The sequence below is a fragment of the Chryseobacterium sp. MYb264 genome (assembly GCF_035974275.1).
GTDB lineage: Bacteria > Bacteroidota > Bacteroidia > Flavobacteriales > Weeksellaceae > Chryseobacterium.
In genome coordinates, this window is sequence record NZ_CP142422.1 from 4,091,285 (window position 1) to 4,148,955 (window position 57,671).

A 57,671-nucleotide genomic window follows, 5' to 3' on the forward strand; every position below is an offset into this window, starting at 1 on the left:
TTTTACGAAGAATACTCATTAAATGCTTTCTTCCGTGACCTTCCTCGTCCCAGTGCGAAACAAGTTTGGTGAGTTCCGGTTTATTTTTTAATACCCATTCCATTCTTGCCTGGAAATTCGGCATTTTTTCCAGTAAATGATGATCTACAATTTCTACCGCAAACATTGGAATCAATCCTACAATACTTCTCAGCCTTAAAGAAACACTTTCTCCATTTCCAAGCTGAAGCACATCATAGAAAAAACCGTCTTCTTCGTTCCAAAGACCTTCTTTTCCGTCACCCAGATTTTCCATGGCTTCGGCAATATAAAGATAATGTTCAAAAAATTTAATTGCCATATCTTCATAAACCTGATAATACTGAGCGAGTTCCATTGCAATTCGCATCATATTTAATGCGTACATCGCCATCCAGCTTGTTCCGTCGGCTTGCTCAAGATGTTGCCCATCCTGTAAAACCGTATTTCTGTCAAATGCTCCGATATTATCGAGACCGAGGAAACCTCCGCCAAAAATATTTTTACCGTTTTTATCTTTTCGGTTCACCCACCATGTGAAATTCAGAAGAAGTTTTTGGAAAACTTTCTCTAAAAACAGAAGGTCGGGTTTTCCGTTTTGCTTTTCATCAATTTTAAAAACCCTGAAACAAGACCAAGCGTGAACTGGCGGATTTACATCACTCAAATTCCATTCGTAAGCGGGAAGCTGCCCGTTCGGGTGCATATACCATTCCTTTGTTAATAAAAGAAGCTGTCCTTTCGCAAATTCAGCATCAATAATCGCAAACGGAACGCAGTGGAATGCCAGATCCCAGGTCGCATACCAAGGATACTCCCACTTATCGGGCATAGAAATAATATCTTTATTGTGAAGATGATTCCATTCTGTATTTCTTACATAATTGTTGAAGTCTCTCGGAGCTTCGTAATTGGGGTCACCTTTCAGCCATTTTCCAACGTTATAATGATAGAATTGTTTGTTCCAAAGTAAACCTGCAAATGCCTGTCTTTGAACATTTCTTTCATCATCGTTGGTTACGTCATTCTGAATTTCATTATAAAATTCATTGGCTTCGTTGATTCTGTTTTTTAAAATATCATCAAACTGATAAAAAGGGTCATCTAAATCATTCGGTGATAATCTGAAATCAAAAGTTTTGGATTGTCCGGCACCAATCATATCATCCACGATGAAAGATGCTTTTGAACCATTTTTTTCAGGATTTACGGTATTGCTTCCGTAGGTAATATAATCGTTGATTCCGTCTTTATAATAGGTGTTTCCAGGATATGGAGCGCCATACAATTTGGGTGAATTCGTTTCATTATCACAGAAAGCACTTTCCGAATTCTGAGTTCTCGAATAAAACTTTTTAATTGAAATACTATCATGGTTAATATCTATACAGCCATCGTGAGAAGCATTCGTTCGCCCTTGGTAAGTATTGTACCCCCATTTCCAGTTATTTCTGAACCAAACCGTAGGAATTACTACAATTGGCGCATCAATCTGACTTCTGTTACAAACCGTAACGCGAACTAAAATATCATTATGGTCAGCTTTCGCATATTCAATAAAAATATCGAAATATTCATCGTTGTCAAAAATTCCGGTGTCGATGATTTCGTATTCTGGTTCTTTTTTGCTTCTTCTGGCATTTTCAGCACGGATTTCATCATAAGGAAATGCATTGATAGGATATTTATACACCAGCTTCATATAGCTGTGCGTAGGCGTATTATCCAGATAATAAAAAATTTCCTTAATGTCCTCTCCGTGATTTCCCTGAGGGTTGCTGAGCCCGAAGAAACGCTCTTTTACCCTTTTATCCTTCTTGTTCCAAAAGGAAAGTGCAAAACAGAAAAGCTGCTTCACATCAGAGATTCCCGCAATGCCTTCTTCGCCCCAACGATAGGCGTAGCTTTCTGCGGTATTATGATTGGCGAAATTCCATGCGTCGCCGTTGGAACTGTAATCCTCACGTACATTTCCCCATTGTCGGTTGCTTACGTATGGTCCCCAGTTTTTCCAGTTTGTATCTTGTAATCTTTGTTTTTCGGCAATCATATTTCATCAATTTTCCATACGAAGTTAGTTTTTTTGATAAAAAATTCCAACTTTACGAATCTGAAAAATAGTTAACATTGCTTTGAAAACCTTGTATTTATCTGTGTTTCTAATATTAAATTAAATTTTTATAAATATTTAAAAGAAATGTTATACCTTTGCACTATTCGATCATTCAAATATTGAAAATGTTATCAAGAAAGGTTGAGGGATTAGACCCTGTGAAACCTTAGCAACCCTTTGCGAAAGCGAAGAAGGTGCTACGTTCTACCAAAATTATTTTGGACAGATAACTACTGAATCTTTTTTCAGCCATTTCCTGTGGCATTTTCAATGATATTATCAAAAAGTATAATAGAATTGAAAACAGAACTAAACTATATTAATCTTTCGTATCAAACAAATTCCGGTAAGGAATATCATATCTCGTTGAGCTATCAGCTTTTCGGGAAAGACTTATTTTCAGCACCCATCATTTTAGTAAATCATGCTTTAACCGGAAATTCAGACGTAGCCGGAGAAAAAGGCTGGTGGAAACAATTGATTGGTGAAAATCAGGTAATCGATACTAATAAATATACAGTTCTGTGTTTCAATATTCCCGGAAACGGATTTGATGATTTTTTAATTGATGAATACGAAGATTTCACGCCTTCAGATATTGCCAATATCTTTTTACAAGGGCTTGAAAGTTTACATATTACAAGTTTATACGCCATTATTGGAGGTTCTTTAGGAGGTGCAATCGGTTGGGAAATGTTGGTAAAACAACCACATCTTGCCGAAATTTTCATTCCTATTGCCTGTGATTATAAAACCCATGATTGGCTTCATGCACAATGTCTGGTTCAGAAATTTTTATTAAATCAAAAAGATGAACCTTTACAAAAAGCGAGAATTCATGCGATGTTGTGCTACCGAACGCCGGAATCGTTAAATGATAGATTTCAAAATAAATACAATCAGGAAAAACAAAGATTGGAGTCGGAAGATTGGCTGGTTTATCACGGAAATGCTTTAAACGATAGATTTAGTTTAAAAGCTTATCAACTGATGAATCATTTGCTGATGAATATTAATGTTGATGAATCTCAACTGGAAAAAATTCAGGCACGAATGCACATGATCTCTGTAGATACAGATTTGTTTTTCCCGGCTTCTGAAATCCGAATGTGCTTTGAAAAGCTGAAAGAGAAAAAGGAAAATGTTTTCTATCACGAGATCACCTCAATTCATGGGCACGACGCCTTTTTAATGGAATATAAACAATTAAATAATATCATAAAACCTATTCTGAATATATGACAACATCAGATACAATAAACATTTATCGAAATAAAGCGCTGGTAAATTTTGAAGGGAAAGACTTTTTGGGACATATCGGAATTGATTCCCGAATTTTCAAAGTATTAAATGAAGAAGGAATAAGTGTGGGTGTAATTTCCCAGCAGGCTATTGAAAATGGAATTTCTGTTTTGGTAGATGAAAAAGATGCGGAAGATGCAGTGCGTGTGCTGCAGGAAGAGTTTAAAAAAGAAAAATCGAACGGGGCAGTAAGCAATATTTATAACATTAGTAATGTTGCAGTCATTGGCTTCGTTTCGGAAAATTATAGCAAAATACTTTCTGAACTTCAGAGAAATAAAATATTTCCGCTTTTGTTGAATCAAATTGCTTCGGCGGGAAGGGTAAATATCGTGGTAACCGATAACCAGACGGAAATTGCAAAAAATATTGTTGAAACAGAAATTTACGGAAAACCGAAAGTCGTTCATTTAGCCTTAATCGGGCATGGAAATGTGGGCGGAACTTTGGTGGAACAGATTTTAGATTCAGAGCACGATATTCTCAAGCGTAAAAGATTACAACTGAAAATCGTAGCCATTGCAAATTCAAAGAAAATGGCTTTGAACAAAGGCGGTTTTGGAAGCGACTGGAGACAGAAAGTAAATTATTCTCAAACCAATTCCAGTATTGAAAGCCTGATCGGGTATGCAAAAGAACATCATCTGGAAAATCTGGTGATGGTAGATAATACGGCCAGTAAAGATTTTGTGAAGCATTATGATGCGTTTGTGGATAACGGTTTTGATATCGTTTCTTCCAACAAAATTTACAATACGTTGCCGATTGCCACGTATAGAAACTTAAGAAAATCTTTAGAGAAGAATAAAAAGAAATATCTATACGAAACCAATGTTGGTGCAGGTTTACCGTTAATTGATACGATTAAATTGCTACACCTTTCAGGAGAAAATATCACAAGAATTAAAGGCGTTTTCTCAGGAACATTGAGTTATGTTTTCAATAATTTTTCGTTGAGGGATGATAAGTTTTCCACAATCATCAATGAAGCGTTGGAAAAAGGATACACAGAACCGGATCCAAGAGAAGATTTGTCAGGAAATGACGTCGCCAGAAAATTATTGATTTTGGCAAGAGAATTAGATCTGATTAATGAGTTTGAAGATATCAACATTCAGAATTTGGTTCCGGAAAATTTACTTTCCGTTTCAAAATCAGAATTCCTTTCAAGATTGGAAGAATTAGATGAAGAATATGAAAAAATTAAGGGAAACCAAGAGCCTGGTCATGTCTTAAGATATGTTGGAGATCTTCACGGAGATTTACAGAAAGAGAAAGGCGAGCTTGATGTTAAACTGATTTCCGTTCCTGCAACTTCCGCTTTAGGACAGTTAAAAGGTTCAGATTCCATCTTCGAAATTTATACGGAAAGTTATGGCGAAAATCCAATCGTCATCATGGGAGCCGGAGCCGGAGCGCAGGTAACGGCAAGAGGAGTTTTCGGAGATATTTTAAGAGTAAGCGAAACGAAATAATAATAATATTAATATAACAATTTAATAATATAACAGTTTACCAATAATAATTACTATTGTCATGCTGAGCTTGTCGAAGCATTCCATTGTTAAATTGCTAAACTGTTAGATTTAAATATACAAAAGTTTATGAGCGAAAATTTTCAACCAGAAACTAACAATGAGCAACTTTCAAATTTTGAAACACTTGCGATCAGAACCCAAACCGAAAGAACTCAGTTTGATGAGCATTCAACGCCTTTGTATTTAACATCCAGCTTTATTTTTCAGGATGCAGAAGATATGAGAGCGAGTTTTGCAGAAGAAAAACCAAAGAATTTATACAGCCGTTTTTCCAATCCGAATGTAACGGAATTCACCGATAAAATTGCTAAAATGGAAGGCGCAGAAGCAGGATATGCTTTTGCAACAGGAATGGCAGCGATTTATTCAACGTTTGCGACTTTGTTAAATGCAGGTGATCATATCGTAAGCTGTCAGTCGGTTTTCGGATCTACGCACACGTTGTTCACAAAATATTTCCCAAAATGGAATATTGAAACAACCTATTTCAAAGCGGAAGACGCTGAAAATGTTGAAAAATATATTCAGCCGAATACAAAAATTTTATATCTGGAGACACCTACAAATCCTGCGATTGAGGTGTTAGATTTAGAATTTTTCGGACAAATTGCTAAAAAACATAACCTGATTTTCATTGTGGATAACTGTTTTGCGACACCATATTTGCAACAACCTATAAAATACGGAGCAGATATTGTAGTGCATTCTGCAACAAAGTTGATAGACGGTCAAGGTCGTGTTTTAGGTGGTGTAGCAGTCGGTAGAGAAGATTTAATTCGTGAAATTTATCTTTTTGCAAGAAATACAGGTCCGGCAATGTCACCTTTCAATGCTTGGGTCTTGTCAAAAAGTTTGGAAACTTTAGCAATCCGTGTTGAAAAACATTGTGAAAATGCTTTAAAAGTAGCCGGGTTTTTAGAAGGTCACCCGAATGTAGAATTGGTGAAATATCCTTTCCTGCCATCACATCCAAGTTATGAAGTCGCTAAAAAACAGATGAAATTAGGCGGAAACATCGTCGCATTCGAAATCAAAGGCGGAATTGAAGGCGGAAGAAACTTTTTAGATAAAATTAAAATGTGTTCGCTTTCTGCCAACCTCGGCGATACGAGAACGATTGTTACGCATCCGGCTTCTACAACGCATTCCAAATTGTCTGATGATGAAAGAAATGAAGTAGGAATTACAGCTGGTTTGGTTCGTTGTTCCGTTGGTTTAGAAAATGTGGATGATATTATCGCGGATTTAAAACAAGCATTGGATTAAATTAATTTGGGCAGCTTTATCCGCCTTCCACTCCCGCTTTTTTGCCTCCGCTTCGCTCCTGCAAAAAGAGCTCCGTTCAAGTCGGGCTGCGAAGATTCGACGCAAAAAAAATCCTTGTCAAGGTTTCAAACCTTGACAAGGATTCAGAATAACGAAATAAAAAATTGGCTTTAGCCGAAACATACAATGAAAAATTCAGAACAATTATATAAAGCATTATCCGAAAGAATTTTAATTCTGGACGGTGCGATGGGAACGATGCTTCAGCGATATAAATTTGAGGAAGAAGATTACCGTGGCGAGCGTTTCAAAGATTGGGAACATCCTGTGAAGGGAAATAATGATTTACTGTCGTTAACGCAACCTCATTCCATTGAAGAAGTTCACAGGAAATATTTGGAAGCAGGAGCTGATATTCTGGAAACCAATACGTTTTCGGGAACAACGATTGCAATGGCAGATTATCATATGGAAGATTTGGTTTACGAACTAAACTATGAATCTGCAAAAATCGCCAGAAAAGTATGTGATGAATTTACGGCTCAAAATCCTGATAAGCCAAGATTCGTAGCGGGATCTATCGGACCAACCAACAGAACAGCAAGTTTAAGCCCTGATGTAAACGATCCTGGTTATAGAGCCATCACGTTTGAAGAACTGAGAGTTGCCTACAAACAGCAATGCGAAGCTTTATTAGATGGAGGTTCAGACATTTTATTGGTTGAAACAATCTTCGATACATTAAATGCAAAAGCAGCCCTTTTTGCGATCGATGAACTTCAGGATGAAAGAGGAATAAAAATCCCGATTATGGTTTCAGGAACAATTACGGATGCTTCAGGAAGAACATTGAGCGGACAAACTGCAGAAGCATTTTTAATCTCAGTTTCACATTTGAATTTATTAAGTGTTGGTTTCAATTGTGCTTTGGGAGCCAATCAATTGACGCCGTATTTGGAAACATTGGCTCATAATTCAGAATTCCACGTTTCGGCGTATCCGAATGCGGGGCTTCCGAATGCTTTCGGAAAATATGACGAAACGCCGGAAGATATGGCGAGTCAGATTAAAGAATATGTTGAGAAAGGATTAATTAATATCATCGGAGGTTGTTGCGGAACAACGCCTGATCATATTAAAGCAATTGCAGATTTGGTAGAAAAATACGAACCGAGGAAGGTTAGTATAACAATATAATAATTTATCAACGTAACAATCTTCTTAAAGAATCTATTGGTAAACTGCTACATTAATAGACTGTTACATTGATACATTGGTAAATTAAACTATGAAATATTTAAGATTATCGGGGCTCGAGCCTTTGATTATTATGCCGGAAAGTAATTTCATCAATGTTGGTGAAAGAACAAATGTTGCCGGTTCAAAGAAATTTTTAAGATTAATAAAAGAAGAGAAATATTCTGAAGCTCTTGATATTGCGCGTCACCAGGTTGAAGGTGGGGCGCAGATTCTTGATGTCAATTTCGATGACGGATTGATTGACGGAAAGGCTTCCATGATTAAATTTCTAAATTTAATTGCTTCAGAACCTGATATTTCCAGAATTCCTATCATGATCGATTCTTCGAAATGGGAAATTCTGGAAGCCGGATTGCAGGTTGCACAGGGAAAATGTGTGGTCAATTCTATCAGCTTAAAAGAAGGCGAAGAAGAATTTATCAAGCATGCAAAAGCCATTAAAAGATATGGTGCGGCGATGATTGTTATGGCGTTCGATGAAGTGGGACAAGCCGATACTTACGAACGTAGAATCGAGATTTCAAAACGTTCTTACGATCTTTTGGTTAATGAATTAAAGTTTCCTGCCGAAGATATTATTTTCGATTTAAATATTTTCCCTGTCGCAACGGGAATGGATGAACACAGAAGAAATGCCATCGATTTTATCGAAGCAACGAGATGGGTTCGCCAGAATCTTCCGTATGCCTCTGTGAGTGGAGGAGTTTCCAATGTTTCGTTTTCGTTCCGTGGAAATGATACGGTGAGAGAAGCGATGCACTCGGTTTTCCTTTATCACGCGATTCAGGCGGGAATGAATATGGGAATTGTAAACCCTGCGATGTTGGAGGTTTATGATGAAATTAATAAAGAGCTTCTTGAATTAGTTGAAGATGTAATTCTTGATAAAAGAGAAGATGCTACTGAAAGGCTTTTGGATTATTCCGAAAAGCATAAATCGGTTAAAAAAGAAAAAACCGAAGAGCTTGAATGGCGTACAAAACCTTTACAGGAAAGAATTACGCATTCTTTGGTAAAAGGAATCGACCGTTTCATCGAAGAAGATGTTGAGGAAGCAAGATTACAAGCGGAACGACCTTTACACGTAATCGAAGTTAATTTGATGACCGGAATGGGTGTTGTTGGAGACCTTTTCGGAAGCGGAAAAATGTTCTTACCACAAGTTGTGAAATCGGCAAGGGTAATGAAAAAAGCGGTTGCCTATTTACAGCCATTTATCGAAGCTGAAAAAGACGGTGCAAAACCAGCCAACGGAAAAATCTTAATGGCAACGGTAAAAGGAGACGTTCATGATATCGGTAAAAATATTGTGAGCGTTGTTTTGGGTTGTAACAATTATGAAATCGTCGACCTTGGAGTGATGGTTCCTGCCGAAAAAATTATTCAGGCTGCGATTGAACATCAGGTTGATGTCATTGGTTTAAGCGGATTGATTACGCCAAGTTTGGATGAAATGGTGTACATCGCTTCAGAATTAGAAAGACAAAATTTAAATTTTCCTTTACTGATCGGTGGTGCTACAACTTCAAAAGCACATACCGCTGTGAAAATTGATTTAAAATATAAAAATGCCGTTGTTCACGTGAATGATGCGTCGAGAGCGGTAAACGTGGTAAGTTCATTGTTGGGCGACAGAAATAAAGAATATGTTGAAGATCTAAAAAGCGACTATTCAGATTTCAGAGAAAAGTTCCTGAACAGACAGGTTGATAAAGATTATGTTTCGATTGAAGATGCCCGAAAAGACAAGTTTAAAATCGATTGGGAGAATGAAGAAATCTTTACTCCAAACCAATTAGGAATTCAGGTTTTTGAAAATCAGGATTTAAGAGAATTGTTACCATTCATCGACTGGTCACCGTTTTTCAGAAGCTGGGATCTGCATGGGAAGTATCCGCAAATTTTAGAAGATGAGGTTGTCGGAGCGCAGGCGAAAGAATTGTTCAAAGATGCTCAGGTTATTTTAAAGAGAATTTTAGACGAAAAATTATTAACCGCCAAAGCTATTTTCGGAATTTTTAAAGCCAATTCTAATGAAACAGATGATATTTTAATCTTCGATGAAAATAACGAAGAGAAAGTAAAATTCCTGACATTGAGACAACAGGCTCAGCGTTCGAAAGGAAAAGATTATCTGGCTTTAAGTGATTTTATCGCACCTCAAAGTTCAGGAAAAACCGATTATATGGGCGCTTTCTGTGTAACAACAGGTTTCGGAACAGATGAATTGTCAGAAGAATATGAAAAAGCGAATGACGATTACAATGCGATCATGGTAAAAGCCTTGGCTGATCGTTTTGCTGAAGCGTATGCCGAATTTTTACATAAAAAAGTAAGAACCGAATATTGGGGTTACGCGAATCAGGAAAGTTTGAGCAACGAAGAATTAATTGCCGAAAAATACAAAGGGATTCGTCCGGCTCCGGGTTATCCTGCTTGCCCGGATCATTTGGAAAAACATGCCATCTGGGATCTGTTAAAAGTGGAAGAAGAAATCGGAGTATATTTAACAGAAAGTTTAGCCATGTTCCCGACCGCTGCTGTTTCCGGATATTATTTCGGAAGCCCGCACGCAAAATATTTCGGATTAGGAAAAATTGCAGAAGATCAGTTGAAAGATTATTCGCAGCGAAAAGGAATTTCTTTGCAGGAAGCGAGAAAATGGCTGAATCCAAATTTAGCAGATTAAAAAAATAGTTCATGGTTGATAGTTGTTGGTTACTGGATTTTTACATCAAAACCATCAACTAACAACTTTCAACAAGCAACAAAAATATAAAATGAAGATTACAGATCACATAAAAAATGCAAACGGAAAAACGTTGTTCTCCCTCGAGGTTGTTCCGCCACAAAAGGGAATCGGGATTGAAGATTTATATACCAATATTGATCCTTTGATGGAGTTTAAACCACCGTTTATCGATGTAACGACTTCAAGAGAAGAGTATATTTATATTGATAAAGGAAATGGTTTGATGGAGCGTCGTATCACAAGAATGCGTCCCGGAACATTGGGGATTTGCGCGGCGATTCAGCATAAATATAATGTAGATACTGTTCCGCATTTGCTTTGTGGAGGTTTCACCAAAGAAGAAACAGAATATCTTTTGGTGGATTGTATGTACCTTGGAATTGATAATATTATGGCTTTGAGAGGCGATGCGATGAAAGGTCATCAATATTTTGAACCCACTCAGGGAGGTCATGCAAGTGCGATGGATTTGGTTCATCAGATCAATGATTTAGGAAGAGGAAAGTATCTTCACAATCAGGACGAAGAATGTGAAGAACACAATAAATTCTGCATTGGAGTTGCGGGTTATCCTGAAAAACATATGGAAGCTCCTTCAATGAATTACGACTTAAAATGGCTGAAACAAAAAGTGGATGCCGGAGCAGATTATATCGTGACGCAGATGTTTTTTGATAATAAAAAGTTCATTGAGTTTGTTCAGAAGGCGCGTGAAATGGGAATTACCGTTCCTATTATTCCCGGAATTAAGCCAATTGCCACAAAGAAACACTTAAAAGTTTTGCCTCAGATCTTCAAGATTGATTTGCCTGAAGAACTTATCAGCGAAGTTGAAAATGCCAAAAATAACGAAGCAGTAAAACAAATCGGAATTGAATGGGCGATCAATCAATGTAAAGAATTACTTGATTTCGGAGTTCCTGTTCTTCATTTTTATTCGATGGGCAAAAGTGACAACATAAAGAAAGTAGCTGGAGAGCTCTTCTAAAAGTAAAAAGGATATTTGATCCACCGTTTTAAAAGGAAAATGAAATCTTGTTTTTTGACATGATGCTTGATCCTCAAATTTTGTCACTGATCCAACAATTTCGGCGGTAGTTTTTTCTACCGCCGAAATTGTTAATTCACTATTTTTTAATCAAAATATATTTTTCGCCTTCAGGTTTAAAACTTTCTTCGCTTTCCTTCATCTTTTGTAATTCAAGGGTATTTCCTGTAATTGTAAACCTATATAAATCTTTTAAAGACTCCCTCTCAAGTAAAATTCCGTCAAAGTTTTGAGTTCCATCGGCAAAATCATAGATGACTTGGTATGCGGTATAATCCTTAAAATTTACCTTACCGTCTTTGCTAAAGCTAATTGATGTTGAAGAATTCTTGTCTGTATAATTTCCCTCAAAAAGTATTTTTCTTAATTCCTTTTGAATATCGCCATCAAATCTCTCGTAAAGATCTGTTTTGTTTTTATAAATCATTTCAAGATTTTCACCATTAGGCTGTATTCCGGAAAAATCGTTATATGTAGGATCGTTACTTGTACCATTTATGATAAATTCTTTTTTAGACTCATCAAATGTTAGCTTTACATCATAACCGCCTTCATGATCGGTAAACCCCTTTAAAGTGGCAGCTCCTGAAAGCAATTCATTTTTATCAAGCTGTATGAATAAAGGAACGGCAGCTTTTCTGTAAGGATAAACAGCTTTTGATTTTTTAATATGATCAATATAAGGTTTCGAAATCCAATTACCTCTTAATTGATTGGCTGTTGTCGATAAAGTTGTTTCAGATTGAGAAATATTTTCTTTAGAAATACTGGAAGTTTCATTTTTCTGTTGGTTGCAAGATACCAAAACTGCTACTAGCAATGCGTTTGTTAATTTTTTCATTCATTTGTTTTTTACGGTAACGAATATACAAATCAAGTGCCAGCTTTATAAATAAATTAATTGAGTCTTAAGAACTTTTCTTCCTAAGCTTTCCAGAATTTTTTTATAATTTTCGATTTGGCGATCATTTTTTGCAGTTTCTTCTCCCGTTTTGAAATCAACAATAATATAACCTTCATTGCTTTTTAAAATTCTGTCCGGGCGGTATATTCTACTTTCTCCGTTTTCAGAAATCATAATATCTTTTTCATTAATCACTTCCCATTTGTTATCGAAAAATTCAGCATAATCTGTGATAATTTGCTCCAATGTATCTTGAATATTATGCTGTTCTTCAATGGTTATCTGCCCGTCCAAAACATAACTTTCAACCACTTTTTTAATATCTTTTTCGGTGTTGATTTTTGAAAGCAATTCATGCACAAAAAGCCCGATTCTTACTTTTTCATTCCGAACCTGATAGTTTTTTGAAGGGGTAGCAATTTTAATGGAAGTATTCTTTTCATTACTATTTTTCAGATTGTGAATATCTTTCGTTTCAAAATGTGAAGTTTTATCTTTTGTATGCTTTTTCAGCATTTCTGGATTGGTTTCATATAAATCAAATTCATCAAGGTCTTCCACATTTTTAGTTTGAAGAAATTCCAGTAACTCCAGATTATTGGATGTCTTATTCGCTTTTTGAATATAAAAGAACAATTGCTCGACAGGTCGGGTAGTGGCCACATATTGTAGGCACAATCTGTCAATAAAATTTTTATAAGAATTCTGCTTGTTGAATTTTTCAATTTCCGGATCGTAAACTTCCAGATTTTTACTGAATTGATTAATGTTTACAGACTTCAAAGGCGCATCGCTGCTGGTTTCAAACCAATTGGTAAATTCAGCGTCACGGTTTTTATTAATCATCGGAATAAAAACGATAGGGAATTCAAGACCTTTCGCTTTGTGAATTGTCATAATCTGTATCGCATCGATGTTTTCAGAAGCCTGAATGGTATATTTAGAAGCTTCTTCGTCCCAATATTTCAAAAATTCTTTGGTACTTGCGCCTGCATTTTGGGTGAAGTTGAAAAGCATTTCCAAAAAGTTCAACAGAAAATCGGTCTCTTTATTTTCAACAGAAAATTCATTGATATAATATTCTACAGAATTGTATAAATTAAATCTCGGGAGGTTTTCCTGCTTTAATTTTAAAGCGTATTTATCTTCTATAAAAAGTATAACATCTGCATGACTTTCGATTTCAAGAATTTCTTTCATCTCTAATGTAAAATCGGGCATCTGAATTCTCCCCAATTTGTTCAGATAATACATCATCATGACCAGAGTGGGTTTATTCTTAGGGTTTACTTCCCACCTTAGAAATTCGATCACGGCCTTCAGGGTATTCGAGAGCTCTAAAGTAAGACCTTTGTCAGAAATCGTTTTAATATTTGTCTCTTCGCCCCGGTACATAACTTTCAGGTTTCCTAATTTTTGTGAATAGCTGAAAATATCGAAATTTCCGCGACAGAGAATGGTTATATCTGAAAATTTAAAACCATGATCAAGACTTTCCTGAATGTCCTTACGCATACGCTCCGATGTATCATTGTAAAAATCATCATTGGTTAAATTTTCAATGAGATTTACTTTCACGCGGCCTTCAATACCTGATTTAGGATTCTGCTCGGCATCTTCACCGAAAATATTCTGATGCTCTTCTTCTAATTTAAGGGAATGGAACTGATAAAGTTCATTATTAAAATGAACAATATTCTTCGCACTTCGCCAGTTGTCCTTTAAAACTAAAAGATCAGCCTGCTTGGGAGAAAATTCTTTTTTGTTGATAATATCCAGCATCAATTTGCTTTCTCCGCCTCTAAACCGGTAAATACTCTGTTTAGGATCGCCAACCAAAGTAAACGAAGTATTTTCAGAAGATACGGAATGATCTCTTAAAGGAACAAAATTCTGCCACTGTAATTCTGATGTATCCTGAAATTCATCAAAGAAAAAATGCTGAAATTGCGCGCCTACTTTTTCATAAATAAAGGAGGAAGGCTCATTTTTAAGATTTTCATTAATTAAAATATTAAACTTGGAAAGCAGAACCAGATCATTTTCTTCCTCAATTTTTTTTAATTCATCCTGAATGTCTTTATTTACTTTAAGAGGAAGAAGCGCCGCTAAAATCTTTTCCTGTTTCTGAATTTCAATATACAGAAAGATCAGCTGCATCCGGTTTTCCAGTAGCTGATCCAGAATTTCAAAGATTTCAGATTCTTTATTTTTTGATTTTGCAGAAGCTCCTTTACGGTAATTATTCAGCACGGATTCTTCCGCCGTGGTCGGAAAAGGAAAGCCAGCTCTTTTTTGATGATAAAAATCCAAAACCTTAGTGAAAAATCCTCCGATTCCGTTTTTGCCCTGTGCAAAATCTTCAATTTCAATATTTCTTGATTTGAAAAGTTCAATAGATTTTGTGGCGAGCTCCAGAGATTGCTTTTTGTTGGAAACAATTTCTTTTCGAAGAAGATTTTTTATATTTTCATAATTCGTATTGTCGAAATCTTTATTATTTTTAAGATGTTCATAGTGAATGTCTTTTACAAATTCTTTCGCCGAATCATAAAGGCTTTTATTTAAATTAATCCTCTCATTATTTTCAAGACTGTAATCTACATAATCCATGAAAGAATTGGAGATCGTCTCATTCTCACCAATTTGATCAAGCATTTTATCAACTGCTTCTATTAAGAACGGCTCAGCTTCGATTTCCAGATTAAAATTTTTCGCCAATCCTAATTCGTACGAAAAGCTTCTTACCAGACGGGAGTTAAAACGGTCAATCGTTCCGATATTCAGTGTGGAATAATTATGAAGAATATAGTCCAGCATTTTTTTTGAACGGTGATGAAGCTCGTCAATGGTTATTTTTAAACCTTCTTCTTCAAATGCTTTATGAATATTTTTTAGATCTCCGTTTTCAGCAAAGTTTTTAGCAGAAAAATGATCCAGCCATGACAAAATTCTTTCCTTCATTTCGTTGGCCGCCTTATTGGTAAAGGTAAGTGCCAGTATATTTCTGATGGAATGTTGCTGGTTAGGATATCGAAGACAGATCATCAAAAGCTTTTGTACAAGCGCATAGGTTTTCCCTGAGCCCGCAGAAGCATTGATAACTGTATAGGAATTTTGCATTTTCTGATAGATTGAAGGTGCAAGTTAGCTAAAATTTGACTTAAATTTTAACAATTTAAAGTCTGTATTTAACAGTTAAATCGTGAAAACTCTAAAAGAATTCCCAAAAGGCGTTAACTGTGGTTAAACTTATTTTATGATCTGAAAATTAATTTAGTTTTGCTTAATAAAAACTATTTGTGAAAATTAAACTACTTTTTCTGTTATTTAACATATTATTCATTAATATTTCTGCGCAGGATTATATTTTCGGCAAAGTGGCCACAGAGGAGAATATAGAGTTACCGGATGTAATTGTTATTAATATACGAACCGATGAACGGGTAACGACTAACCGGGACGGGCACTTTATGATTCTTGCCAGAGTAGGGGATGAACTTCGTTTTGTGAAAACAGGTTACGAACGTTTTAACAAAAGGGTGAGCCCTGAGAATGTTTCGTCACCCCTGAATATAAGTCTCATAAGATCTGTGGAAACCATTGAGGAAGTAGAAGTTAAAAAGTCTCTTACGGGAGATCTTAAAATGGATTCTAAAACAGTAGGTTCCCCGAAAAAGGTGGAAAAGCTTAGAAATGAAATCGACCGTTATATTGTTCAGAAATCTGATCCTAGGGTTCTGGCGTCAAAACCAGGTGAATTTGTACAGCCTAAGGGACAGGGGTTTTCTATCGGAAGCCCGAAAAACAAATGGGACGATGTGGATCTTACCAATTATCTTACCGAAAGTCTGGGCGAGGAGTATTTTACGGATCTTCAGTTGGATAAAGCCGAAATTAACTATTTTATCAGATATGCTCTGGTAGGATTTGAAAGAAAGAAGATTTTAAAATACGGATATCTAAGCAATCAGGATATGATGAGGTTTCAAAGAGCCGTTCTTTCAAGAATTGCATCGTACAGAGCTCCAAAAACGAAGAAATAGACTTATATTTGATCTACATTTAATAATCAATGAAATCAAAGCTTTTAATATTGATGCTCTTCACGTGTTTTGCGACACTGTTTTCCCAACAGAAAATTACAGGAAAGATCATTGATGAAAACGGAATCGGTTTGGGATCTGTTTTAATTAAAAATATGAGAACCAATCAAAACTCCTATTCAGATAATTTCGGAAATTTTACGATTGACGCAAATGAGGATGACGAAATACGATTTGTAAAAGAAAGCTATTACAGAACCGACCGTAAGATTATAAAAGATAACACGGTCAATCTGATGAATGTTTTGCTCCTTCGGGCGGAAACACTGATTCCGGAGGTGAAAATTACCTATAAGCCTACAGGAAACCTTGAGCGTGACAGTAATCATTATGGTGAGTCTAAGAAACTGGCAACCGTAAAATCAGGGCTTAGAGATTATATGAGAAGTCCGTTGAACGAGCCTTTGCCTACCAATGAAATCTCAAAAACATTTACGGGACATGATTTCTCCGCCGGACAGGTGGATCTTTTCGGGGTATTTAATTTGGCGAAAGGTCTTTTGAAAAAAGCAACGGAACCTAAAATTACGAAGCCTACTTTCAATGAAACTCAAAATTTTATTGGTGAAGTAAAATCCAGAATTAATTTGAATTTTCTTACTAAATACGGAATGACGGATGAACAGATCGATCATTTTCTGCTTTATGCCAACGATACCCGCCAAATGGCAAAAAAGTACAGAAAAACTTTTGATATCGTAGAAATTGAATCAGAACTGAAAGTGGCTTTTTCGCTTTACCATAAAACCCATAAAATCGGCGAATAATTGAACGGCAAGACTTCATATCATATGAATTTAAAAAAGAATTTACTGTTTTTTTTTGTTATCTGTATGGGACATTTTCTATTTGCTCAGGAAACGGTGATGGGAAAAATAAAAGATGACAATGAGATCAGTCTTGCCGGAGTTACGGTCATCAATATAACAACAGATGTAAAAACCTATAGCAATGCAAATGGCGAATTTTCTATTTCTGCTTTCAAAAATGATGAACTGAGATTTGTAAAACAAGGCTACGAAAGAGTTTCGGGACGGGTTCTGCTGAATGGAACCAATGCACCGATCCTGGTGACTTTAATTAAAATTCCTGAAGTTATTGAGGAAGTTAAAGTGACAAGTAAACCAACAGGTGATTTGGAGACAGATGCAAGAAGAGCTTCGAGAGTGGACAAAGGCGAGGTGGTTCGGGATGCTGTAGGACTTCCGCAGCCTGTTGGAAAAATGAGGGAAAAACCTGCGGAAGTGAAGCAGGTTCTAATTCCTATTTTACTAGGACAGCTGAATGTTCAGGGAATGTATGATTTGGTGAGCGGAAAAGCGAGACGGCAAAAGCGACAGTATAAATATGATGATCTGCAGGAGCATATTAAATGGGTCAGAGATCGGGTGGATGATGATTATTTCATAAAAGCAGGAATTCCTCAAGAGAGAATCTCTCAGTTTATCGAGTTCTCATTTGCGGAAAAACCTTTTGTAAGAACGTATGTAAAGGCTAAAAATCTATCAGGTGTACTGCTTACAATGGAAGAGGCAATTCCACTATATATTGAGCGATTAAAAACAGTGAAAAATCAAGGAGAATAATGGTGAATTAATAGAAATTTGGAATAAGAATTGATGTGATATTATCACTGAAAAATTGATAACATTCAAATTCACAAATTTTTATGAATAAAAATATCATCGCCATCGCCATTGGTGCACTTGGGTTTGTCATTGGTCTAGGACTTCTGGGAGGTGCCATTAAAAACAGAAACAAATCTGAAAATACTATTTCTGTCACAGGTTTAGGAACCAAACCGTTCACTTCCGATCTTATTACCTGGTCGGGAAGTTTCTCTAAAAACAATTATGACCTTAAATCTGCGTATGACGAACTGGCTTTAGACCGAAAAACAATTAACGATTATCTGTTGTCTAAAGGCGTTAAGCAAAATGAGATCGTTTTTTCTTCGGTAGATATTCAGAAACAGTTCAGAAATAGTACGGATTCCAACGGCAATACCATTCAGAACGAATTTGCAGGATATAATCTGACACAGACGGTTTCCATAGAAAGTAAAGAGGTCGCAAAAATCGAGAATCTTTCTAGAAATATCACAGAAATCATCAACCGGGGGATAGAGTTTACCTCTTCTTCACCAAGCTATTTCTATACAAAACTGTCGACTGTAAAACAGGAAATGATCGCCTCCGCTACAAAAGATGCTAAAGAACGTGCCGAGAAAATTGCTGAAAACTCAGGAAGCAGCTTAGGAAATCTTAAAAAAGCGACCATGGGCGTTATTCAGATTACAGCTCCGAATTCTAATGAAGATTATTCTTATGGCGGAACTTTTAATACAGCTTCGAAGGATAAGGAAGCGAGTATTACGATTAAACTGGAGTACGAAGTGAACTAATTAGAAGTAAAAAGGTTAAGGTAAAAAGAGCTAAGTGGTTGTGGAGTCCCAATTGTAAAAGGCCTCCGTTTTTATGTTGAGCTTAGCTCTTAATACTATTGAGCTGAAATAGATTAATTGTACTGTTTTCTTTTTGAATTTACCTTAAAAGCTTAAATATCAGTAGTGTCGGGTGAAACCCGAGGTATAAATATTCAATGATGTTATAACCCTGAAAGGGCTGAATAATGGAATGGAAATTTCAAAGATAAAAGGATATTATTTTAATGATAAACGACATCATAAATTTCATCTTTAATTTTCTCTAAATTTTCAGGGGAATAATTGGCAAGCAACCACAGATTTAATGGCTTTTTTCCTTCTCCGTAACTCGGTTGAACATACATTTCATCGATGAGATGAAAACCGTTGCGTTGATAAAAAGAATACCTTCTTTTCGCATCATCACCCAAATGATCGGGCTCTATCTCTAAAATAATTTTAGGGTAATTTTCAAATAAGTAACCGGTAATATGCGATCCCAATTTCTGACTCCTGAATTGCAAAAATACTTCAAAATGCTCTACAAAAGTATAGCCTGATAATCCCCAGATGATGAGGTAACCAATATTTTGAGCTTCATGCGAAACAGAAATTATTTTTACATTCGGATGTGTAAAAAGAGGAAGCAGCTTATCCCAGTCTCTTCTTTCGTCTTCAGGAAAACTTGTACAGTAGGATTCAAAAATTTCCTGTACTCTGTAGTCTTCGGGAGAAGTAATTTGTAAAAATTCCATGATTAAAGGTCGAATACATTAGGACGTCTTGTAATAAACATATCTTTAATCCATAAAGTAAATGCCAGACCAAGATAGATTAAAAAGAAAAAGCCTGCTGTTGCAAATGTAGAATAGATAAAAAATACTCTCAGTTTTGAAACCGGAATTCCAAGTTTGGCGCCTGTTCTTGTAAGAACACCAAACCATTCTCTTTCCATTTTATGACGGATATTATCTAACATTTGAAGAGTCTTTTAAAATTTTAAATCCAATACCGCAATTTAAGCAATTTTTTTCTTCGCAGGAGTTTTTAAAGTGATAAATAAGACTCTGGGTTTCTAAAGAGTTTTTGAATGGAATACCCAATTTTTTCCAATCATCAACAATTGAATTTTTTTCAGGATTTATGCTTTTATAAAAGTGGATTAGCTCGTCCGTGATCGCTTCATTTTGATATTTATGATAGGTATATTTTAAAGGTAAAATGGTATTTAAGATTATTAATTCGATAAAATCTTTAGTCAAGACTTTAGGTTGATCAACGGTTGAAACTTTTCCGAAATTAAAATGATCGTCCCAATATTCAGAAGCTTGTACGGAATTGAAAATTGTATAAATGGCATCTGTGTTTTCAGCCAGAATTACTTTTGAAAACAGATTTTGATGCTGGAAATAGAGATTTGCCAATTGCGACAAACGAATTGTCGGGAAATTTGGAGGTCGTAATCGTAAAAATTTAGGATGAATTTTCAAATCGGAAATATTGAATTTGACTTTTATAAAATCAAATTCGCGCTTCCAGATTTTCATTCGTTCATCCTGCGGTTTTTCCAGCCAACCTGACATACCAAAAAATAAAGCTTCGAGCTGGGTTTGATTCTGGCGGATCTTTAAAATAATACTGAAATCGATGCTTTCCGCAATTTGTTTGAAAATAAAAGCATTCACTTTTAGCCCGAAAGAATAGGCAAGAGAATGAAAGAAAACGGCTTCGAAATTATTTTTGTAGTGTCTTAAGTTTTCTTCGAGCTCAGCGGATTTTTCATCGAGCTTTTTTACGATATTCTCTTCATGAAAATTAAACGGTAACTTCTTAGGATCAAAAATATTTTCACAGGGAATAAACTGATTTCCACTGATCAGCTTCTCATATTTCCACAGTATTTTTTCATCAATATAATCTTTGAGTTCAAGGGTAGGGATATTTCTTTTTCTAAGCTCATCAATATCACAGTCACTTTGAAAAACCACATGAAGGATAATATTCAGATAATTGGGATCTAAGGAATGGTTATGAAAAATCCAGTCGGAAGATTTTACATGAAGCTCAATATTACCTAAGAAAGTAATATGATTGATTTTTATTTTTGCAGCTAAGAAATCAGGGCCGGAATTGGTATTCCATTTTCCGAAATCTATAATCTCAACGGAATTTCCTTCAATATCCTTGAAGTCAAAATGTTTGAAAATCTTAAAGTTCCAAAGATATTGAAGTAATTTTTCCGTCATGAGTTAACACAAATATAGCGGAAAGGCTATACTTTTGTCAACTCTTTTTTAAAGTTTTCGATCGTCGTTCTATACATTTCTTCATAAATAGGAAGAATGTTTTTCAAATCGAATTTTATCGCTTGATCTTTCGCATTTTTCTTCATTTTGGTTAAAAGTTCCTCATTGCTCAATAGTTTAATGCAATAGTTGCTCATCGCCTCTACATTTCCTATTTCCGCTAAAAACCCGGTTTCACCCTGAATATTTACTTCAGGAATTCCTCCTGCGTTCGAACTGATGACCGGCGTGTTTGCTGCCATTGCTTCCAAGGCTGCCAGACCGAAACTTTCCTGTTCGGAAGGCAATAAAAATACGTCCGAAAGTTGAAGAATTCTATAAAGATCATTCACTTTTCCGAGCAAACGGATCTTCGAAATCAATTCAGGATTTTCTTCCAAAAACTGATTGATCTTCTCCATATCCGGACCTTCCCCGATGATGATCAACTTCGATTTTACTTTTTTCTCTACATTTTTGAAGATCTGAAGCACTTCATCCACACGTTTTACCGGACGTAAATTCGAAACGTGAATTAAGATTTTCTCGTCAGGATTCGCAAACTGTGTTCTCTGGCAGTCGCTTGGCTCGTCAAATTCAGAATTATCAATAAAATTGGTAATCACCTGAATTTCTTTTTTGATCTTGAAAAACTGTAGTGTATCTCTTTTCAGACTTTCGGAAACAGAAGTAATTGCATCCGACTGATTGATAGAGAATTCTACCGCGTGTTTGTAACTGGGATGTTGTCCAACCAGCGTAATATCTGTTCCGTGAAGTGTGGTTACCAAAGGAATATCATTATTGTCTTCCTGTAGCATTTGCTTGGCTGTAAAAGCTGCGTACGCATAAGGAATCGCGTAATGCGCGTGAAGCAAATCAAGTTTATAAAGATTCACCACACGGTAAATCATTGAGCTCAGCGCAATATCATAAGGTTGATACTGGAAAAGCGGATACGTCTGAACATTCACTCTGTGGAAGAAAATATTCGGATTGGTGATGTCTAATCTTGCGGGAAGCGCGTTGCTGATGAAGTGAACTTCGTAGCCTTTGTTGGCCAGCGACATTCCCAGTTCTGTTGCCACGATTCCGCTTCCGCCATATGTTGGATAGCAAAGTATGCCTATTTTCATTCGTTTACTGTTGTTTTGATGCTGCAAATTGCTGTTGGCGATTGGCTTTTAGCTATTTGCTTTAAAATATTTAATATATACTAGCTTTCTTCAGGTAACCGAATACCTGTAATAAGATTAATCTTTATTTTGCACTTGTGGGAGCCAGATCGATCCCCATTCCCGCATGTAATTCATCATTGATAGAGACTGGCAATCTGCCCCCTATTTTTGTTTTTCCGTTTAGCGCATCAGCCGTTGCTGTCATTGAATCATCATTGTTTTCATAAGAAACCAAAACAGTGGAGATCTTTGAAAGGTCAATATCCTTCAATGCATAAGCGCTTCCGAAAACATTTAGAATAATATTTTGACGTTTTGTTAAATCACGCAGAACCTTTTTTGAAACATCTGATACTTTGTAAGGCTTGTAAGCAGTAGAATTATCTTTGTGCAGTCCTACAATCACTGTAGAATGAGCCGGAATTGTATGGATTTCACTCGCTTTTTTAATAATGATATTTGAACCTAATTGATTCGCGAAAGTCTGAAAAGGTGCTTCTTCCAAAGGAACATAGTAGATTTGTTTTCCTTTCAATGGAAGCAATTTTTTCTCGTCCTTCAATAAAGTTAAAGCATTGGCATATAAATTCTGAACCAATACTTTATGAGAGTCATTATTAAGATCCGAATTAATGTTTTCAGGATTTTTCGGTGTATATTGATTTAAACCTAAAAAATATTTAGTTAAAAGGATCTTTTTTACACTTTCTTCAACTCTTGATTGCGAAATTTCTCCATTATCAATTGCTTTTTGGATTAATTTTTTACCGCTGGCGACCCCTTGAGAGAACAACATAATATCGTTTCCAGCTTTGAAAGCCATTGCATCCAGTTCGCCCGGATTGTATTTATTGGCTACAGCACCCATGTTTAGAGCATCGGTTATAATTAATCCTTTATATCCCAATTGATCTTTCAGTAATCCGGTAATAATGTTTTTAGAAACCGACGCCGGGATTCCCTTCCCAGATTCCAGAGCCGGAACATAGAGGTGGGCTACCATGACACCACCTATTCCTTTATCCATTAAAGCTTTAAAAGGGGCAATTTCTATATTATTTAACCTTTCCAGATTATGAGAAACGACAGGTAAATCTAAATGAGAATCAGTATTCGTATCACCATGTCCCGGAAAATGCTTGATCGCTGCCAAAATTGTATGATCCTGAAGTCCGTTAGAGTAGGAAAGAGCAGAGCTAATGACATTATTCACCTCAGAACCGAAACTTCTGTTTCCGATAATTGGGTTATTGGGGTTGGTATTGACGTCAACTACCGGCGCAAAGTCCCAGTTGATCCCCATTCTGTGGCAGTCTTCTGCAATTTTGGCGGACATCTGGTAAATTAAATTTTTATCCTGAATCGCACCCAATGTCATTGCCCAAGGATACTTGTGAGCCGTTGCAATTCTCTGGAAAACACCCCATTCAGCATCCATCCCGATCATTAACGGAACTTTCGATTTTTGCTGAAATTCGTTAACCAGATTGATTTCTCTTGCTGCATCATCCTGCATCAGGATCAAACCACCAATTTTATCATTAATGACGATATTTCTAACGGTATTGATCTCATTTTCACCCTTATTGGTGTAAAGAGCTACGATGAAGAGCTGTCCCAGTTTTTCATCCTGAGAAAGGTTATTGTATGTTGTATCAACCCACTGATTAGCCTTTTTCAAATCCTCCTGAGAAATGTTTTTAGGCTGATACTGAGCTTTAACACCTGAACTTACCCCTAAGAAAATAAAGAGGGAAGCGTACACCAGTTTCTTCATAATTTTTCAATAAGAACAAAAATACAATTAAAAAAATTGATGAAAACCATGTTTTTGAAACTTTTGGTATATGATTTGAATACGGTTTATAAATAATAAATAAAACTTTTATAAAATGAAAAAATTCCTTCCATTTTTACTTTTAGCTTTTGTGAGTTTATTCATATTTAGCTGCGATAATGACAACGATACAGATAATGACACATATTCTAAAGTTAGAGATGTTACCGGAACATTTTCCTCTCCTAACTATGCTTTTTCACAACCCTTAAATATTGCAAATTCAGACGTTGTATTAGTATATAGAAACGCTGGTGGAGCTTGGCAACTTATCCCAAAAGATCAGTATTTAGATAATGTAACAGGTATGCCAACAGGTAGAGTATTTAACTATAATTATGTTTTTGATGCATCTGAAGTTCAGATTAGAATTGATGATCCGAGTTTTGACTTATCAACTGGTTTGACTTCATCAGAAAGATCTCAATATTTAACAAGTCAGACGTTTAGAATTGTATTAGTACCTGCAAGTATGGCTAAAAATACAAATACAGTTGATACAAGGGACTATAATGCAGTAATCAAATATTACGGATTGAACGACTCTAACGTGCCAATTACTAAAGCAAATTAAATAAGTATATCTTTTCAGTTTTTTATAATTATTAAGCTCTAGAAAATTTTCTAGAGCTTTTCTTTATAAATTATCAACAGCCTCTAAACCAGCCGCAAGGATTTGGATTGGTTGGAGCTGGTACATAGAATGCAGGATTATAGGGTTTTTGTGTTATTTTAATATTTGTAATATTTAGATTAAATGAACTTTCTGGGACATAATTAGGTTGCATTCCTGAACGTTCCGGTAAGAAGTATATTATTAGAGCATTTTTATTTTCTGTTGTTGAAAAATTATAAGTAAATGTTTTTTGTTCGTAAGAAGGTGGTACAGTTATTTCGGCTTTCTGTTTTTTAAAATAATTACGCTGAATGAACATGTTTCCTATAGCAGGCCTTCCTCCGCATGGATTATTTCCAGAAATTTGTGGTGTATCTTTTAATTCAACTGCTACGGTAGGGAATGCTTGGCTTTGCTGCAATCCGTGATAATCATCATTTTGATCATATCGATCATGCTGTTCCTTATAAATAAAATCTTCAACAATTGTTTGTAAATTTATCTCATAAGTAACATTTGCAAGAAAGGGAAACTCTATTGAAATAGCACTTTCATAAACATTATCTATTAAATAATTTTGCCCGAATGTTACAACATTCGTTGGACGATTACCTGTTCTTAGTTGTATTCCTTTGTAAGATAAATCTGTTCTAGGCTGTCCATAACCTCTTATTGTGTAATTGTAAAAGTTTGTTGGATTAGGACCAAAAGCACGTTGCGACGCTGATGAGCATCCCCCATCTTGTGATTGAAAAAGACCACGATTAATGTCTAGGTTCATTACGACTATTTCATTAGTGGTTTTACTTAAAAGTCCCCTGTTAGAAAGTTTTAATAGATTTTGATTTGATAATTCTTCTTGTGTTTCTACTAAGTCATTAGTTGCACAGCTCATTATCAAGAGTGATGATAATAAAAATAATGTTTTTCTCATTTCTAAATGTTTATTTTAAGCTGCAAAAATATGCATTTAAAAATAAACACTTTTTGGTGATATATTTATATATAATTAATTTATTCTTTATTTTCTTAAATGAAGAAGCTCAAAAAGTTAATCTTTTTGAGCTTCTTTTGCTTCTTACGTTATTAATTATCACTTTCATCCAGTAAATGACCAAAATAATCTTTCTTTGTCTGCAAGTATCCTTTGCTTATCTCATTGGGTGGAATTTGCAGTGGAACTCTTGAATTAAGGTGGATATTGCTTTCAGTTACATATTTTACCTTTTCGGGATTGTTGGTCAAAAGATTAATGTCTTTTACCTCCAGCAGGTTTAAAATTTCAATAGCCACCCCAAAGTTTCTGTCATCTGCAGGAAGACCAAGTTTTAAATTGGCTTCTACCGTATCAAATCCTTTTTCCTGTAATGAATACGCTTTCAGTTTATTGATGATTCCTATATTTCGTCCTTCCTGGCGAAGATAGATGATCATCCCTCCATTTTCATGGATATATTTCATAGCAGCATCCAGTTGCTGCCCACATTCACATTTTTTTGAATGGAAAACTTCTCCGGTAATACATTCTGAGTGGAAGCGTACATTTACAGGTTTTGAAAAGTCTGTATTTTCCGCGATAATTGCCATGTGAGGCATCCAGTCATTTACGTCTTCGGAAAAAGCAATCATTCGGAAAGTACCATGTTCCGTAGGAACGTTAGCTTCCGCCTGAATTTTAATCATTAATTAGCTTAAATTAGTTTTTAATTTCCTTTTAAAGAATCTTCAATCACGTTGATATTGGTTTTCAATCTGACCAAATATCTGTTGAGTACCTCATCATCATCTTTGTTAAGACGCTGTCTTATTTTCTGAATCTTTTTGTAAGATTTTTCGAAACTTTTAATGGCTCTGTTTTTTCCTGAAATGTTTCCGGCATCGATTGCATAAAGATAATTTTGAAGGCTGTACTTTAAGCCAGTCACTTCTTCATTTACATCACCGTTTTTAAATTTGGGAAAAGTTGAGATCAGGTTAGAGATCTCGGAGGCATTTACATTTTCTTTAATATTGATATTAATACTTTTCTTGTTGCTGTTGGAGTCCCCCTTGGATTCGCTGTAAAAGCTGGTAGACAACGGAGAAAAATTAGGTTTTTCCGATGCACAAGAATAACTGAGTATGAATAATAATCCTAGAAAAAGTAGTCGTTTCATTTTTGCCCCTTTTGATAAAGGATTGGGTTAAGACTTTCATCGTTGTACATTTTCATTTGTTTGTACACTTTCATCTTAACATCACCATTTTCAATATCAGTAAGCAACTGATTAATAGAAGTCGACAGATCTTCTTTTTGCATTAAAAGGACATCAAGCTTTGCCTGGCAATTGGCACGATGTTCTTCTGAAGCAGATTCTCTATGAGCTTCTAATGACATGTGATAAACCTTTAATGCAAGTATCGATAATCTGTCAACGGCCCATGCAGGCGTTTCCGTATTGATCTTTGCTAAAGATTTAGGAGTACTATTTTTATATTTTTCCAAGAACCAACTGTCTATAAATTCCACCAAATCAGTTCTTTTCTGATTGGAGGCATCTATCGTTCGCTTTAATACAAGAGCTTCAGTCGGATCAATGTTCTCGTCTCTAATAATATCTTCCAAATGCCATTGAACGGTATCAATCCAGTTCTTTGCATACAAAATCCGTTCCAAACTGTCTTTTTCGAATGGGTTATTAATTAGAGTGTTAACGTCATCAGACACGTGATAATCTTCAATGCTTTGATTGAAGACTTTCCATGCAGTCTCAGTAAAATTCATCGGGTAAAAGAATTTTTTAGTTGCTAGTAGGATTGTTGTTGTTGGTTGAAGAATTTTTGTTTTCTGCCCCAGGTTTGTCTTCTTCCTTTACTGCATCTTTGAATTCTTTAATCCCAGACCCAACACCTCTCATTAATTCCGGAATTTTTTTACCTCCGAAAAGTAACACAAGAAGTATCGCCACGATTAAGATATGTTGCCAAGATAAGGCAAGTATTGTTAATGTATTCATTGCTGATTTTTTTGCAAAGTTAATCCTTTTTTTAATAAGAAACCCAACCTAATGGATCTACGGGTGTAGTTCCGTTCCATACCTGAAAATCAAGGGTGTAGGAGCCGTCGAAATCCTGACCAATCACCCCGACAGGAGTACCTGCCGATACCTGCTGACCTTTAGAAACGCTTACACTTCCCAAGTTGGAATAAATGGTAAAATAACTACCGTGTTTTAGCATAACCGTTTTGGTTCCGTCACTGTTAGCCAATACCGATGATACCGTTCCCGGGAATACAGACTTTGCACGTGTACCTGAAGGCACTGATATTTTTATACCGTTATTTTCTTCGTAGATATTTTTAAATACAGGGTGTGGCTGTCTTCCGAAACGGTGGGTAATTTGCCCCACTTTATCTGCCGGATAGCCTAATCTTCCTCTTGCATCTGCAAAGTTGCTTCCTGCTACTGTTGTAACTCCGTAGCTTGTCATTGCTTTTGTTTCCGCTACTTTTTTATCATCTTCTTTTTTCTTAGCCAATGCCGCTTCTGCTGCTCTTGCAGAGGCTAATTTATCAGCTGCTTCTTTAGCTCTTGCATTGGCTTCATCAGCTGCTTTTTTAGCAGCTAATTTTCTTGCTTCGTCTCTTGCTGTTGCTTCTGCTCTCTTGGCATCTTCATTTCTTTTTCTTTCTTCTTCAGCTCTTTTAGCCGCTAATTCAGCTGCCTTTTTTGCTTCGGCTTCAGCTAGCAATCTTTCTTTTTCTAAAGCTTCAGCTCTTGCTTTGGCTTCAGCTTCAATTCTTGCTTTTTCTCTTTCCGCTGCTATTTTAGCCAAACGAATTTTCTCTGCTTCTGCTTTTTTTCTTGCTTCTTCCTCAGCTTTTGCAATTCTGATCTCTTCAGCAATGATGGATCTGATTTGTCCCTCCAATGCTTTAGACTGCGTTTGCTTTTGTCTTAATTCTCCGGCTAATTTTGTCTCGTTTTTCTTGAATTCTACAACAAGCTGCTCTCTCTGAGCTCTTTCAACGTTGATGGTTTTCAGATCTTTCTGTTGGTTTACCAAAAGATTTTCTTTTTCCTTCATTGAATTTTGCCTCTGAGCAATTGTCTTTTTAATCTGCGCTGCAGCATTTGAGATTTCAGCCGCTTTTTTGTCTTGATAGTCGGAATATTGCTTTAAATACTGAACCCTTCTGATGGCTTCACCCATATTTTTAGCAGAAAGAATAAAGGTCACTTTATTTTGTACCCCTTTATTTTTATAGGCTTTTACAAGAACATCCGCGTAATTTTTTCTGAGAACGGCCAGTTCTCTGTTTTGTTTGTTGATTTCAAGTTGTTTAAGGTAGATGTCATCCTCAATAAATCTCTTTTCCTTTTGCGTATTATTGTATACCTTCTCTCTTAGTTGAAGCTTCTTATTAACATTGTCAAGGTAAGCTACTGAAAGTTTAGATTCGCTTCTTGTCTTTGCTAAATCTGTATTTATTTGTGCAATTTGTTTTTTAAGATCGGCATTTTGTTTTTGTAACTGCTCCTTTCTTCCACTTTGAGCGTGGTTCAGTCCAAACAATAAAATACCTATTAAAAAGCTAAATTTTTTAATCATTTAATCTCAATTTTCTTGTAACTAGATGGTACAGAATAGGCTGTTTCCATCCTCGAAAAGTCAAATTTCGTATTTTCTAATAAGATTTGGCTCGATTTTGAACCTTTTATAATTATTTTAACATTTTTTGGAAGACGGATTCCGTTAAACACCTCCCAGTTGCTGTAAGAAATTTCCAGCTCATCTGATGAAAGCACATCCTTTAAATTCACATCCAGCAAATCGTAATTTTCGTCATAGTGCAATGTTATTTTATATTCCCTTTTCTTTTCGTCTGTTTCTATTTTCTGGGTTCCGTTAGAAACCATTTTGTATCCCTGTGCATTTTTAGTCAGCGAAAACTGAGAATCACTTATTTTTACGAATGTTCTTCCCATTAAAATTTTTTCCAGCGATTTATAATCAATGAAATTGACATTTAACAGTTTATTGAGATAGTCAAAATCAGAATCAATATAAGATTTACTTGTTCTGTCAAAACCTTTTACTCCGTCCGGTGTTGCGATTCCTCTTGCTACGTTGATGAATAACGCCTGAAGATTCATCCAAACCTTTTTGTTATTTTCAATATAAATAGTCGCATCAAGCGTCGGAATAAAACTTCCGGTCTCAACATTTACTTTGCTGTTTATTTTTATCTGATCGAATGTGGGAGGAAGAAGCACATGTTGGTAAAAAGACATTTTGTCTCTTACAGGTTCATTGGCATCTTTTGGGTTGTTATCGTTATTCATAACGGTGCTGTCAGCCACCTTACCATTGTTATTTCTGGTTGCATTTCTGGTTTTACATGAAGATAAAACGAGCAATAACAATAATAATGAGATCCAGTTTTTCATGTGTTTTTCTTTTCGAATAGTTAAAATACGGTGCAATATTAACGCCAAACCACACAAAATGTTTTGTGTGGTTTGAATATACGGTATTAATTTAAAACAATTAATTATTTAGACAAAAAATCCAAAACGGAATAATCACCTAATGAAATTTCTCTTGCAACACCGAAATACTGCGCAGAATTTCCGATCATTGAGTTGGAAAGATTTCCATGGTTAATGGTTGTGTTTTCCTGAATCAAAGAATTTTCAATATTTGAATTTACAACTACCGTGTTATTTCCCAACGAAACACCAGGACCAACTTTTGAGTTTGAAATCTTAACATTTTCACCAATAAAACAAGGCTGAATGATCAAAGAATTCTCAATTTGTGCAGAAGCGGGGAAGTGAGACATTTCTTCTTTTTCGTAAGCTAAAATTTTGCTGTTGGTTTCTACGGTTGCATTTTTATTTCCGCAATCCATCCAGTCGTTCACTTTTCCAAGTGTAAATTTTGCCCCTTTTGATCTGAGGTTTTCCAGCGCTGTCGTCAACTGATATTCGCCACCATTTTTAATATCGTGATCCATGATATAATTGATTTCTTCCATCAGTTTTTCAGCGCTGTTGAAATAATAAATTCCGATAATCGCCAAATCTGAAACAAAAGTTTTGGGCTTCTCAACAAAATCAGTAATGAAACCATAGTTATCTAATTTTACAACTCCGAAAGCTGCAGGGTCTTCAACACTTTTTACCCAGATTACCCCATCCGAATTTTTATCTAAAACAAAATCTGCACGGAAAAGCGTGTCGGCGAAAGCGATCACAATATCTCCTGTCATCGATTGTTCTGCACATTTAATAGCATGTGCTGTCCCAAGAGGGTCATTTTGGTAATAAATACTTCCTTTTGCTCCCAATTTTTCAGCGATCTGAACCAGAGATTTTTCAATCTCAGGACCAAAATCTCCGATGATAAAAGCTACTTCTTCAATTTCTTCTCCTGCAACTTTAGCAATATCTTCAACTAATCTTTGTACGATTGGCTTTCCGGCAATGGGAATGAGAGGTTTTGGAACCGTTAAGGTATGCGGACGTAATCTGGACCCACGTCCAGCCATAGGAACTATAATTTTCATAAATGATGTAAAGAGTTTTTTATTAGTTAGTTTCAATATCTAGGTTAAAGATAATAATTAAAACCTATGCTGTGGTATGATTAATATCTTTTTAAATATTTGTTTACATTCGAACAGCCTTGTTTAAGCAGCAAAACAAAGACCAAAGTTTAATTCTTTCGGATTCTTGATAAAATCATGGCTTTTTCGGAGTAAAGGACAATACCTGCATAAATTATGAAGAGTAAATTTCCTATCCATAAATTATAGTCAAAAAATACCACGATTATATAGCTGAAAATAGCTAAAAGAATAATAAAGAAAGAGATTTTTTTCATTCGGTATGGAATAGGATAATATTTCTGACCAAGGAAATAAGAAAGAATCATCATTGAGAAGTAAGCAGCTAAAGTTACCCAAGCAGAAACCATAAATCCGTATTCTTTTAATAAAACCAAATTTAAAATAATCGTAATGATAGCGCCCGTCCAGGAAATATAAGTTCCTATTCTTGTTCTGTCGGTTACTTTATACCACGTGGAAAGATTATAATAAATTCCAAAAAATAAATTGGCAATTACAATAATAGGAATGATATTAATAGCAATCCAGTAAGAACTGTTCGGTACCAATAAAAGCTTAATCCAAGAAACATTAGCAATGATTCCCAATGCTACAATCGATGCAAAAAATGAAAAATATTCAGTTACTTTCGCATAGGTGTTTTTGGCATTTTCATTATTCATTTGTTTAAAGAAGAACGGTTCAATTCCCATTCGGTATGCCGTGACGAAAAGTGTCATCAAAACCGCCATTTTATAACAACCACCATAAGCACCGGCATCAGAATCTTCAATTAAAAACCTTTGAATGAATTTGTCAAAATTTTCATTCACCATAAATGCCAGTCCGGCAATCATAATCGGCCATGAATATTTAATCATTTGAAGAAAAAGATCTTTAGAAAATTGAAATTTTACTTTCAAAATAACAGGAACAACCAATAAAACTCCAACAAAACTTGCCGCTAAATTACTGTAAAAAGGATAAGAGACTTTTTCTTTTAAGCCTAATTTAAGTGAAAATTCCTGTGGAATATAAAGGAATAAAGCAATCGCAAATGCGCTTTGAAAAACGGCTTGTATTACTCTGATAGCCGTATATTTTATAGGTTTGTTGTGAAATCTGAACCAAGCTAAAGGAATCACAAGAATATTATCGAAGAAAGCAATCCATGCAAACCATCGAATGAATTCCGGCGTATTAGAATAGTCAAAAAGATCAGCAATTGGTTGATTAAATAATAAAACAAGTATTAAAAAAACTGTCGATAAGCCTGTTAAAAACCAAAAAGAGGTATTGAAGACTTTCTGCTCATTGTCTTTATCCGATGAAAATCGAAAATATGCCGTTTCAAAACCAAAAGAAAGAACAATATTGACAAATGAAATCAATGCATACAGATTGGTGAAAATCGCAAATGCACTATTGTCGATATTTTTAATAAATAAATAGTTAAGCAAAACAACAATTATCCTTGGCATAATTGCGCCGATTCCATATATAATTGTTTCGTTAAGAAGTTTCTTCAAAATGTGAAATTTTTATGCAAATGTAAATATTTAGAAATTGATTTTTTATCGGTGACATAAAAATTCGTTCATAAACCTTAATTTTGAAAAACTTTGTCAAAGTTCAAAACTTTGACAAAGTTGGCAGTTGAACAGGACTGTGGTTTAAGCATCCAATATTTAAAAAGTAAACAATGAAGACCTTAATCAAAAATGTAAAAATCGTCAACGAAGGAAAGATCGTTGAAGGTGATATTCTAATTGAAAATGATTTAATTTCTAAAATAGATTCCCAAATTTCTGAAGATGCAGATCAAATTATCGATGGTGAAGGGAAATATCTTTTACCGGGAGTAATTGATGATCAGGTGCATTTTCGCGAACCGGGTTTAACGCATAAAGGTGAAATTGAAACTGAATCTCGTGCTGCAATCGCTGGTGGAACAACAAGTTTCATCGATCAGCCGAATACTGTTCCGAATGCTGTTACGCAGGAATTATTGGCAGATAAATATGAAATTGCATCTCAAAAAGCGTACGCCAATTATGGTTTCATGATGGGGGGAACGAATGACAATCTGGAAGAAGTGTTGAAAACAAATCCAAGAAATGTTCCTGGAATTAAACTATTTTTGGGTTCGTCAACAGGAAATATGTTAGTGGATAATCCTGAAACTTTGGAAAATATTTTCAGTAATACCAAAATGCTGATTGCCGTTCATTGCGAGGATGAAGCGACGATTAAAGCCAATACTCAAAAATATGTTGATGAATACGGTGAAGATATTCCTGTGAAATTCCACCATTTGATTAGAAGTGAAGAGGCCTGTTATAAATCTTCTTCAAAAGCAATTGAATTGGCAAAAAAAACGGGAGCGAGACTTCATGTTTTTCATTTGTCAACAGCGAAAGAAACGGAACTTTTCAGAAATGATATTCCTTTAAAAGATAAAAAAATAACGGCGGAAGTTTGTGTTCATCACTTGACTTTCACCAATGAAGATTACGAGACAAGAGGTGGATTAATAAAATGGAATCCTGCCGTAAAAACGCAAAAAGACAAAGACGGACTTTGGGAAGCGTTGTTGGACGATAGAATTGATGTAATTGCTACAGATCACGCACCACACACTTGGGAAGAAAAGCAGAATACGTATCTAAAATGCCCTTCCGGAGCACCTTTGGTTCAGCATTCTTTAGTCGTAATGTTAGAAAATTATAAAAACGGTAAAATTTCTTTGGAGAAAATCGTTGAAAAAATGGCTCATAATCCGGCAATCCTTTTCAGAGTGGAAAAAAGAGGTTTTGTGAGAGAGGGTTACAAAGCAGATTTGGTTTTGGTTGACTTAAATGAAAACTGGACGGTTGGAAAAGAAAATATCCTTTATAAATGCGGTTGGAGCCCATTGGAAGGAATGAATTTCCATTCTAAAGTAACTCATACTTTTGTCAACGGAAATCTGGTTTATGACAACGGAAAAATTAATGAACAGAAATTCGGAGAGCGTTTGCTTTTTGAAATTCAGGAATAAATAATTTCAAAGTATTGAAATCAATAGGAACGGGCTTTAGCCCGTTTTTTTATTGGCGATTATTCGAATTGGCTTTAGCCAAAATATAATTTTCTCTCGCAGATCACTCAGAATACGCAGATGATTTCGTTAAAAAAAATCTGTGTAATCAGCCAAATCTGCGAGAGAAAAATAATTCAAATTAAAATAAAAAACGAAACCTTCTCAAATTTGAAAAGGCTTCGTTTTCTAACACTTGTATCTAAAAAAAATTAATCAATAGTAATACCATTAATCGCTTTTTCCAAAGACGTTTCCTGAATTCCCGGAATCGCCAATCCTTCCGCACGAAAAACGCTAACATCCGTCACTCCATAAAAACCAAAAATATTTTTGATGTAAGGGACATTAGAATCATAAATTTGATAAGGTCCATCCGAATAAATATTTCCAGAAGTGAAGGCGATGTATAATTTTTTGTTATTCAATAAGCCTTTTGGTCCGTTTTCATCATATTTAAAAGTATATCCTGCTCTTGAAGTAAAATCAAAATAAGCTCTTAAAGTAGCCGGAACCGAGAAATTGTACATCGGAGAATCTATCACGATAATGTCTGCTTCCTGTAATTCTGAAATTAATCCTGTTGAATATTCATTGATTTCTGCCTGTTCAGAAGAATGATTTTCTGCCGGAGAGAAAAAAGTATTGATGTGAACTTCTTCCAAAAGTGGGACTAAGTTTTTCGTCAGATCACGCTCTTTTATGATAACATCAGAATATTTTTCCTGAATTTTTTCGATAACGGCATTTCCTAATTTTCTGCTTGCAGATATTTCAGCTCTTGGGCTTGAAATAATGTGAAGTATGTTTTTCATTTTTTTTAATTAAAATTTCTTTTACAAAATTATGTACATTTGCTAAAGAAAAGTTAGTAGTATACAAAAGGTTAGTACTAACCTTTTTGTTAGTTGAAAAATTAGTTTTATGGAAAATTCTGTTGCTTCAGCAAAACATCTGTTTACCGGAAAATGCTCCGAAAACCTTTCGTCTGTGGAAGATGCGATCTATGTAATCGGTGGAAAGTGGAAACTGAAAATCATCATCGTTTTACAAGAAAACGGAAATATCCGCTTCAACGAATTACAAAGAACAATCAACGGAATTTCAGCGAGAGTGCTTTCTAACGAATTGAAAGATTTGGAATTAAATGGTTTCGTCAAAAGACTTGTTCACGCAGATCAAACGCCTGTTATGGTGGAATATATCTCAACGGATTATAGCCGAACATTGAAACCTGTTATCATCGCGCTTTCAGAATGGGGAAAGACGCATAAGAGAAAAATTAAGGAAGATTTTTAAAATAAAAAAGACTACAAATCGCAGTCTTTTTTATTTGTTTTCCCACAGATTTCTCAGACTTTCTCAGATGATTATGCTAAAAAAAATCTGCGTAATCTGCAAAATCAGCGAGAGAATATATTATTAGAATTGATTCATATCCACTTAAAATTAGTGAAACTAGTGCAAAACATTCGCGTCATTAGTGTTTAAGTAAAAATTATTTTTTCGCTTTAGCACCCATATAAAAGCTCAACTTCCCACCATTCATCAATTCAGAATGTTTCAACGTAAAGTTTTTAATTTCCTTTCCATTCAATAGAATTTTTTGCACATATACATTCTTCGGACTTTGATTAATCGCTTCAATCTCAAAAGTTTTTCCGTTTTCCAAATTCAAAATAGCATGATCAACAGCCGGACTTCCAATCGCATAATCTTCCGAACCTGGAGCAACAGGATAAAAACCAAGCGAACTCAAAATATACCAAGCACTCATTTGTCCCGTATCGTCATTTCCACCCAATCCATCAGGAGTTGCTTTGTACTGCATTTCTAAAATATGACGAATTTGAGCCTGCGTTTTCCACGGTTGCCCCGCCCAATTGTAGAAATAAGCTACATGATGTGCCGGCTCGTTTCCGTGAACGTAACCGCCGATAATTCCTTCTCTTGTAATATCTTCGGTATCTGCGAAAAATTCGTCTGGTAAATGCATGGTGAACAATTCATCCAGTTTTGCAGCGAATTTTTTCTTGCCGCCCATTAACGTTATTAATTCATCTGGATTTTGAGGAACAAAGAAGCTGTAATTCCAGGAATTTCCTTCGATGAAACCTTGTCCGTGAGTGCTTAAAGCATTAAAATCTTTCTTAAAACTTCCGTCTGCCAAACGTGGACGCATAAATCCGGTTGATTTATCAAAATTATTTTTCCAGTTTTCAGAACGTTTGATGAATTGATTATAAATTTCCGTTTCACCCAAATGTTTTGCTAATTGAGCAATGGCCCAGTCGTCATAAGCATATTCCAATGTGTTGGAAACTGAAGTTCCATTCTTTTCAGCAGGAATATATCCTAAATCAATATATTGCCCGATTCCTTCGTAATCTCTTTTATTAGCAGTCGCGACACAAGCTTTCAACGCTTCTTTGGCATCACCTTTATAATTCCCTTTGATAATTGCATCCGCAACCACGCTTACACTGTGATAACCGCTCATACACCAATTATCGTTCGCATAATGCGACCAGATCGGCAACATTTTCATGGAGAATTGATCATAATGAGCCATCATCGATTTCACCATATCGCCGTTTCTTTTTGGCTGAATAATATTGAAGAAAGGATGCAGCGCTCGATACGTATCCCAGATCGAAAATGTGGTATAGTTCGTAAAACCTTCCGCTTTATGCGTGTTTTGATCTAAACCTTTATATTCTCCATTCACATCGGTATACGTTGTTGGATTGATAAAAGTATGATACATCGCCGTATAGAAATTCGTTTTTTCTGTTTCCGAACCTTTGATAACGATTTTATTTAATTCTTTATTCCATTCCTCCTGCGCTTTTGCTTTTACCTGATCAAAAGATAAATTGCCCACTTCCTGAGTCAGATTTTCCATCGCGTTGGCCTGACTCACTGGGGAAATTGCCAGCTTAACTTCAATGGCTTCATTTTCATTCGTATCAAAATCAAAATACATTTTCAGGTTTTTTCCGGCGATTTCAGGGAAGTTTTTCGTTTGATCGAATTTTCTCCAAAATCCATTATACACCTGTTTTCCATCATAATTTTTCTGACCGTAAGATTTAAATGGCTTGGAAAATTTCATCGCGAAATACACCGTTCTCGTTCTTGCCCAACCGTTCGTTTGTCTGTAACCTGTGATGGTATTTCCGTTTTCCACGCGAACATAAGTCCAAACGTTTTTGCCGTCATAATTGTAAATTCCAGCCATCAAATCCAGAATAATATGTGCCTGATCAGATTTTGGGAAAGTATAACGATGAACGCCAACTCTTGTTGAAGCCGTTAATTCAGCCAAAATATTGTGATCGTCCAGTTTTACTTTATAATATCCGGCTTCTGCTTTTTCATTTTGATGTGAAAATCTGCTTCTGTAGCCACTTTCAGGATTCGTTGCGGTTCCCGGATTTAATTGTAGTTTTCCGACCGTTGGCATCACCAGAAAATCTCCCAAATCAGAATGTCCTGTTCCACTGAAATGCGTTGAACTAAAACCTACGATCGTTTTATCTTCATAACGATATCCTGCACAGTATTTATACACATCACCATTGTATTTTCCGTTGAGTTCATAGGAAATAGTATCTGTTTCGGGGCTGAGCTGTACCGCTCCAAAAGGAACTGTAGCTCCGGGATAGGTATGTCCCATTTTTTCCGTTCCGATTAACGGGTTGACATACTGATATAGTTTTTCGAATTGCTGAGCTTTAAGATTTAAACTAAAAAATAGAAGAAATAGTAAAACAGAAGTTCCTGGCCGTTTCATATAGAATTATATTTTTTGGAGCATAAAATTAAATAAAATTCAAAGAATAATTATTTACTGCATTATTTATCGGATTAATTTAGACACAATCCATTCAATATTTATTATTTTTAAGAAAAAATAAAACGTATGAATCTTTATACACAACCGATGTTGCGTGAAGACGCTCTGAAAGATAAAGTAGCGATTGTTACAGGCGGCGGAAGCGGTCTTGGAAAAGCAATGACCAAATATTTCCTTCAATTGGGCGCAAAAGTGGTGATCACTTCCCGAAATTTGGAAAAATTACAGGGAACAGCGAAAGAATTGGAAGATGAAACAGGCGGAAAAGTACTTTGTGTAGCCTGTGACGTGCGAAACTGGGATGAAGTGGAAGCCATGAAAGAAGCTACTTTAAAAGAATTTGGTAGAATTGATATTTTATTAAATAACGCCGCCGGAAATTTTATTTCTCCCACCGAAAGATTAACGCATTCTGCTTTTGATTCTATTTTAGATATTGTCTTAAAAGGAACAAAAAACTGTACACTTTCTATCGGTAAACACTGGATCGATTCTAAAACACCGGGAACGGTTTTAAATATTGTAACCACTTATTCATGGACGGGCTCTGCTTATGTAGTACCTTCTGCGTGCGCAAAAGCTGGTGTTTTAGCCATGACAAGATCGCTTGCAGTAGAATGGGCAAAATATGGAATCCGCTTCAACGCGATTGCTCCGGGACCTTTCCCTACAAAAGGCGCTTGGGACAGATTACTTCCGGGAGATTTGCAGGAAAAATTTGATATGAAGAAAAAAGTTCCGTTGAGAAGAGTAGGAGAGCATCAGGAATTAGCTAATCTTGCCGCGTATCTGGTTTCCGATTATTCTGCGTATATGAATGGCGAAGTGGTAACCATTGATGGCGGAGAATGGTTGCAAGGTGCGGGAGAATTCAATATGCTGGAAGATATTCCTCAGGAGATGTGGGATGCTTTGGAAGCGATGATTAAAGCGAAAAAATCAAACTGATAATAGTTATAAGTTATTAGTGAGGAGTTAATTTTGCTTATTGCTTATTGCTTATTGCTTATTGCTTATTGCAAAATTTAACATAATAATTACAATCACAAGGCTTCTCTCTTCGGGAGAAGTTTTATTTTTGTTGCTGTTAATTAAAAATAGAAGATTATGAATTTCAGATTTTCAACGGTATTCTTACTGCTTTTTGCATTAGGTTTCTCGCAGGATCTTAAGGTGATGAGTTTTAATATCAGGCTTAATGTAGATTCAGACAAAGAAAATGCGTGGCCAAACAGAAAACAGGATGTTGCAGATTTATTGATGTATTATCATCCGGATTATTTCGGGGTTCAGGAAGCGCTTCCGGAGCAAATGAAAGATATTAAAAACGGGTTGAAGAACTACGATTATATTGGCGTTGGCAGAGATGACGGTAAAGAAAAAGGTGAATTTTCAGCTATTTTTTATGATATAAACAGGCTTCAGGTAGTAAACTCAGGAACATTTTGGCTTTCTGAAACTCCTGAAAAACCGTCAAAAGGTTGGGATGCAGCGTTGAATAGAATTTGTACCTATGTCGTTTTTAAAGATAAAAAATCTAAAAAAGAATTTATGGCGCTGAACCTGCATTTCGATCATATCGGGAATGTAGCGAGAGTGAAATCTTCTGAACTGATTTTAAAGAAGATCAAAGAAATCAATCCTAAAAATCTGCCGGTAACCGTGAGTGGTGATTTTAATTTAACTGAAGATTCGGAGCCGATTAAAATTATGTCTCAAAATCTACAGGACAGTTTTTATCATTCAGAAACAAAACATTACGGGCCAAAAGGGACGTTTACAGATTTTAATGTGAATGAAGTTCCAAAAGAGAGAATCGATTATATTTTCGTAAAAGGTTTCAAAATAAAATCTCACAGACACATCAACGACAGAAGAGAAAACTTACTGTATCCGTCAGACCATTTTCCTGTTCTGACAGAGCTTTCTTTCTAAAATTTAATGAGTCGGAAAATCAATTTCAAATCCAATTCCTCGCAGGGATTGGATTTTTATTTGGTCGTCATGCTGAAAATATTTTCTCAGTCGGCTGATAAAAACATCCAGGCTTCTTCCTGTAAAATAATCATTCGTTTCCCAAAGATTATCAAGAATATCATCTCTTTTCAATGCTTTTTTATTGTGTTTTAAAAGGTAGAGCAACAATTCCTGTTCACGGATGGTTAACCGGATTTTTTCTTTTGGATGAATGAGCAGCAGTTTTTCTGTGTTTAAAGTATATTCGCCGATTTTAATTTGTGTTTCAATTGTTGCTGGCGTTATTCTTTTCAGGATATTTTTAATCCTTAAAACCAATTCTTCAGGATCACAAGGTTTGGCGAGATAATCATCTGCTCCAATTTTTAAACCGGTCAGTCGATCGAGTTTTTGATTTTTAGCTGTTAAAAATAAAATCGGAAAGTCGGGTTTCTCTTTTAAAATCATTTTAGCGAGAGAAAATCCATCCAGATTGGGCATCATAATATCTAAAATACCAATATGAAAGTGAAATTCCGCCGTTAAAATTGGAATAATATCCATCGGATCCTGAAACCAGGTGACGTCAAAATCTTCCAGTTCCAGATATTGTTTAAGGATCATTCCAAAATCAGAATCGTCTTCTGCCAAAAGGATTTTAGTTTTCATAAGGAAGAGTGATTTTAAAAGTTGTGCCTTCGTTTATAATGCTTGAAACGTCTATTTTTCCGTGATAACCGTCTATTATCCTTTTTACGAAATACAATCCGAGCCCCAGACCTTTGCTATTGTGAATATTGTTTGATTGTATTCTGTAAAACTTCTCGAAAATATTTTTCAATTCCTTTTTCTCGATTCCGTTTCCGTTGTCGGTCACTTTTATTTCAAGACTATTTTTCGGGATATTGATCTCAATTTTTACCTCCGAAGCTCCATATTTTACGCTGTTTTCACAAAGATTTTTGATTACGGTTTCCATTAAATTTTTATCAAAAGGAATTTCCTGATCGACCGAATTTTTCAGATCAAATAAAATGTCAGGATGGGTAAAGGAGAGATCTTTAATGAAAAAATCCCAGTCCTGAGGTTGAGTTTTCGTCAGTTTTTCTCCGGATTCGTCTTTGTGTAGCTGAAACATCAGACTTTCCAGACGATTAATCTGCCGGTCAACTAAATGAAGCGTTTCCGGATTAAATTCTTTTTTTAATGTTTTTGAAGCAATTTTTAAAGTGGCAATCGGTGTTTTGAATTCATGGGAAATATTATCCACGACCGTGTGCAAAACTTCCACCTGCTTTTGCTGTCTGATTAAATTTTTAACCGTAAAAATATAAAGCATTAATACCGAAAACAGAATGGCGATGCAGCTCAGAAAAAGAAAAGTGAGTTCTTTGAAAACAAGACTTTTGATATTTAAAATTTCAAAATCGGTGCGACTTTTTATCAGAAAGCTATTATTTCTTTCAAGTTTTCCGTTGATATCGTTCGTCGATTTTGAAGTGGTTTCCCATCTTCCGGTGTTCGTGATTCCGGGTTTTACCAGTTGATTTCGTGTTTCAAATATCGTAATTGGGCTTTCCAAAAGCTGAACTTTGGTAGGAAGTGAGACAATAGATAAATATTGAATTCTTACCGCAACCTCATAATTTTCTTTTTTAAATAAATTATCCACATAATTACTGAAACTTTTCTGATTGGTCTTTCTGTTTTGATCGAAAAGATTTAAAAACTCTTTTTGTGTAATTTTTTTATCATTGTATTGAGCGAAGATGTTTTGGAGATCATCATCCGATGCTTTTTTCAGTCCTTTTTTATCTTCCAGATCGTCGGTATAGGTCGAAAGGCGGTTATTCATGTCCCGGTAAATTTCCCTTTCTTTCACCTGATAGGTTTTGTACATAAAATAGCCCTGAATTCCCAAAAGGATCAGGAACAGCGTGGTAAAAAGAACAATGAGATTTTTACTTTTCAACATCATAATGACAAATATAAAAATTTAGCCTTTCCCAAATAGACGTTAACCGATCATTAACCTTCCATTAACCGAAATTTTCCTCAACAAGTTAGACTTTTACACCATAAAATAAAGCTAACAATGATGTATAAAATTCTTTTTATCTTATGCTTTCCGATTTTTCTTTTTTCTCAGAAACAAAGAATTGAAGGAACGGTTTCGAATGATCGCAATGAGAAACTTTCTCTGATTACGATTGACGTGTATGATGCTCAAAATAAATTTCTGAAAACAATATCGACTTCTGAAAACGGAAGTTTTATTCTAGAAGGTATTCCGAATCAATCTGTAAAACTGGTGATTAAAGATCTGGAATATGCCAAATTTGAAAAAGAGCTGGATCTTGAAAAGCAAAATCAGCCTTTAGCCATTATTTTGAAGAAAGATATTCAGGATATTCAGGAAGTGGTGATGACGAAGCAAAAGCCTTTGGTAAAAAGGAAAATCGACCGCTTAGAGTTTAATGTGGAAAATTCTAATATTTCTTCGCTCAATGCCTGGGAAATTCTGAAAAAAACACCCGGAGTTACCTCAAGTAATGATGTTTTGGCGATAAAAGGAAGTCAGAGTATTGTCGTCACGATTAATGATAAAAGAATTATGCTGACCGGTGATGAACTGAAAAATCTATTGGAAAATACCCAAGGCGATGATCTGAAATCGGTAGAAGTAATTACCAATCCTCCTGCAAAATATGAAGCGTCCGGAAGTGCCGTTTTGAATATTGTCATGAAAAAAAATAAAATTGAAGGCTATCGTGGTACTGTTTCTTCCAAATATGTTCAGACTCAATATGCAAAAGGGGTAGCGGGGATTTCTCAATATTATAAAAAGAATAAACTTTCGGTAATGGGAAGTTATTATTTTGGAAGCGGAACCTATTACAGAGAAGGCACAGACTATGTAAATTATATTGAAGATAAGCAACGATGGGTAAGTATGATGAATCGTAAAGACAAAAATAAAAGCCAGAATACCGTCAACTTTAATATTGAATATGAGATCGACAGTCTTACAAATGCCAGTTTAAACTATTCCGGATATTTCAGTCCGAGATCTTATGGCGTGTATGATGTTCCGACTTTAATTTATAATGAGCAGAATGTAGCGGAGTCGAATTATAGAACGATCAACGATCATTTTTCGCGCTCCATTAATAACTCTTTGAGTTTTCAGATGGATAGAAAGCTTAATAAAAAAAGTAAACTGACATGGACGAATTATTTTACAGGAAACAACGCTCAAAAAGATCAAAATGTACTCACGCATCTTGATTTTGCGAATGAACTGCCTAAAGACAATAACTTTTTAACCCACAATAAAAGTGATGTTCAACTCTATTCCACGCAATTTGATTATCAATGGAAAAATGAAAAGTGGGAACTGGAATCAGGTTCCAAATACAGTTTTGTAAAGACCAGCAGCCTGATGGATTTTTCGGATAATGAAAACGGTCAGCTTCAATATAGAGCCGATAAAAGCAATGTTTTTGATTATAAGGAACACAATTTTGCCCTTTATTCGTCATTGGCTTACAATCCCGGAAAGTGGAATTTCAAAGCAGGTTTGCGTGCCGAGAAAACCGATTTGGAAGGTGTGGTTTCCGAACCGTATGAAGTGAATAAAAATAAGTACTGGAAATTGTTTCCGACATTATACGTGCAATATACAACGGAGGGAAATCATCAGTTTGGTTTGTCTTACGGAAAGCGAATCAGCCGACCATCTTATTCCTGGTTGAATCCTGCAAAGTCGTATTACAACCTATTTTCATATTTCCAGGGAGATCCCGCTTTGAAGGCGACGATTGTTCACAATCTTAATTTTACCTATACATGGAAAGAGTGGAATCTCGATTTTTATTACCGAAAAGAGATCAATCCGTCGATGGAGATCTCTTATCAGGATCCGAGCAATAATAATCTGATTTACCATTTTACCAATATCGAAAAAGGACAGGCGTACGGATTGAGTGTATATAAAAACTTCCAGATCAAACCTTGGTGGAGCCTTAGTGTGTCTGAAAATATTGAACATAATGAAAACTATTTTATAGGAGTTGATCATCTTTTATACCAAAATAAAGTATGGAATTTAGGCTCCGATATTTCCACAAGTTTCACCTTAGATAAAGCGTCAGACTGGAAGCTGGAATTTGGAAATCGATATAACACGCCCGCGATTCAGGGAACTTTCAGGATTTCGGGATCGTCTTCAACGTATGTGGTGATGAATAAAAAATTCTTTAACAAAAAACTGGAAGGAAGTCTTATGTTTAATGATATTTTTAAAACTTCCGGAGAGAAGATTACTACGAAATATGCGAATCAGGACAATTATTTTTTAGATTATCGCGATACCCAGAGTTTTATTATTTCATTAAAATTTAATTTTGGAAATCAGTCGGTGAAAAACGCAAAGTCAATTAAAAAAGCAGATGAGCAGGGAAGGATGTAATACAAACAGATAAGCCCATCGTAATTTGTTTAAATTGATGTTAATGTAGCGTGCCATCCTTCATTTTTTCCTAATTTTGAGGCCAATAAAAAATTAGGGAACATGAAGAGAATTATTGTTGGATTGTTTTTAATGGCTTCTTGGCAAATTTCCGCACAGGATCTTTATATGCCTAGAAATATTAAAAAAGCCTACGAAAACGGAACTCGCGATCTGTCGGGGGCTCCGGGTAAAAATTATTGGCAAAATAAAGGCGTTTACAATGTTGAGGTAAAAGTAGATGCCGGTACAAAGATGGTGTCGGGAAAAGAAACCATTGTTTACACAAACAACAGCCCGAATGATCTTACTGATTTAGCGATTCGATTCGTAAATAACCTTCACAAACCTCAGTCTCCGAGATCGGGTTTTGTATCAAAAGATTTTCTGTCATCAGGTTTACATATTAAGTCATTTATTGTAAATGGTGAAAAATATAATATCAATAGTGACGATTGGGGAACGGTGGAAAAGGTAAATTTGAATTCTGTTTTAAAATCAAAAACAAAAGCCGAAGTAAAAATTGAGTGGGAATATCCTCTGTCTGTACAAAGTGGGAGAGAAGGGCAGATCGATCCTGAAACTTTTTACGTAGCATATTCTTTCCCAAGAATTTCGGTCTATGATGATTATAATGGGTGGGATATGCTTCCGCATTCTGACCGTCAGGAGTTTTATAATGATTTTAATGATTATTCTTTTGCCATTTCGGCGCCTAAGAATTATGTGGTTTGGGCAACGGGAGATTTTCTGAATCCGGAAGCGGTTCTTCAGAATCAGTTTTTAACGAGATATAAATCTTCATTAAAGAGCGATAAGATCATTCATGTGGCAACGGAAGCCGAAATGAGATCCGGAAAAGTAACAAAAGCCAATAAATGGAATGTCTGGAAATTTAAGGCTAATAATATCACCGATTTTTGTTTTGCATTGAGTAATCATTACGTTTGGGATGCTTCCAGTGTTCAGCTGAAAACAAAAAGAGCAAGCGTGCAGGCGGCCTACAAAGCAGGTACAAAAGATTTTGAAAAATATACCGAATGGATGCGTTATAACCTGGATTGGTTTTCAAAAAACTGGCCGGGTGTAGAATATCCTTATAATGTAATGACCGCTGTTCAGGGGTATGCGGATATGGAATATCCAATGATGATTAACGATAGCAGCGTTCCGGATAATTTTCAGGATGCGAGATTAACGGCAGATCATGAGATTGCGCATACGTATTTTCCTTTCTACATGGGAATCAATGAAACTCGTTATGCGTTTATGGATGAAGGTTGGGCGACAACATTGGAATATCTGATCGGAATTGATGAGAACGGCGAAACGGCGGCAAAAGATTTCTATAAAAACTTCAGAGTGAAAAAATGGATCAATGATCCTTCAGCAGAACAGGATCAACCGATTATCTCGATGAGTACACAGGTAAGCGGCGCAGGATACGGAAATAATTCTTACGTGAAAGCTTCCTTGTCTTATTTAGCTTTAAAAGATTATCTGGGCGATGAGTTGTTTAAAAAAGCGTTACATCATTATATGAATAACTGGAACGGTAAACATCCTGTGCCTTGGGATTATTTTAATTCTATGAATACAGGTTCCGGGAAAAATCTGAACTGGTTTTTCAATAATTGGTTTTATACCAATAATTATATTGACCTGAAAGTAGGAAAAGTTTCTCAGCTGAATGATCTTCTGACCGTCGGTGTTGACAATGTTGGCGGTTTTGCCATTCCTTTTGATGCGGTTTTGAAATATGAAGACGGAACGGTGGAAAAGCTTCACTTTTCACCAGCCGTCTGGGAGAAAGATCAGAAACAGACCAACCTTACCATTCCTATTAAAAAGAAAGTAAAATCTGTGGAACTGGATGGTGATCTCTTCATGGATTACACGCCAGCGGATAATGTAAAAAATCTATAATTCCTTTGATAAAATAGAAATCCCTTCTCAAGAAAACTGAGAAGGGATTTTTTTAATATAATTAAATAGGTGTTTATGATTCAGCAAAACCATTTTTAATAGCGAAAACGGCAAGTCCCACACGGGTTTTCAGATCCAGTTTATCGCAAAGCTGATCGCGGTAACTTTCTACGGTTCGTGGGCTGCAGCACATTTTATCTGCAATTTCTTTATAGCTGAGTTCGGTTACGGTGTATTTTAAAAATTCCTTTTCACGGTCAGAAATTCGTACTGCTTTTTCAGAATTATTTTCATTGCTGAGGTTGGAAAATATAATCTTTGAGGCCCATTCCGGATAGAAAAAACCGTCGGTATCTAATTTTGAAAGCGCAAGTTCAAGATCTTTAGGATGGGTGTTTTTAAGAAGATATCCTGTGGCTCCATTCTTTATCATTTTGATAACACTTTTATCATCTCCCTGCATGCTCAGAGCCATAACTTTAATATTGGGATGATTTTTTTTAACCCAAAGCACGGTTTCAAACCCGTCCATGATCGGCATGCTGACATCCATTAAAATAATGTCAGGAATAGGATTGTTGTCTTCAAACTTTTGAATGAGATCTTTGCCGTTTTCGGCAACATAGATCACTTCAAAATCCTGGAAATTTCCGATAATTCCTTCAATCGCTTTAGCAATTAATATATGGTCGTCAACAATTACAATGGTCTTTTTCATGTGGATTTTTTTAAAATAATAGAGAGGGTGGTTCCTTGGTTTTCCTGACTTTCGAGATTGAATTCAGCTCCGATAATGACTGCCCTGTTTTTCATATTGGTAAGCCCTATGCCGTTCGAGGTAATTTTTGAGCGGTCGAATCCTTTGCCGTCATCTCGGATGTTGAGCTCCCAAAGTGCTTCGTCCGAAGTGGTTAATGTAATGAAAATATTTTCGCACTTAGAATGTTTTATGCTGTTCTGAATAAACTCCTGAGTGATCCTCAATAAAACATTTTTCTGAACAAATTCAAGATCAAGCTGTTTAAAATTATGTTCAAAACTTACTTTGCAATTTTTGAAATCGTTGGTATTGTCTACTTCTTCCTGAATTAAGGTAATAATATCCTTCTGGTTGATATTATCATCCGTCAGGGTTTTGGAAAGGCTTCTCAAATCCTGCAACGACTGATTGATAATCTGTGAAACCTGATCTATCCTTTCACTCACTTCCGTTACTTTATTTTCATAGAGAAGCTGTTGGGTATAGAGGCTGACTAATGTTAATTTCTGCCCGATATTGTCATGTAATTCGCGCCCGATCTGCTGCATCGTTGCCTGCTGGATTTCCAGCTGAGTGGCGAGGAGTTCACGTTGATGGGTTTCGTTTTTCTTTTTAATTTCAGTGTCATGTTCTCTCTTTCTTTGTTTGTATTTCCAGATATAAATTACCACCGCAACGACAAACATCACGAAGAAAAGGTTGAATAAAACCATTATCATTAAGAGCTCTGTCTTCCCCATATGAATGAACTTGAAAATAAAATATACATAACAACATTGCCAAGTAGAAAATAATCAAAATATATATTCCAAAGTCCTTGATATTTGTACAACTGATCATAAAGTGCAAAAAAAGGAAGAGTACCAATATATGATATTGTTATTCCTAAGCTAATATAAAACATTCGGTTTCTACTGAAATTAAGAATATCTGTAGAATTAACTTGTTTATAATATTCCATAGCTACAAGAAACATCAAAAGTAAGCATCCAAATGTATAATTAAAAGAGAATACTATTTTCTTTTTTGAAAAATATAATTCACTAATAATATATGAAATGAGGTATAATATTGATAAAATATAAAATAATTTTGGCTTTTTTAATGATTTTGCGGCAAATAACCAATAAAAAAATATAAACTGAACAGGTATTACAAAATAATTATAGAATAAAGCTTTCGGAAAATAGATGAAATTCGCCCATTTTCCGATAGCTTCACAAATGAATATAAATACTAAATAGAACACAAAAAATTTCCAATGCTCTTTTTTTATTCGATTATAATAAAAGAGACCTGTCATTGCAGCGAAACCTTCTGCCCAAAGCAAAATGCTAGCAATAAATTGTTGAAAATCATTCATGTTGTGTAATAGTTATAAAAATTAATCAAAAGATTCTACGATAGAAACACCAGGAGGGATAAGGCTTCCACTATTCTCTGCTATAATAGAAAGATTCGCTTTTCTCGCATTTAAAGCCATTGAATTTGCATCATTAGCATCTACCGGATTGAAATCAAAATGTAGAGTTTGACCAGTTTCATCTTGTTTTTTTAAAGTGGGAACCATTACTATCGTATGCTTTTCCGCATATTCTTTTGCAACAGGATGACTGTCCATAATGTCCCAGTTTTCAGCCTTAGGATAAGCAGCATAATAGAAACGAATACCCAAATCTTCCTCCGTCGTATCTGGATTGGCATTCTTTGCTTCATCTTCGATCGTAGCTATGAATTTTTTCAGTTTAGGAAGATCAAACCAAATTGAATGGGCATCTTCGATTCCTAAAGTACTGTTGATAGCTCTTACATGGCCTTTACGGTAATTGTCAATTAACGTTTGAATTAAGTCGTTTGACATCATTCCTGGTCTTAAAGGATCTTTTCCGTTTGTAGATTCTGTACTCATAATTAATTTGTTTTTATAAGGGATTTGCAAATGTCGAAAAAAAAAAGGATTTAAAAATAAATTATAGATTGTGAATTATACTGTTTATTTTTCCGTGATTTTACGGATTGTAAAAATATTTTAAAATATGTAATCAAATTTAACTAATAGTAATTTTTGCCTCGAATAATAGAAATCGAAAAAAGAACATACATTACAATTAATGACAGTTGAAAATAACTGTAATAAATATTCCAAATGTCTTTATATTCGCTGATAATAGGATGAAAGGTCCAAAAAGGCATTGTTCCAATATAAAATAATGTTACCCCTATATTGATGAAGAACATTTTGCTTCTGCTAAAGTGTAGAATTTCCTTAGAGTTGACTTGTTTGTGAAATTCATAAATTACAAGTCCCATCAGAATCAATCCGCCGAAGGTATAATTAAATGAAAAAATTAAATTATTCTTATTGAAGAAAAGTTCGTTCGGAATAAAGGTAAGCAGATAAGCGAGCGTTAAACCATAAAACAGTTTTGGTTTCTTAAAAGATTTTGCGGCATAAAGCCAATAGAAAAAAATATATTCTAAAGGAATTACAAAATAATTGAAAAATTTAGGCCGATCATACTCTATCAATAGGTTTCCCCATTTCCCGAAAACTTCACATAAGAATATAATGATGAGGTAAATTGAAAAATATTTCCAATATTGGTTTTTTACTTTTGGATAGTAAATTAAAGCAATTAAGGCGGTAAATCCTTCTACCCAAGTGATAATATCGTAAAGTATTTGCGGAAGATTCATGAATTTAGTTTAATAAAATCAGCCATACTTATATTTTGTGATTAAACTGCAAATATCGATAAAAAAATAAGTGCCGCAGACCAAGTCTATTGGATTACACTATTTTTATTGATCAAACACCGGATGATAACTTTTATAATAGAAAACTTTTTTGTGACAGGGAAAATTCTGTAATAAATGATAGATTTGCATTGATTATTTAAAATTATAAAAATATCCAATGAAAAGACAGACTATCGCATTATTTTGCATAGCAGCATTTAGTATTTCTTGTGCTAAAAAAGATGCTAAACAAGACGGCAGCAAATATACAGATGAACAAAAAGCTTCTTATTACATAGGTTTGAGTATTGCTCAAAATATGAAACAAGAAGGTTTTAAAGTAGATGAAAAACTTTTGGCTCAGGCTATCAAAGAAGAGATGGATGGAGGTAAAAAGTTGATGCCGGCTGAAGAAATGGATGCCTTTATGCAGGAATTTATGCAGAAGCAACATGAAAAAAAGCAGGCTGCAGCGGGGGTACAAGCAGATGAAAATAAGAAAAAAGGGCTGGAATTTCTTACGAAAAATAAAAGTAATCCAAAAGTGAAAACTACTGCTTCCGGTTTACAGTACGAGGTATTGCAGGAAGGTGATGGTAAAACAAAACCAACAGCGGCAGACGTTGTACAGGTAAAATATACCGGAAAGCTTTTGGATGGAACTGTTTTCGATTCTACTGACAAAAATGGAGGCGCACCGATGGACATTAATTTGGGTGGCGTCATCAAAGGATGGACAGAAGGAATTCAGTTGATGAGCAAAGGATCTAAGTACAGATTTTACATTCCTTCAGATTTAGCGTATGGAGACAATGGTGCAGGACCGGCAATTCCTGCAGGCGCGACCATTATTTTTGATGTAGAATTAGTGGGTATAAAATAGAAATATTGTTGATGGTAAGGTCTGCGACAATGGAGTTTGCTTACCTTACAGCTGATATATTATAAATAAAATTTCCGCAGATTTTTTTGTCTGCGGAAATTTTTCAAAAATAATATATATGAAAAAAACTACTTATTGTTCAGCAGGTCTGAAAACCAAACCTGTTTCCTCGAAATAATCTAAAGTAATTCTGTCACCATCATTCACGGTTCCTGCCAGAATTTCTCTTGATAATTTATTTAATACTTCCTGTTGAATAACTCTTTTCAACGGTCTTGCTCCGAAAGCAGGATCATATCCTTTATTCATCAGATAATCTACAGCGTCTTGTGTTGAGGTCATAATGATATTTCGTTTCGCCAATAGATCATTGAATCCTCTCAATTGATAGGTCACAATTTTTCCGATCTCTTTTTTTCTTAAAGGCTGGAACAATACCACCTCATCAATTCTGTTTAAGAATTCCGGACGTAAGGTCTGTTTCAATAAATCAAAGACCTCATCTTTTGCTTCGTCTAACGCTTCCGGACTGATATTATCATCCTTATCACGCTGAGCACCATCAAAACGTTCCTGAATTAAATGGGAACCTAAATTCGACGTCATAATAATGATCGAATTTTTGAAATTCACGACTCTACCTTTATTGTCGGTCAATCTTCCGTCATCCAAAACCTGCAATAAGGTGTTGAAAACATCCGGATGCGCTTTTTCAATTTCATCTAAAAGCACCACAGAATAAGGTCTTCTTCTCACCGCTTCGGTTAATTGTCCGCCTTCATCATACCCCACATATCCCGGAGGAGCACCCACCAATCTTGAAACCGAATGACGTTCCTGATATTCACTCATATCAATTCTCGTCATATTGTTTTCATCATCGAATAAAAACTCCGCCAACGCTTTTGCCAGCTCGGTTTTTCCGACTCCTGTTGTTCCTAGGAATAAGAATGAACCAATGGGTTTTTTATCATCGCTCAATCCCGCTCTGTTTCTTCTGATGGCATCTGCAACCGCCGTAATTGCTTCGTCCTGACCAACAACTCTGTGATGAAGTTCGTTTTCAAGACTTAATAATTTTTCTCTTTCAGATTGAAGCAATTTCGTTACAGGAATTCCCGTCCATTTTGCAATCACCTCAGAAATGTTTTCAGAAGTTACTTCTTCTTTAATGAGTTCATTCTGATGATTTTGCATTTCAATTTCAAGTTTGGAAAGCTCTTCTTCTTTTTTACGGAGTTTTCCGTACTGAATTTCTGCAACTTTTGCATAATCTCCGGCTCTTGAAGCTCTTTCTGCTTCCAGTTTCAAAGATTCTATATCTTTTTTAATCTGAGTTAAATCTTCAGATTTTTGTTTTTCTTTCAACCATTTTGCATTGATTTCATTTCTCTGTTCAGAAATCTTCGAAATATCTTCTTTTAAATGATCGATTTTCGTCTGATTTCCTTCTCTTGAAATCGCTGCTAATTCAATCTCCAGCTGCATCAATCGTCTGTCTAAAACGTCCAGTTCTTCAGGTTTTGAATTGATTTCCATTCTCAATTTTGCAGAAGCTTCATCAATTAAATCAATTGCTTTATCCGGTAAAAATCGGTCTGAAATATATCGTTGAGACATTTCAACTGCCGCAATAATCGCTTCATCTTTGATTCTTACTTTGTGGTGAGCCTCATATTTATCTTTAATTCCACGAAGAATAGAGATTGCCGATTCGGTATCCGGTTCTTCCACCATCACTTTCTGGAAACGTCTTTCTAACGCTTTATCTTTTTCAAAATATTTTTGATATTCATTCAACGTCGTGGCACCGATTGCTCTTAATTCTCCTCTTGCTAAAGCAGGTTTTAAAATATTCGCAGCATCCATAGCACCTTCACCACCTCCGGCTCCAACCAAAGTGTGAATTTCATCGATGAAAAGAATGATTTGTCCCTCCGATTTGATGACCTCATTCACAACGGATTTCAAACGTTCTTCGAACTCACCTTTATATTTCGCACCGGCGATCAAAGCGCCCATGTCTAATGAATATAACGTCTTGTCCTGCAGGTTTTCAGGAACATCGCCGTTGATAATTCTGTGGGCAATTCCTTCTGCGATGGCAGTTTTACCAACTCCCGGTTCACCAATCAGGATCGGATTGTTTTTCGTTCTTCTGGAAAGAATCTGCAAAACCCTTCTGATTTCTTCATCACGACCGATTACAGGGTCAAGTTTCCCTTCTGCAGCTAATTCGTTGAAATTTTTAGCATATTTATTTAAAGACTGATACGTTTCTTCTGAACTTGCAGAAGTTGCCTTCGAACCTTTTCTTAATTCTTTAATGGCGCCTTCCAAAAGATTTTTTGTTACACCCATATCTTTCAGCATTTTCGAAACTTCTGAATTGGTTTCTAACAATGAAAGCCATAAATGCTCGATCGTTACAAATTCATCACCCATTTTTTTAGCGATGTTGGGGGCATCAAGCAAAACTTTGTTCGCCGATTGTGAAAGATAAATATTCCCTCCCTGTACTTTCGGAAGTCTTTCTAAATTTTCACGGTTGCGCTCTCTTACCAAATTGGCATCTGCTTCAGTTTTTTTTAATAAGAAAGGCGATATATTTTCATCTACCTGGAAAATTCCTTCCAGTACATGTTGAGGCTCTATTTGTTGGTTGCCAAATTCCATGGCCACTTGCTGTGCGGCTTGGATGGCTTCCTGTGATTTTACAGTATATTGATTTAAGTTCATATTTTTATGTTTTGATTTCTTACTTTTTAGTTTTAGATTTTAGACATCAGATTTCAGACCATAAGAGTCAAATAAATGTTAATTTTTTAATTCGGAGTTCTAATTTCTGATGCCCTCTATCTTATTTAATCATTTAATTCTGATGGGTATATCGCAAAAACTGTTCAATTGTTGAATTTTTAAAAATATTGGACAAATTTTCCGAATTGTGTATTTTTATTAATTTCATAAAGACAAAATTTCCGATTATCCTTACATCGAATAAAAATTATCGGAAGAACCGTCCGATTTGGTTAAATCTTAAAAAAAATAAACGGTTTAAAAATTCCCCTCCCTCGGAGGGGTGGCGAAAATTCAAAGAATTTTTGACGGGGTGGTTTAAAACGTATTATATAAGTTTCGGCTAAAGCCAATATAATAGTACCTATTTTCGTAAACGGGCTAAAGCCCGTCCCTATTGATGAAGTCAAAAATCATCTCCTCAAAATCAAAATATTAAAATCAGAATAAGTACTTTTGCATTTTACCAGATGGAGCTTAAAGAAAAACAAAAGAAAATATTAGAAGTAGCAGTTGAACTTTTCAAAGAGAAAGGGTATTTGGGCAGTTCTGTGAGGGACTTGGCAACGAAACTCAACATCAAAGCGGCTTCTTTATATGCACACATCCGTTCGAAAGAAGAAATTCTGGAATGGATTTGTTTTGGTATCGCCCAAGAGTTTTTCGATGAACTTCAAGAGGTGAAAAATACAAATCTTCCGCCGCGAGAAAAGCTTGATCTTTTTCTGGATAAACATTTGTCGGTTGTTTTAAAAAACCGTGATGTGACTCATATTTATTCCAACGAATGGAAACATTTGGAAGAAAGACTTCCCGAATTTGTGGAATTAAGAAAGAATTATCAGCAGGAAGTTGAAAACTTGATCTCTGAAATTTATCAGGCAGAAAAATGGGAACTCAAATCTCCGGCTTTTACCACACGCTTTATTCTTCATACTTTAAACAATTCCTATTTCTGGTTTAAAAGAAATATTGATTCGGGAACTGAAATTACCGATGAAATCAGGGATAAAATTCTTTTTGGGCTGCTTGGAAATCAAAATAGATAATTAATCCAAGATTTTTGTAAATTCTCTCCTGAATGGTTCTCATTTCGTAGGAATCTTAGTTGTTATAATGAGGTATGCAATAAAACATTTGTCTTACCTAATTTCTATCAATCTAAACCTTAGCCTCAATCTCAATATTATTTAGAATCATTCAAAATATGACGAAAGTCATAAAAATTTTTGTCAGCTTCCAAAATCTTTTTAAATTTACCTAACAAATGTTAGTTAGTTAAAGATATGGATTTTTCAGTTGAATATTTAAAGCTCGACCAGTTGAGACAGCTTCAGTCTACGCGATTGGCTGATTTGGTAGACTATCTTGGAGAGAAGTCAGAATTTTATAGAGGAAAATTTAATGAATTGGGAATATCTCCGCAGGATGTCAGGTCGATAGAAGATATTACTAAACTTCCGATTACTTACAAACAAGATTTAAGAAATAACTATCCGTTTGGGTTATTTACTGTTCCAAAAGATGAATTGCAGAGAATTCACTGTTCAAGCGGAACTACGGGAAAGCCAACGGTAGTAGGATATACAAAAGAAGACGTTGATTTATTCAGCGAAGTGGTGGCGAGATCTTTGAATGCTGCCGGAGCAAAACCAGGAATGCAATTGCATAATGCTTACGGTTACGGAATTTTTACTGGTGGATTAGGACTTCATTACGGAGCGGAAAAATTAGGAATGAGCGTTCTTCCAATTTCAGGAGGGATGACTTCAAGACAGGTCGATTTAATTATGGATTTTAAACCGGAAGTCATCTGCTGCTCGCCTTCTTATGCATTAACTATTGCTGATGAATTCGCAAACCGTGGAATTTCTGCAGATGAAATCAGTTTAAAATATGCCGTTTTAGGTTCAGAACCGTGGACGGAAATTATCAGACATCATATTGAAGAAAGGCTGGGTGTTCACGCAACCAATATTTATGGGTTGAGTGAAATTATCGGTCCCGGAGTTTCAATGGAAGATTTCGAAGAAAAAGGCGGAGCTTATATTTGGGAAGATCATTTCTATCCTGAAATTTTAGATCCGATCACGAAAGAACCAGTTCCGTTTGGGGAAGAAGGTGTTTTGGTGATTACCACTTTAACGAAGAAAGCAATGCCACTTTTACGTTACTGGACAAACGATATTACAAGTCTTTATTACGATGAGAGCGGAAAAAGAACGATGGTGAAAATGCGCCCGATCCTTGGAAGAGCCGATGATATGCTGATCGTAAGAGGAGTGAATGTTTATCCAAGCCAGATTGAAGAAGCGTTTTCTCATGTAAAGGGGGTGATTCCTAATTATTATTTAACGCCAATCGAGAAAGAACAAATGTGTGTTGCGCTTGATATTGATGTTGAAATTGATGATGAATTGGTAACCACTCAGAATTTACAACAAGATACCGATGATTATACTATTTTTGTCGGGAATTTTGGAAAAAGCATAGAAAACGAAATTAAAAAGCGAGTGGGAATTACTACGAAAGTGAAAATCCATGCTCAGGACAGTCTTCCAAAATGTGAAGGCGGAAAAATTAATAGAATACTTAAAAAATAATGAATTCATTTTATAAACTTAAAACCGTTAAGGTTCAGAAAGATACTCCCGAAGCAGTAAATGTAGCGGTGGAAATTCCTGAAGAGCTGAAAGATAAATTCAGATTCAAACAAGGTCAGTATCTGAACTTTAAAATGATGATTGACGGGAACGAAGAGAGACGTTCTTATTCTATCTGCAATGCGCCAAGTGAAAAAAGCAACACGCTGGAAGTATTGGTGAAATTATTGGAAAACGGAAAAGTTTCAGGCTATTTCAACGAACATCTTCACATGGATGAAATTCTTGAAGTAATGCCTCCGATGGGCGGTTTCAATACCTCTTATCACCCGACAAACGTTAAAACTTACGTTGGTTTGGCAGCAGGAAGCGGAATTTCTCCGGTTTTGTCGAATATCAAGGAAAGTCTTTATCAGGAGCCGAATTCAAACGCTTATTTGTTCTACAGCAACAGAAGCATGAATCATGTGATGAAAAAGGCTGAAATCGATCAATTGGTGGAAACTTTTAACGGAAGACTGAAAGTTGTTTATTTAGTAAGCCGTGAAAAACATGAAGATCCTATTTTTGAAGGAAGAATTTCTCCTGAAAAATTAGATCACTTGTTTGAAAGATATGCTGATATTGATGTAAAAGAATCTACTTTCTTCATTTGCGGACCTTCAGAGATGATTAAAGGGATTGCAGATTATTTAAAGAAAGATAAAAAAGTACCGGCCATTCAGGTTTTATTTGAATATTTTACCGCTCCTGACGAGGAAGATACAGCTGAAATGAGCGATGAATTCAAGGCGATTGCCAATATTGAAAGTATGGTAACGGTGATCATTGATGATGATGAATATTCGTTCCACCTTAATTCCAAAAAAGAGAGTATCTTAGATAAAGCATTGAAAGACAATCTTCCTGTACCTTTTGCGTGCAAAGGAGGGGTGTGCTGTACGTGTAAAGCGGAAGTTTTGGAAGGAGAAGTTTTCATGGAGAAAAACTATGCGCTTACCGAAGAAGAAGTAGCCAGAGGCTTCGTCCTTACCTGTCAATGTCACCCGACAACAAATGTGGTGATGCTTAATTATGACGTGTAAACAATTTAACAATGTAATAGTTTACCAATGTAACAATGATTGCTAGACTGTTAAATTGATAGATTGTTACATTTTAAAATTTGAAAAATTTTAATTATGGATTTAGAAAAATTTGTACAATACGTACACGACGAAAATAAAGTAGAACCAAAAGATGTAATGCCGGATGATTACAGAAAACTATTGGTTCGTCAGATTTCACAACACGCGCATTCTGAAATTGTCGGAA

Annotated in this window: 49 protein-coding genes and 1 riboswitch (2 of these 50 running past the window's edge); of the genes, 22 read left to right on the forward strand and 27 right to left on the reverse strand. The window is 35.5% G+C overall.

What is annotated here, in order from left to right; translation table 11 throughout:
- Window positions 1-2,068: the 5' portion of an MGH1-like glycoside hydrolase domain-containing protein gene (locus VUJ46_RS17845; RefSeq protein WP_326982053.1), read on the reverse strand. The gene continues 548 nt to the left of window position 1, outside the view; 2,068 of the gene's 2,616 nt are visible here — the first part of the coding sequence; its start codon is at window positions 2,066-2,068; its stop codon lies beyond the left edge, outside the window.
- Between the two features lie 188 nt (window positions 2,069-2,256).
- Window positions 2,257-2,364, forward strand: a riboswitch (SAM riboswitch).
- A gap of 37 nt (window positions 2,365-2,401) precedes the next feature.
- Between VUJ46_RS17845 and VUJ46_RS17850 the strand changes: the two genes are divergently transcribed.
- The 6 genes from VUJ46_RS17850 to metF all read left to right on the forward strand — a co-directional run bounded on the left by VUJ46_RS17850 (window position 2,402) and on the right by metF (window position 11,237).
- On the forward strand, window positions 2,402-3,373 hold the full coding sequence (locus VUJ46_RS17850; protein ID WP_442784935.1) for an alpha/beta fold hydrolase: 972 nt from the start codon (window positions 2,402-2,404) through the stop codon (window positions 3,371-3,373).
- Window positions 3,370-4,908, forward strand: coding sequence for an ACT domain-containing protein (locus VUJ46_RS17855; protein WP_326982055.1), 1,539 nt, complete (start codon window positions 3,370-3,372; stop codon window positions 4,906-4,908). Before VUJ46_RS17850 ends, VUJ46_RS17855 begins: the two co-directional genes overlap by 4 nt.
- 129 nt (window positions 4,909-5,037) lie before the next feature.
- Window positions 5,038-6,237, forward strand: a complete 1,200-nt coding sequence (locus tag VUJ46_RS17860) for an O-succinylhomoserine sulfhydrylase (RefSeq protein ID WP_326982056.1) — start codon at window positions 5,038-5,040, stop codon at window positions 6,235-6,237.
- Window positions 6,238-6,423: 186 nt separating this feature from the next.
- Window positions 6,424-7,434: a homocysteine S-methyltransferase family protein gene (locus tag VUJ46_RS17865; protein ID WP_326982057.1), complete on the forward strand. Its 1,011-nt coding sequence runs from the start codon at window positions 6,424-6,426 to the stop codon at window positions 7,432-7,434.
- A gap of 91 nt (window positions 7,435-7,525) precedes the next feature.
- Window positions 7,526-10,186 carry a methionine synthase gene (gene metH, locus VUJ46_RS17870; protein ID WP_326982058.1) on the forward strand — a complete coding sequence of 887 codons (2,661 nt, stop codon included), beginning with the start codon at window positions 7,526-7,528 and terminating at the stop codon, window positions 10,184-10,186.
- Window positions 10,187-10,277: 91 nt separating this feature from the next.
- A complete protein-coding gene (metF, locus tag VUJ46_RS17875) occupies window positions 10,278-11,237 on the forward strand; it encodes a methylenetetrahydrofolate reductase [NAD(P)H] (RefSeq protein WP_326982059.1) in 960 nt (319 codons plus the stop codon).
- A gap of 139 nt (window positions 11,238-11,376) precedes the next feature.
- Here the strand turns inward: metF and VUJ46_RS17880 are convergent, their stop codons facing one another.
- Both VUJ46_RS17880 and VUJ46_RS17885 read right to left on the reverse strand, forming a co-directional pair.
- Window positions 11,377-12,138, reverse strand: a complete 762-nt coding sequence (locus VUJ46_RS17880; RefSeq protein WP_326982060.1) for a hypothetical protein — start codon at window positions 12,136-12,138, stop codon at window positions 11,377-11,379.
- Between the two features lie 45 nt (window positions 12,139-12,183).
- Window positions 12,184-15,324 (reverse strand): UvrD-helicase domain-containing protein, encoded by a 3,141-nt coding sequence (locus VUJ46_RS17885; RefSeq protein ID WP_326982061.1) that lies wholly within the window; start codon window positions 15,322-15,324, stop codon window positions 12,184-12,186.
- Between the two features lie 179 nt (window positions 15,325-15,503).
- Between VUJ46_RS17885 and VUJ46_RS17890 the strand changes: the two genes are divergently transcribed.
- From VUJ46_RS17890 to VUJ46_RS17905, 4 genes are all read left to right on the forward strand, one after another.
- The gene (locus VUJ46_RS17890; RefSeq protein ID WP_326982062.1) at window positions 15,504-16,247 is read left to right on the forward strand and encodes a hypothetical protein; all 744 of its coding nucleotides are present in this window, start codon (window positions 15,504-15,506) and stop codon (window positions 16,245-16,247) included.
- Window positions 16,248-16,276: 29 nt separating this feature from the next.
- Window positions 16,277-17,074, forward strand: a complete 798-nt coding sequence (locus VUJ46_RS17895; RefSeq protein ID WP_326982063.1) for a hypothetical protein — start codon at window positions 16,277-16,279, stop codon at window positions 17,072-17,074.
- Window positions 17,075-17,140: 66 nt separating this feature from the next.
- Window positions 17,141-17,893: a carboxypeptidase regulatory-like domain-containing protein gene (locus tag VUJ46_RS17900; protein ID WP_326982064.1), complete on the forward strand. Its 753-nt coding sequence runs from the start codon at window positions 17,141-17,143 to the stop codon at window positions 17,891-17,893.
- An 83-nt stretch (window positions 17,894-17,976) separates the two neighbouring features.
- On the forward strand, window positions 17,977-18,711 hold the full coding sequence (locus VUJ46_RS17905) for an SIMPL domain-containing protein (protein ID WP_326982065.1): 735 nt from the start codon (window positions 17,977-17,979) through the stop codon (window positions 18,709-18,711).
- 263 nt (window positions 18,712-18,974) lie between these two features.
- Here the strand turns inward: VUJ46_RS17905 and VUJ46_RS17910 are convergent, their stop codons facing one another.
- The 5 genes from VUJ46_RS17910 to VUJ46_RS17930 form a co-directional block, all read right to left on the reverse strand.
- Window positions 18,975-19,487 carry an N-acetyltransferase gene (locus VUJ46_RS17910; protein WP_326982066.1) on the reverse strand — a complete coding sequence of 171 codons (513 nt, stop codon included), beginning with the start codon at window positions 19,485-19,487 and terminating at the stop codon, window positions 18,975-18,977.
- A gap of 2 nt (window positions 19,488-19,489) precedes the next feature.
- Entirely contained in the window at window positions 19,490-19,711 is a 222-nt protein-coding gene (locus tag VUJ46_RS17915; protein ID WP_326982067.1) for a PspC family transcriptional regulator, read from the reverse strand.
- On the reverse strand, window positions 19,701-20,978 hold the full coding sequence (locus VUJ46_RS17920) for a DUF2851 family protein (RefSeq protein WP_326982068.1): 1,278 nt from the start codon (window positions 20,976-20,978) through the stop codon (window positions 19,701-19,703). Before VUJ46_RS17920 ends, VUJ46_RS17915 begins: the two co-directional genes overlap by 11 nt.
- Before the next feature lie 26 nt (window positions 20,979-21,004).
- Complete coding sequence (gene bshA / locus VUJ46_RS17925) at window positions 21,005-22,153, reverse strand: N-acetyl-alpha-D-glucosaminyl L-malate synthase BshA (protein ID WP_326982069.1); 1,149 nt, start codon at window positions 22,151-22,153, stop codon at window positions 21,005-21,007.
- A gap of 124 nt (window positions 22,154-22,277) precedes the next feature.
- Window positions 22,278-23,972 carry a glycoside hydrolase family 3 protein gene (locus tag VUJ46_RS17930; RefSeq protein ID WP_326982070.1) on the reverse strand — a complete coding sequence of 565 codons (1,695 nt, stop codon included), beginning with the start codon at window positions 23,970-23,972 and terminating at the stop codon, window positions 22,278-22,280.
- 115 nt (window positions 23,973-24,087) lie between these two features.
- Here VUJ46_RS17930 and VUJ46_RS17935 point away from each other — a divergent pair, with 115 nt between their 5' ends.
- Window positions 24,088-24,606: a hypothetical protein gene (locus VUJ46_RS17935; RefSeq protein WP_326982071.1), complete on the forward strand. Its 519-nt coding sequence runs from the start codon at window positions 24,088-24,090 to the stop codon at window positions 24,604-24,606.
- 73 nt (window positions 24,607-24,679) lie between these two features.
- Here VUJ46_RS17935 and VUJ46_RS17940 read toward each other — a convergent pair whose 3' ends face one another.
- The 9 genes from VUJ46_RS17940 to VUJ46_RS17980 all read right to left on the reverse strand — a co-directional run bounded on the left by VUJ46_RS17940 (window position 24,680) and on the right by VUJ46_RS17980 (window position 32,772).
- Window positions 24,680-25,582 carry a hypothetical protein gene (locus VUJ46_RS17940; protein ID WP_326982072.1) on the reverse strand — a complete coding sequence of 301 codons (903 nt, stop codon included), beginning with the start codon at window positions 25,580-25,582 and terminating at the stop codon, window positions 24,680-24,682.
- Between the two features lie 152 nt (window positions 25,583-25,734).
- Window positions 25,735-26,331, reverse strand: coding sequence for a GTP cyclohydrolase II (gene ribA / locus VUJ46_RS17945; RefSeq protein ID WP_326982073.1), 597 nt, complete (start codon window positions 26,329-26,331; stop codon window positions 25,735-25,737).
- A gap of 20 nt (window positions 26,332-26,351) precedes the next feature.
- On the reverse strand, window positions 26,352-26,804 hold the full coding sequence (locus VUJ46_RS17950) for a hypothetical protein (protein ID WP_326982074.1): 453 nt from the start codon (window positions 26,802-26,804) through the stop codon (window positions 26,352-26,354).
- Window positions 26,801-27,412, reverse strand: coding sequence for a DUF4254 domain-containing protein (locus VUJ46_RS17955; RefSeq protein ID WP_326982075.1), 612 nt, complete (start codon window positions 27,410-27,412; stop codon window positions 26,801-26,803). The genes VUJ46_RS17950 and VUJ46_RS17955 overlap by 4 nt, the downstream gene beginning before the upstream one ends.
- 16 nt (window positions 27,413-27,428) lie before the next feature.
- Window positions 27,429-27,644 carry a twin-arginine translocase TatA/TatE family subunit gene (locus VUJ46_RS17960; RefSeq protein ID WP_267405869.1) on the reverse strand — a complete coding sequence of 72 codons (216 nt, stop codon included), beginning with the start codon at window positions 27,642-27,644 and terminating at the stop codon, window positions 27,429-27,431.
- Between the two features lie 31 nt (window positions 27,645-27,675).
- The gene (locus VUJ46_RS17965) at window positions 27,676-29,241 is read right to left on the reverse strand and encodes a peptidoglycan DD-metalloendopeptidase family protein (RefSeq protein ID WP_326982076.1); all 1,566 of its coding nucleotides are present in this window, start codon (window positions 29,239-29,241) and stop codon (window positions 27,676-27,678) included.
- Complete coding sequence (locus tag VUJ46_RS17970; protein WP_326982077.1) at window positions 29,238-30,080, reverse strand: DUF4292 domain-containing protein; 843 nt, start codon at window positions 30,078-30,080, stop codon at window positions 29,238-29,240. Before VUJ46_RS17970 ends, VUJ46_RS17965 begins: the two co-directional genes overlap by 4 nt.
- 104 nt (window positions 30,081-30,184) lie before the next feature.
- Window positions 30,185-31,201, reverse strand: coding sequence for a sugar phosphate nucleotidyltransferase (locus VUJ46_RS17975; protein ID WP_326982078.1), 1,017 nt, complete (start codon window positions 31,199-31,201; stop codon window positions 30,185-30,187).
- 149 nt (window positions 31,202-31,350) lie between these two features.
- The gene (locus VUJ46_RS17980; RefSeq protein ID WP_326982079.1) at window positions 31,351-32,772 is read right to left on the reverse strand and encodes a lipopolysaccharide biosynthesis protein; all 1,422 of its coding nucleotides are present in this window, start codon (window positions 32,770-32,772) and stop codon (window positions 31,351-31,353) included.
- Between the two features lie 173 nt (window positions 32,773-32,945).
- On the opposite strand from VUJ46_RS17980, the gene VUJ46_RS17985 reads away from it, so the two are divergent.
- A complete protein-coding gene (locus tag VUJ46_RS17985) occupies window positions 32,946-34,283 on the forward strand; it encodes a dihydroorotase (RefSeq protein WP_326982080.1) in 1,338 nt (445 codons plus the stop codon).
- 251 nt (window positions 34,284-34,534) lie between these two features.
- Here VUJ46_RS17985 and VUJ46_RS17990 read toward each other — a convergent pair whose 3' ends face one another.
- Window positions 34,535-35,137 carry an FMN-dependent NADH-azoreductase gene (locus tag VUJ46_RS17990; protein ID WP_326982081.1) on the reverse strand — a complete coding sequence of 201 codons (603 nt, stop codon included), beginning with the start codon at window positions 35,135-35,137 and terminating at the stop codon, window positions 34,535-34,537.
- 109 nt (window positions 35,138-35,246) lie between these two features.
- Here VUJ46_RS17990 and VUJ46_RS17995 point away from each other — a divergent pair, with 109 nt between their 5' ends.
- Window positions 35,247-35,621, forward strand: coding sequence for a winged helix-turn-helix transcriptional regulator (locus VUJ46_RS17995; protein ID WP_326982082.1), 375 nt, complete (start codon window positions 35,247-35,249; stop codon window positions 35,619-35,621).
- A gap of 199 nt (window positions 35,622-35,820) precedes the next feature.
- Here VUJ46_RS17995 and VUJ46_RS18000 read toward each other — a convergent pair whose 3' ends face one another.
- Window positions 35,821-38,118 carry a GH92 family glycosyl hydrolase gene (locus VUJ46_RS18000; RefSeq protein ID WP_326982083.1) on the reverse strand — a complete coding sequence of 766 codons (2,298 nt, stop codon included), beginning with the start codon at window positions 38,116-38,118 and terminating at the stop codon, window positions 35,821-35,823.
- Between the two features lie 129 nt (window positions 38,119-38,247).
- Between VUJ46_RS18000 and VUJ46_RS18005 the strand changes: the two genes are divergently transcribed.
- The gene (locus tag VUJ46_RS18005; protein WP_326982084.1) at window positions 38,248-39,129 is read left to right on the forward strand and encodes an SDR family oxidoreductase; all 882 of its coding nucleotides are present in this window, start codon (window positions 38,248-38,250) and stop codon (window positions 39,127-39,129) included.
- Between the two features lie 159 nt (window positions 39,130-39,288).
- The gene (locus VUJ46_RS18010) at window positions 39,289-40,116 is read left to right on the forward strand and encodes an endonuclease/exonuclease/phosphatase family protein (RefSeq protein WP_326982085.1); all 828 of its coding nucleotides are present in this window, start codon (window positions 39,289-39,291) and stop codon (window positions 40,114-40,116) included.
- Between the two features lie 3 nt (window positions 40,117-40,119).
- Here VUJ46_RS18010 and VUJ46_RS18015 read toward each other — a convergent pair whose 3' ends face one another.
- Together VUJ46_RS18015 and VUJ46_RS18020 are read right to left on the reverse strand one after the other, a co-directional pair.
- Window positions 40,120-40,806 (reverse strand): response regulator transcription factor, encoded by a 687-nt coding sequence (locus tag VUJ46_RS18015; protein WP_326982086.1) that lies wholly within the window; start codon window positions 40,804-40,806, stop codon window positions 40,120-40,122.
- Window positions 40,796-42,115 (reverse strand): sensor histidine kinase, encoded by a 1,320-nt coding sequence (locus VUJ46_RS18020; protein WP_326982087.1) that lies wholly within the window; start codon window positions 42,113-42,115, stop codon window positions 40,796-40,798. Before VUJ46_RS18020 ends, VUJ46_RS18015 begins: the two co-directional genes overlap by 11 nt.
- 117 nt (window positions 42,116-42,232) lie before the next feature.
- Here VUJ46_RS18020 and VUJ46_RS18025 point away from each other — a divergent pair, with 117 nt between their 5' ends.
- Together VUJ46_RS18025 and VUJ46_RS18030 are read left to right on the forward strand one after the other, a co-directional pair.
- On the forward strand, window positions 42,233-44,608 hold the full coding sequence (locus VUJ46_RS18025; protein WP_326982088.1) for an outer membrane beta-barrel family protein: 2,376 nt from the start codon (window positions 42,233-42,235) through the stop codon (window positions 44,606-44,608).
- 102 nt (window positions 44,609-44,710) lie between these two features.
- Window positions 44,711-46,573 carry a M1 family metallopeptidase gene (locus tag VUJ46_RS18030; RefSeq protein ID WP_326982089.1) on the forward strand — a complete coding sequence of 621 codons (1,863 nt, stop codon included), beginning with the start codon at window positions 44,711-44,713 and terminating at the stop codon, window positions 46,571-46,573.
- 73 nt (window positions 46,574-46,646) lie between these two features.
- On the opposite strand, the gene VUJ46_RS18035 is transcribed toward VUJ46_RS18030, so the two are convergent.
- The 5 genes from VUJ46_RS18035 to VUJ46_RS18055 all read right to left on the reverse strand — a co-directional run bounded on the left by VUJ46_RS18035 (window position 46,647) and on the right by VUJ46_RS18055 (window position 50,030).
- Entirely contained in the window at window positions 46,647-47,291 is a 645-nt protein-coding gene (locus tag VUJ46_RS18035) for a response regulator transcription factor (RefSeq protein WP_326982090.1), read from the reverse strand.
- Window positions 47,288-48,046, reverse strand: coding sequence for a sensor histidine kinase (locus VUJ46_RS18040; RefSeq protein ID WP_326982091.1), 759 nt, complete (start codon window positions 48,044-48,046; stop codon window positions 47,288-47,290). Before VUJ46_RS18040 ends, VUJ46_RS18035 begins: the two co-directional genes overlap by 4 nt.
- Window positions 48,047-48,051: 5 nt before the next feature.
- On the reverse strand, window positions 48,052-48,696 hold the full coding sequence (locus VUJ46_RS18045) for a hypothetical protein (RefSeq protein WP_326982092.1): 645 nt from the start codon (window positions 48,694-48,696) through the stop codon (window positions 48,052-48,054).
- 21 nt (window positions 48,697-48,717) lie between these two features.
- Window positions 48,718-49,242, reverse strand: coding sequence for a hypothetical protein (locus VUJ46_RS18050; protein WP_326982093.1), 525 nt, complete (start codon window positions 49,240-49,242; stop codon window positions 48,718-48,720).
- A gap of 143 nt (window positions 49,243-49,385) precedes the next feature.
- Window positions 49,386-50,030 (reverse strand): hypothetical protein, encoded by a 645-nt coding sequence (locus VUJ46_RS18055; protein ID WP_326982094.1) that lies wholly within the window; start codon window positions 50,028-50,030, stop codon window positions 49,386-49,388.
- Window positions 50,031-50,250: 220 nt separating this feature from the next.
- On the opposite strand from VUJ46_RS18055, the gene VUJ46_RS18060 reads away from it, so the two are divergent.
- Complete coding sequence (locus VUJ46_RS18060; protein ID WP_326982095.1) at window positions 50,251-50,955, forward strand: FKBP-type peptidyl-prolyl cis-trans isomerase; 705 nt, start codon at window positions 50,251-50,253, stop codon at window positions 50,953-50,955.
- A 132-nt stretch (window positions 50,956-51,087) separates the two neighbouring features.
- Here the strand turns inward: VUJ46_RS18060 and clpB are convergent, their stop codons facing one another.
- Window positions 51,088-53,694 (reverse strand): ATP-dependent chaperone ClpB, encoded by a 2,607-nt coding sequence (clpB, locus tag VUJ46_RS18065; protein WP_326982096.1) that lies wholly within the window; start codon window positions 53,692-53,694, stop codon window positions 51,088-51,090.
- A 530-nt stretch (window positions 53,695-54,224) separates the two neighbouring features.
- Here clpB and VUJ46_RS18070 point away from each other — a divergent pair.
- The 4 genes from VUJ46_RS18070 to paaA all read left to right on the forward strand — a co-directional run.
- Window positions 54,225-54,803 (forward strand): TetR/AcrR family transcriptional regulator, encoded by a 579-nt coding sequence (locus VUJ46_RS18070; RefSeq protein WP_326982097.1) that lies wholly within the window; start codon window positions 54,225-54,227, stop codon window positions 54,801-54,803.
- Window positions 54,804-55,040: 237 nt separating this feature from the next.
- Entirely contained in the window at window positions 55,041-56,357 is a 1,317-nt protein-coding gene (locus VUJ46_RS18075; RefSeq protein WP_267405895.1) for a phenylacetate--CoA ligase family protein, read from the forward strand.
- Window positions 56,357-57,442: a 2Fe-2S iron-sulfur cluster-binding protein gene (locus VUJ46_RS18080; RefSeq protein WP_326982098.1), complete on the forward strand. Its 1,086-nt coding sequence runs from the start codon at window positions 56,357-56,359 to the stop codon at window positions 57,440-57,442. The genes VUJ46_RS18075 and VUJ46_RS18080 overlap by 1 nt, the downstream gene beginning before the upstream one ends.
- 96 nt (window positions 57,443-57,538) lie before the next feature.
- Window positions 57,539-57,671 carry the 5' portion of a 1,2-phenylacetyl-CoA epoxidase subunit PaaA gene (gene paaA, locus VUJ46_RS18085; protein ID WP_326982099.1) on the forward strand. 806 nt of this gene lie beyond the right edge of the window, so only the first 133 of its 939 coding nucleotides appear in the window; it begins with the start codon at window positions 57,539-57,541; its stop codon lies off the right edge, out of view.

Coding starts and splice junctions, on each gene's coding strand:
- VUJ46_RS17850 (WP_442784935.1), top strand. CDS start 2,402: ATGATATTATCAAAAAGTATAATAGAATTGAAAACAGAACTAAACTAT.
- VUJ46_RS17855 (WP_326982055.1), top strand. CDS start 3,370: ATGACAACATCAGATACAATAAACATTTATCGAAATAAAGCGCTGGTA.
- VUJ46_RS17860 (WP_326982056.1), top strand. CDS start 5,038: ATGAGCGAAAATTTTCAACCAGAAACTAACAATGAGCAACTTTCAAAT.
- VUJ46_RS17865 (WP_326982057.1), top strand. CDS start 6,424: ATGAAAAATTCAGAACAATTATATAAAGCATTATCCGAAAGAATTTTA.
- metH (WP_326982058.1), top strand. CDS start 7,526: ATGAAATATTTAAGATTATCGGGGCTCGAGCCTTTGATTATTATGCCG.
- metF (WP_326982059.1), top strand. CDS start 10,278: ATGAAGATTACAGATCACATAAAAAATGCAAACGGAAAAACGTTGTTC.
- VUJ46_RS17880 (WP_326982060.1), bottom strand. CDS start 12,138: ATGAAAAAATTAACAAACGCATTGCTAGTAGCAGTTTTGGTATCTTGC.
- VUJ46_RS17885 (WP_326982061.1), bottom strand. CDS start 15,324: ATGCAAAATTCCTATACAGTTATCAATGCTTCTGCGGGCTCAGGGAAA.
- VUJ46_RS17895 (WP_326982063.1), top strand. CDS start 16,277: ATGAAATCAAAGCTTTTAATATTGATGCTCTTCACGTGTTTTGCGACA.
- VUJ46_RS17900 (WP_326982064.1), top strand. CDS start 17,141: ATGGGACATTTTCTATTTGCTCAGGAAACGGTGATGGGAAAAATAAAA.
- VUJ46_RS17905 (WP_326982065.1), top strand. CDS start 17,977: ATGAATAAAAATATCATCGCCATCGCCATTGGTGCACTTGGGTTTGTC.
- VUJ46_RS17910 (WP_326982066.1), bottom strand. CDS start 19,487: ATGGAATTTTTACAAATTACTTCTCCCGAAGACTACAGAGTACAGGAA.
- VUJ46_RS17915 (WP_326982067.1), bottom strand. CDS start 19,711: ATGTTAGATAATATCCGTCATAAAATGGAAAGAGAATGGTTTGGTGTT.
- VUJ46_RS17920 (WP_326982068.1), bottom strand. CDS start 20,978: ATGACGGAAAAATTACTTCAATATCTTTGGAACTTTAAGATTTTCAAA.
- bshA (WP_326982069.1), bottom strand. CDS start 22,153: ATGAAAATAGGCATACTTTGCTATCCAACATATGGCGGAAGCGGAATC.
- VUJ46_RS17930 (WP_326982070.1), bottom strand. CDS start 23,972: ATGAAGAAACTGGTGTACGCTTCCCTCTTTATTTTCTTAGGGGTAAGT.
- VUJ46_RS17935 (WP_326982071.1), top strand. CDS start 24,088: ATGAAAAAATTCCTTCCATTTTTACTTTTAGCTTTTGTGAGTTTATTC.
- VUJ46_RS17940 (WP_326982072.1), bottom strand. CDS start 25,582: ATGAGAAAAACATTATTTTTATTATCATCACTCTTGATAATGAGCTGT.
- ribA (WP_326982073.1), bottom strand. CDS start 26,331: ATGATTAAAATTCAGGCGGAAGCTAACGTTCCTACGGAACATGGTACT.
- VUJ46_RS17950 (WP_326982074.1), bottom strand. CDS start 26,804: ATGAAACGACTACTTTTTCTAGGATTATTATTCATACTCAGTTATTCT.
- VUJ46_RS17955 (WP_326982075.1), bottom strand. CDS start 27,412: ATGAATTTTACTGAGACTGCATGGAAAGTCTTCAATCAAAGCATTGAA.
- VUJ46_RS17960 (WP_267405869.1), bottom strand. CDS start 27,644: ATGAATACATTAACAATACTTGCCTTATCTTGGCAACATATCTTAATC.
- VUJ46_RS17965 (WP_326982076.1), bottom strand. CDS start 29,241: ATGATTAAAAAATTTAGCTTTTTAATAGGTATTTTATTGTTTGGACTG.
- VUJ46_RS17970 (WP_326982077.1), bottom strand. CDS start 30,080: ATGAAAAACTGGATCTCATTATTATTGTTATTGCTCGTTTTATCTTCA.
- VUJ46_RS17975 (WP_326982078.1), bottom strand. CDS start 31,201: ATGAAAATTATAGTTCCTATGGCTGGACGTGGGTCCAGATTACGTCCG.
- VUJ46_RS17985 (WP_326982080.1), top strand. CDS start 32,946: ATGAAGACCTTAATCAAAAATGTAAAAATCGTCAACGAAGGAAAGATC.
- VUJ46_RS17990 (WP_326982081.1), bottom strand. CDS start 35,137: ATGAAAAACATACTTCACATTATTTCAAGCCCAAGAGCTGAAATATCT.
- VUJ46_RS17995 (WP_326982082.1), top strand. CDS start 35,247: ATGGAAAATTCTGTTGCTTCAGCAAAACATCTGTTTACCGGAAAATGC.
- VUJ46_RS18000 (WP_326982083.1), bottom strand. CDS start 38,118: ATGAAACGGCCAGGAACTTCTGTTTTACTATTTCTTCTATTTTTTAGT.
- VUJ46_RS18005 (WP_326982084.1), top strand. CDS start 38,248: ATGAATCTTTATACACAACCGATGTTGCGTGAAGACGCTCTGAAAGAT.
- VUJ46_RS18010 (WP_326982085.1), top strand. CDS start 39,289: ATGAATTTCAGATTTTCAACGGTATTCTTACTGCTTTTTGCATTAGGT.
- VUJ46_RS18015 (WP_326982086.1), bottom strand. CDS start 40,806: ATGAAAACTAAAATCCTTTTGGCAGAAGACGATTCTGATTTTGGAATG.
- VUJ46_RS18020 (WP_326982087.1), bottom strand. CDS start 42,115: ATGATGTTGAAAAGTAAAAATCTCATTGTTCTTTTTACCACGCTGTTC.
- VUJ46_RS18025 (WP_326982088.1), top strand. CDS start 42,233: ATGATGTATAAAATTCTTTTTATCTTATGCTTTCCGATTTTTCTTTTT.
- VUJ46_RS18030 (WP_326982089.1), top strand. CDS start 44,711: ATGAAGAGAATTATTGTTGGATTGTTTTTAATGGCTTCTTGGCAAATT.
- VUJ46_RS18035 (WP_326982090.1), bottom strand. CDS start 47,291: ATGAAAAAGACCATTGTAATTGTTGACGACCATATATTAATTGCTAAA.
- VUJ46_RS18040 (WP_326982091.1), bottom strand. CDS start 48,046: ATGGTTTTATTCAACCTTTTCTTCGTGATGTTTGTCGTTGCGGTGGTA.
- VUJ46_RS18045 (WP_326982092.1), bottom strand. CDS start 48,696: ATGAATGATTTTCAACAATTTATTGCTAGCATTTTGCTTTGGGCAGAA.
- VUJ46_RS18050 (WP_326982093.1), bottom strand. CDS start 49,242: ATGAGTACAGAATCTACAAACGGAAAAGATCCTTTAAGACCAGGAATG.
- VUJ46_RS18055 (WP_326982094.1), bottom strand. CDS start 50,030: ATGAATCTTCCGCAAATACTTTACGATATTATCACTTGGGTAGAAGGA.
- VUJ46_RS18060 (WP_326982095.1), top strand. CDS start 50,251: ATGAAAAGACAGACTATCGCATTATTTTGCATAGCAGCATTTAGTATT.
- clpB (WP_326982096.1), bottom strand. CDS start 53,694: ATGAACTTAAATCAATATACTGTAAAATCACAGGAAGCCATCCAAGCC.
- VUJ46_RS18070 (WP_326982097.1), top strand. CDS start 54,225: ATGGAGCTTAAAGAAAAACAAAAGAAAATATTAGAAGTAGCAGTTGAA.
- VUJ46_RS18075 (WP_267405895.1), top strand. CDS start 55,041: ATGGATTTTTCAGTTGAATATTTAAAGCTCGACCAGTTGAGACAGCTT.
- VUJ46_RS18080 (WP_326982098.1), top strand. CDS start 56,357: ATGAATTCATTTTATAAACTTAAAACCGTTAAGGTTCAGAAAGATACT.